This window comes from Microcoleus sp. FACHB-68 (assembly GCF_014695715.1).
Classification (GTDB): Bacteria; Cyanobacteriota; Cyanobacteriia; order Cyanobacteriales; family Oscillatoriaceae; genus FACHB-68.
On the sequence record NZ_JACJOT010000008.1, the window covers coordinates 1,614,805 to 1,672,475 of the forward strand.

Genomic DNA, 57,671 nt, shown 5'->3' on the forward strand with positions numbered 1-57,671 from the left:
CCCCCAACACAGATCCAGTTCTTTTCAACAACAACAACTTGAACTTAGATGAAGCAACCACCGGCACAATTGTTAATACGCGGTTAAGAATTCAAGATGCCGACGGCGATACCATTACTTATACGCTAACAGCCTTACCGGCTAACGGAACGCTCAAGCTAAATGAGACTGAACTCGACTTGAGTAACAACAACAAGTTTACTCAAGCGGATATCGATAATAATCGGCTGACTTACACCCATCAAGGCACAAAAACTACCAGCGACAGCCTGAGCTTCACTGCCACAGATGGCATGGGCGGCAACATCAGCAACACCACCTTTAATATTACAATCAACCCGATAAACCACATCCCTAGCCAGATAAATCTTAGCAAGAATAGCATTGCCGAAAACAGCGCCACTGGCACCGTTATTGCTGATTTGTCTACGGTTGATCTGAACGTCCAAGATACCCACACTTATAAATTATTTGATAGTGTAGGGGGACGATTCAAAATAGAAGACAATCAGTTAAAAGTGGCTGATAGTAGCCTATTCAACTTTGAAAATGGAAGCAATAGTCATCTGATTTATATCCAATCTACTGATAACGGAACTCCAGCACTCAGTAGTTCTTGGAAACCTTTCACAATTAATATCACTGATGTGAATGAAGCGCCGGCAGTCGCGCAAATTCTTTCTAATCAAACCATAAACGCTGGATCTGCCTTCAGTTACCAGATTGCCGCTGATACGTTTACCGATGTTGATGCCGGCGACACCCTCACGTTAAAAGCAACGCTGACGAATGGCGAACCTCTACCGGCTTGGTTGAGTTTTGACGCAGCAACCGGCAGCTTTAGCGGCACTCCCACGAATATTAATGCCGGCAATCTCAACCTGCAAATTACAGCCACAGATCAAGCCGGTGCCAGTGTCAGCACAGCTTTTGAGTTGGAAGTCAATTCGCTAAATCATGCGCCGGTGCGAAATAAACCGCTCTTTAGGCAAGGGGTTGACTGGACAGCAAATCCTCAGTTCCGCAGCAGTGGAGTATTTACTTTTGCGGAAGACACTTTTATCGATCCGGATGCCGGTGATACCCTAACTTATACGGCTAATTGGGTACCTAAGGTGAATTGGAATTGGCAAGATGTCAATGGAGTATTCGCTCCAACTGTGATCTCTGCGCCTCAAAAATTTGCCTTACCTGACACAATTAAATTCGATCCCACAACCTGCACTTTCACAATTGATCCATCCTTACGCGGTGATATTTGGATTGAGGTAATCGCAACAGATCAATCGGGTGCTAGTGTTAGCGACTTATTCCATATTTTTTACCATCCTAATGGAACAGGCGTAGCGATTGATAATTACATTTCTGATGGCACGGCTTTCTTTGATGCCAATAAAAATTGGGTACAGGATGCAAATGAGCCATTCGCCATAACGAATGAAAAAGGCGAATTTTCCATAGACAATCTCGATTTTGAGACGTTAGATACCAATCAGAATGGCTTACTTGAGCCAGAAGAAGGCCGCATCGTCGTCACCGGCGGGATTGATGTGGCAACCGGCTTACCTCTAGAAACTCCTATTACTGCGCTACCCAATTCCTTTGTCGTCAGTATGTTAACCAGCGTAGTCGCAGATTTAGTTGACCAAGGATTGAGCGAATATGACGCACAAAATTTGCTAAAAGCCGCACTTTCATTGCCTTCTGACGCTGACCTCGCCACCTTCGATCCAGTTGCCGCCACAAATAACAATCAGGCGGGGGGTGCTGAAGTGTTCGCCGGCATGATTAAGATGCAAAACGTTGTCACCCAAATAGTTAGTTTACTCGATGGCGCTTCTTCTGCATCAACCGCTGAATTAACAAAAGCAGTTGTTTGGGAAATTGCCACGCGCATTCAACTCGGTCAACCCCTTGATTTAAGTGCCCCAGAACAGTTAGCACAACTGATTCAAGACGCAGCAACCGAGGCGCAAACAATAGACCCCGCTATTAACATCAATGCCGTCATAAATGTTGCTCAGCAAGCTGCGGTTATCATAGCAGAGAGTAATCAAAGCATTGATCAGGCAGTCGCCAATAATGCCGGCACTGGCATCACCACAGAAGTCGCCCGCGCACAAGTGATTACTTTAGGTGAGATAACCAAAGACTTGAAGGAAGTAACCGCCGGCACCCAGACTATTGATCAGGCAATCGCTGAAAATACCGGCGAGGCTTTAGATAAACAAATCCTAGCCGCCACAATTAAAGGCGACACCATCACCGGCACTGCCGGCAACGACACCCTCAACGGCAGCGCCAACAACGACAGCATCAACGGTGGTGCTGGGATGGATGTTATACGTGGTGATAAAGGCAAAGATAGCTTAACCGGCGGCACTGGCAACGACCAATTTGTTATCCGATCCGCCGACGGTAGTGACTTGATTACAGATTTTGCAGGAGTAGGTAAAGGCATCCGTCCGACTTCAGAGATCATCGCCTCTGCCGATACCTTGAAATTTGAAGGGGCGGGTTTAATTGCCCAAAACATGATTCTCACCCAGTCTGGCACTGACTTGTTAATCGCATTCGACGGCGTTGCAGATACCCAAGTCACCCTACAAAACTTCGCCCTGGAAAACCTAGATAACCTGCTCAAATCTACTGACGCCTCTGTTGATCTTGGCAACATCTTGTTTGATGGCGATACCAAGCTTTCAGACAGCTTTGACGTGATCGACGCCAACCAACAGTTTAACCGCCGCGTTTACCGGCCTAACAAAACAACCTTCCTCAACGACCTGGATAATAATACTCAAGGGCTGGAAAAATCGAACGATGTTATCAACGGGCAAGGTGGCAACGACACCCTCACCGGGCTAAGTGGCAACGACATCCTGCGAGGCGGCAGTGGGGATGACTTGCTTAACGGCGGGCAAGGCAACGATACACTCAGCGGCGGCAGTGGTCGTGATCGCTTTCTCTTAGCAAAAGGCAAAAACAGTGATGTTGTTACAGATTTTCAAGATGGCATTGATTCTCTGGTATTGTGTGGCGGGTTGAAGTTCGCCCAACTGTCCATTACCCAAGGTGCCGGTGCCACTTTAATTAATATGGCCGGCAGTGGAGAACTCTTAGCCTCCCTCAATGGGGTGCAAGCAAATCTCATCGGAGTTGAGGATTTCGCGACGATCTAAGCTTTTATCGGGCAAGTATGCTGAGTGCCGGCAACTCCAAACAAAAAGGGAAGAGAACATCGCGTCTCTTCCCTTGATTATTGTCTTGGGTTTCCCCTTGTAGCTTCTTCCGCAGTATTTGCTGCTGTTTCTTGAGCTGTCGTGCTCGTGCTACGCCGCCTTTGCCTTTGGAGTTTCTTCCCTCACGGCGAGGGGACTCCCAGCTTTTCAACCGTTGAGCCATAATGACTACCCTTTTTCAACTCAATCACTTCTTAGCACTCAATGCTAAAGAAAGTGGGCGAGGAGAGAATCGAACTCTCATACCTTTCGGTGTCAGATTTTGAGTCTGATGCGTCTACCAATTCCGCCACCCGCCCTTGGGTTCCGAGTTTTTATTATAGCGCATTTCTCGCTGATGCAACAAAGATTCATAATCTTTTGTACTTGCCCACCGATCAATTTCTCGCGCCCGCAGAACCGGCACCGGATGCGTCAGTTGAGCAGTTTGCGCTTGCTTGAGCATTTCCCCCAACTGGCTTCTGCTGATGTCATCATAGGCGCGGGCTTGAGCCAGAAACGCATCCACATTCAATTGCGGTGCCAGAGTCGCCGATCCCCCCGCCAGTTTCATCAACAGAGAAATTACCACCTTCGGATCTTGAGCGGCTAGCAGCGCCGCCCGATCACACGTAAATTCCGCACATCGCACCCACTCTAGAAGTTGGGCTTGTAAGCTTTGGGCGATCGCTCCGCCCAAGTTTGGCAGTTGATTGGCGGCAAGCACCATCAAGTTTGCCAGAGTCAAATACACCCCATGATCGCACTTGAGATGACCCAATTCATGAGCGATCACCGCTTGAATTTCAGGCGGAGTCAGCAGCTCAATCAGAGAGGTGTGCATGACAATAAACGGTTGCCGGCCCCGCATCGCAAACGTATAAGCGTTGGGAACCGGATGTTGGCGCACATAAAGTTGCGGCGGTTCTAGATCCAGAATTTTGCAGGCTTCTAACAGCAGTTGATGCAAATGCGGCAACTGCTGTTCGCCTACCAAAACACTAGAGGCAATATTGTCCAGGTAGAAAAACTGCTCACCAATTGGCCCTAGCAGATTTCGCACCAGCAGGTCTAACCCAGGCAGTTGCTTGAGGGAATTTGTCGCTTCCAGATCGAGCGGGTGACGAAATTGGTCTGCTTTCAGACCGATTAGCGGTGTTTTCAAGAAGTCCATGCCGGCTACATCCAACAGGTAAACAGTCCTAGACCTTTATTTTAATGCCGATTCTGTTGGCTTGCTTGCCGCCGATTCATTGTCCACTGCCACATCCACTTCCACATTCGCTTCCACGTCTTCAGGCTCACCCTGTATCCGCTGTAATTTAGCGCCGAGTTGCTGTAGTTTGACATCTAAGCGCTCATAACCCCGGTCTAAGTGCTGCAATCCTTGAATCGTGGTTTTGCCCTCTGCTGCCAGCCCAGCCAGCACCAAAGCGGCAGAAGCGCGTAAGTCGGTTGCCACCACCGGCGCACCTGAGAGCATCGGTACGCCCCGCACAATCGCGTGATTGCCTTTGACGCGAATATCTGCACCCATGCGGTTTAATTCCGCCACATGACGCAGACGATTCTCAAATACCGTCTCGCTAATGACACTGTCTCCCTCACTTATGGTGAGCAAGGCCATAAACTGCGCCTGCATATCAGTGGGGAAACCGGGATATGGCAATGTTTCAATATCCGTTGCTATATTATTTTCCCCTGGAATAACCCGCAGTTGGTATGGCGCATCAGCGATTATTTTCGCCCCAATCGCCCGCAGTTTAGCAATGACTGCCGTCAGATCATCCGGCACCACCGGCGACAGGCTGATTTCCGAACGGGTAATCGCCCCCGCGACCAAAAATGTCCCAGCTTCTATCCGATCAGGAATGATGCTGTAATCGGTCGAGTGCAATCTTGGCACTCCAGAAATCACAATGGTCTTGGTGCCGGCCCCTTGTATTTTTGCCCCCATTGAGCGGCAGAAATTCGCCAGATCCACAACTTCTGGCTCTTGAGCAGCGTTATCAATTGTGGTTTCTCCATCAGCCAGCGTCGCCGCCATCATCAGGGTTTCCGTTGCTCCTACGCTGGGGTAGTCCAGATAGATTTTGGCACCCTTTAAGCGCCGATTCGGGCCGGTAACATAAGCATGAACAATTCCATGATCAATTTGCACATCAGCCCCCATCGCCCGCAAACCGCGAACGTGAAGCTCAACCGGCCTGGCACCGATGGCACACCCTCCAGGTAGAGGAATTTGAGCCGCACCCAACCGGGCAAGTATTGGCCCAATTGCAAAGAAACTCGCTCTTAGCTGGCTCACCAACTCGTAAGGCGCTTGCGATTGCCCAATTTCGCTGGCATTAATGTCTAAAATGTCCCCATTTCGCTCTAATTTCACGCCTAGGGCTGAAAGAATTTGGCCCATGCGAGCGACGTCGGCTAATAACGGAACGTTGCGGATTCGGCAATCCTCTGGACAGAGCAATGCGCCAGCCATCACCACCAAGGCAGCGTTTTTCGCCCCGCTAATTTTGACATGGCCTTGCAGAGTAGACCGGCCCCAAATGTGCAGAATCGAGTTGTCTGCTTTTTCAGGAGATGCGTGATTATCTTTCAAGTTGAGAGAGGAAGTAATATGTTTACCCTCCAGAATCAATTAATACTTTGTAACTTCTGATTTGGTTCCGATTTTACCGGAAAGATGTCAGATGTCCAGATTTATGCTTCCATAAGTTAGCAGTTTCTTCAGCAAGATTGCTGAAATTAGAGATATTTAGCAAAGAGGCTTGACAGCCACAGTGAATGACGCTACGGTAATATACTGCGATACGAGATAAACCAGTAAGCGGAACTGGCGGAATTGGTAGACGCGCATGATTCAGGTTCATGTGGTGCAAGCCTTCCGGGTTCAAGTCCCGGGTTCCGCATTTTTAAGGATGAGAGATAAAAGATCAGTGAAATTATTTGTTGTGACCGATAACCAATCATTTTCGGATTCAGGCAAAGAAGTTTCACCCTTTATCCCTCATCTTTTATTTTTTCCATGCTGACGAGTCTTCAGAATTCTTTAGTCAAACAAATTCGGAAGTTGCACGCTTCCAAAGGCCGGCGGGAACAACAGCTATTTCTCATCGAAGGAACGCATTTGCTGGAAGAAGCCTGTGCGGTGGATTTTCCTCTCGTCACGGTTTGCTGCACGCCCCAATGGCAGGAACGTCACCCCAATCTTTGGCAAACGGCAACTGAAAAAGCCGATCGCTCAGAATTAGTGAGTCCAGAAGTGCTCACAGCGTTGGCAACCACGGTTAACCCGGATGGGGTGATCGCAACAGCACAACGGACGGCAACCGCTTCGCCCTCAGTCGCAACAGATTTGGGCATTGCCTTGGAAACGCTGCAAGATCCGGGCAACTTGGGTACCATTATCCGGACGGCAACGGCAGCCGGTGCCGGCGGTTTATGGCTGAGTGGGGATAGTGTAGATGCGGATCAGCCAAAGGTGCTGCGGGCGTCAGCAGGTGCCTGGTTTCGGTTGCCAATAATAGTCAGTGCTGATTTAAAAGCTGAAGTTGATCACTGCCGGCAGCAAGGGATGCAAGTAATCGCAACTGCTAGCAATGCCCCAGAAACTTATTGGGAAATTGACTACCGCCGCCCTACGCTGATTTTGCTGGGAAATGAAGGAGCTGGCTTATCTGCTAATTTAGTGGAGTTGGCAGACCGCCAAGTCAAAATTCCTCTCAAAGCCGGTGTGGAGTCGTTGAATGTGGCCATTGCTGCTGCCCTGATATTATACGAAGCGCAACGGCAACGCGGCTTTATTCCTGAGAATCAGTCGATTTGGGATACTTAGATTGAAAAAACTGCTCAATATCTGCGGCTGCTTGTTCTAGCTCAGTGAGATCAATTTTTTTTGCCCGCTTTTTGTCAGTTTTGGCAGGTGCCTCCCGTTCAACAGCCGGTTCTGATTTTTGCTGTTGAACTTCCGCGTCGCTCAAGGTTTTCTGCAATTGATCAAGTGAGTCGAAAAAGGATCGTGTAGCCTCTCGACGCAGATCTCGCTGATTCTCACGATCCATAGTGCTTGACTCCAAAATCGACAATTAACGACAAAGACTGCGACTGCTCACCTCGGCTTAGTGTTGCAAGATTGAAGGCAAATTTCTAAAATTCACAAATGTCGCCAATCTAGCTGTCACTTGCAGCAAGCATTATGAGTTTATCTATTTTTCTGTGGTGTAGCTAGTGGGAATATTAAGGGGATCAAGCCGGCCTTTGAGCAATAAGCCGGTAATTGCCGAGGGGAAAAGCGCAAAAGATGTTTAGGAATATAAGCATTCGTTAATTTTTAACCCCTGCCAGAGGATGACAAGCGTCCTGCCTGTGCAGCAACAGAGACGGGAAAAAAATCTTGTGCGAGCGAGCGCCGCCAGTTGACAATAAGGAGGGTAACGTACCTATAACTTGAGGTGTCCCTAATTTCGCCGCAAGCTTCGTTGAAACAAAACAGTAAAAATGTTTGAATAGGTAGTCTGCTCACTCTAAAACCTAAAATCTAAAATCTAAAATTGCTATGAGTCAGGGATTTGATTACGATTTGGTAATTATCGGGGCCGGTGTGGGTGGACATGGTGCGGCTTTGCACGCGGTCAGCTGCGGCTTGAAAGTGGCGATTGTGGAATCGGCAGAAATGGGCGGCACCTGTATTAACCGGGGCTGTATTCCCTCAAAAGCCTTGCTGGCGGCTGCCGGTCGTGTGCGGGAACTGCGGGATGCCCACCATCTCAAGACGCTGGGGATTCAATTGGGGGAAATGACTTTCGACCGGCAAGCGATTTCAGACCATGCCGGCGGCATCGTCAGCAAAATTCGTGGCGATATGACCAATAGCCTTAAACGTCTGGGCGTCGATGTGATTCAGGGATGGGGCCGGCTAGCTGGAACGCAAAAAGTAACCGTCACGACAGACAAAGGTGAAAAAACAGTTACCGCCGACGAGATTATTTTAGCTCCGGGTTCGGTTCCCTTTGTCCCCCCAGGCATTGAAATTGACGGAAAAACTGTATTTACGAGCGATGCCGGCATCAAGCTGGAATCGCTACCGTCTTGGATCGCCATCATTGGCAGTGGTTATATTGGTTTGGAATTTGCCGATATTTACACCGCACTGGGCAGCGAAATCACGATGATCGAAGCCCTAGATCAGCTAATGCCCACGTTTGACCCGGATATTGCCAAGCAAGCTCAGCGCGTGCTGATCGCGCCCCGCGACATTGAAACCAGAGTCGGGCTGTTGGCGAAAAAAGTAACGCCCGGATCGCCGGTAGTGATTGAACTTGCCGACGTTAAAACCAAAGAAGTTGTAGAAGTTTTAGAAGTGGATGCCTGCTTGGTGGCAACAGGACGCATTCCAGCCACCAAAGATATGGGATTAGAAGCTGCCGGCGTTGAAATTGACCGGCGCGGCTTTATTCCCGTTGATGACCGCATGGCGGTATTATCTGGCGGTGAGCCGGTGCCCCACCTTTGGGCAATTGGCGACGCCACCGGCAAGATGATGCTTGCTCACGCAGCCTCCGCACAGGGCATCACAGCCGTGGAAAATATTTGTGGGCGTCCCCGTACCGTTGATTACCGCTGCATCCCTGCCGCCGCCTTCACCCACCCAGAAATTAGCTTTGTCGGCATGACAGAGCCGGCAGCCAAGGAAATGGGCCAAGCCGAAGGATTTGAAGTGGCAGCCGTACGCACATACTTCAAGGGCAATTCTAAAGCTATTGCCGAAGGAGAAACCGACGGCTTAGCCAAAGTGATTTACCGGCAAGACACCGGCGAATTACTGGGTGTTCACATTCTGGGTATCCACGCCGCCGATTTAATCCAAGAAGCTGCCAATGCCATCGCCCACCGGCAATCTGTGCGCGATTTAGCCTTTTTGGTTCACACCCATCCCACCCTCTCGGAAGTGTTGGATGAAGCCTATAAGCGAGCACTAACGCCGCATTGAGTGCTGAGTCCTGAGTCCTGAGTCCTGAGTGGGAGAGGGGGAGAGTGGGAAAGTGGGAGAGCCTAAGAAAAGCAGCGATTACCCCCATGCCCCATGCCCCATGCCCCATGCCCCATGCCCCATGCCCCATGCCCAATCCCCCATGCCCCATGCCCAATCCCCAATTCCCTTAATATGCAAATTCGACGCCGTCCTCCAAATCCATCTGTTGCCGTCACTTCCCTGCGCTATCAGGTGAAAATGGCTGACTCGGAACCGCGCCATATTTTAGAAGAAATTGTCTGGCAGAAGGAAACTGAAGTTGCCCAACTGCGGGAACGCTTGCCTTTAGCTGAGCTACAGTATCAGGTAAAAAGCGCACCGGCACCCCGCGATTTTTTAGCGGCGTTGCGGGAAGGCAAAACGCAACCGGCACTGATTGCGGAAGTTAAAAAGGCGTCTCCCAGTAAGGGCGTAATCCGGGAGGATTTCGAGCCGGTGGAGATTGCTCTGGCTTACCAGCAAGGCGGTGCGAGCTGCATCTCTGTGTTAACGGATGAGAAATTTTTTCAAGGCAGCTTTGAGAATTTGCGGCGGGTTCGCTCCTCTGTTGAGCTGCCGGTGTTGTGCAAGGATTTTCTAATTTATCCCTACCAAATTTACCTCGCTCGCCTCAACGGGGCTGATGCGGTGCTGTTGATTGCGGCGATTCTTTCTGACAAAGATTTACAATATTTTGTGAAAATTGTCAAGGTTTTGGGAATGACAGCCCTGATAGAAGTACACACCTTAGAGGAACTGGATCGGGTGCTGGGCATCGAGGGCGTAACCTTGGTGGGGATTAACAATCGCAATTTGGAAGACTTTTCTGTGGATCTGCAAACTACGGTTGGGCTGATGGCAGAACGAGGCGAACAGTTGCGTGAACGTGGGATTTTAGTTGTCAGCGAGTCGGGGCTGCACAGCAGAGAGGATTTGAGCCGGGTGGCTGATGCCGGCGCTACTGCGGTTCTGATTGGTGAGTCTTTGGTGAAACAGCCAGACCCAGCCGATGCGATTGCGAAGCTTTTCTGAAATGCCTAGGGCTTGCCGGCAAAGCAAACATTGCTGATTTTTAGTGCCGGCAAATCCTATTTTTGGAAGCATAAATGTGCGCTGTTAGCGTTCAAAAACATATTAATTAAGGAAAATAAATTCTTTTCCGGTGTGCCTTTCCCCGGCTGAAGCAGGCGTGCGAATCACTTTGTCGTGGCAGGGAGTGCGAGTATAGAGTATGATGCAATACTAGACTCTGCATTTCGGAAACTTAGGTTTCTTTGAATGGCGGCGCAACGCCCAGACCCAGTAATTTGCTTGGTTCTGCAACGCCTCATTTTATGACGATCGGGTCTCGGTTCACTTGAGGTAGATCAGCTTTCATGGAGCCTATTCCTCTTCCTTCCCATATCCACTACGAATTGCTATTGCAACTGTTAGAGCGTCAAACAATGTTTGCTGTTGGGCAAAAGCCTTCTCAACGCGAACAGGTACATCAGCTGATTTCGACGCTCCGCAAAGCGCTTGCCCAACAGAAGCAACTAGAAGATAGCTGTGAACGAGCGAATGTACCAATAGAGTACCGCTGGTCACTCAATGACAGCAACGGAGAACAGACTTCTAATCAGAATTTCCGGAAAGCACAGCAGCAACCACCGGCCTGATACGATATTTGGATCGAGCAATGGGCGGATTTGAAATGATGGATGCTGCTGCCGGTCGTTTTTCTAAATGGATCGGTTGCCGGCATATACCACAAGGGTATGAGGAAGTAAAAAGTAAAAAATCAGTGATTTTTTCTGTTACTTTTGCAGATCGCTTTGTGCTATAAAAACACCCCTAGCCACTAACAAGATTTTTGAGACAGTAGGACGGACTCATGGACGATAAGCTGATGCTGATGATTCCTGGCCCAACGCCGGTGCCAGAGCAGGCATTACTCGCGCTCTCTCGGCACCCAATTGGCCACCGCAGCGGTGATTTTAGTAAAATCATGGCAGAGGTTACTCAAAACCTCAAATGGCTGCACCAAACGGAAAACGATGTTTTGATTTTGACAGCCAGTGGCACCGGCGCGATGGAAGCAGGAATTATCAACTTTCTGAGTCCGGGTGATCGGGTTTTGGTTGGCTGTAATGGTAAATTTGGCGATCGGTGGGCTGAAGTTTGTGAAGCTTACGGACTCGCCGTCGAGAAAGTTTCGGCAGAGTGGGGCAAAGCACTTGAACCTGAACAGTTCCGAGAAAAACTGGCAGCAGACACCGGCAAACAAATCAAAGCCGTGATCCTTACCCACAGCGAAACGTCCACCGGCGTCCTTAATGACTTAGAAACAATTAACCGGCACGTCAAAGAGCACGGCGAAGCTTTGATGATGGTAGACACCGTTACCAGCTTAGGGGCGGTTAATGTGCCGATGGATGCCTGGGGATTAGATGTTGTGGCATCTGGGTCACAAAAAGGCTATATGATTCCTCCTGGGCTGGGTTTTGTGGCTGTTAGCCCCAAAGCTTGGGAGGCTTACAAAACGGCAAAACTGCCCCGTTACTACTTGGATCTGGGCAAATACCGTAAAGATGCTGCGAAAAACACCACACCGTTTACGCCGCCGGTGAACTTGTTTTTTGCCCTGCAAGCCTCGCTGAACATGATGCGGAATGAAGGGTTAGAAAATATTTTTGCACGGCACCAGCGCTTAATGAAGGCCACTCGCGCTGCAATTAAAGCGATGGATCTACCCCTGTTGACCTCGGATGAGGCAGCTAGTCCAGCGATCACAGCCGTAGGGCCGGCACAAATAGACGCGGAAAAAGTGCGTTCAATTGTGAAAAAGCGGTTCGATATCGTTCTTGCCGGCGGACAAGATCATCTTACGGGCAAGATATTCCGAATTGGCCACTTAGGGTTTGTCAGTGATCGGGATATCTTGGCGGCCATTGCTTCTCTAGAAGTTGCCTTCAAAGAATTGGGCCATAAAAGCTTCACGCCGGGTGCCGGTGTTGCCGCTGCTGCTGAAATTTTTGCTCAGTCTTAGGCAAGAATTTTAAATCTAATTATTTAGGCTTCAAAATCAAAAGAGCGGGCTGTTTAACAAACCCGCTCTTTTTATTATGTTGTTTTGATTGTTGCCGAAGTCAATTTTCAAAAACATTTTCTCCTGCGTCCGGATCAAGCCGGTGGACAAGCTAGATAACATAAATCAAATCTTATGCTGTTTCCAGCCAGTCGTAGATTCGTTCTAACTGTTCAATCGTTACCAAGCCATACTGCCAGAGAATCATGGGCAATGGGCCTGGATCTTGCTCGCGATGCCGCAGAGCGATTTTAAGACAGGACGCAGAAATTGCTAAATCGTCTTGTAAAAATCGGATGAATTTATTGTGTGTTGCGGGTGCCATATCTACCTTTCACCTTGTCAATTAAACCTAATTTTGTATCATCAATCCTGCTTTTAAAGGGTGCAGTTAGCCAGTATGCAATCTGTACACCAGGGTTGCCGGCAATTCGTACCCATGACGGGACGATATTCCGCTTTATTATGTGCCAGACGCTGCTAAAACTTCGTCACGCTCAGAACTGAAAGCTTTAAAGCTACTTATCCTGTTCGCGTGCGTTTTGCGCTGATCCCCGAATTAGTTGGGAGCTTTGCTGCCGCCGCAGACAACTTATTCGCTAATCCCTAGTGCATCAGGTTCTGCGAGCAACGACATCTGTAAATTTACAGATTTTTCAAACAGAACCCGATTGGCGCTTCAGCCGTTTTACTGAAACTTTTTATGAGCTAGAGCCGGCTTACATTTGCCAAACCCTTGCTACATCAATATTCCTTCCCTTTCGGGACGGTTTATATGGGGGTTCACTCCTGTCTCACTCCTACACCAAAAGAAATACGCTTTGAGTGTACTTTCCCCCAATCTACGCCTTTGACTACAGCCGTTAGCTTCAGGATGAGGCAACCGCCCCAGACTTAACTATCGATTGAGTTTGAGCGCTCCACGGTATCTCGTACAAATTTACTCTAACTGTATCCATTTCTTGCCGCAGCCGAGTAAAGATTGTACAGATATTTTGTGAAGTTTCCAAGAAGCATTTTATAAATTTTCTGCTCCTCAGATAGACAGATTAGCAAATCCCGCTCGTTCTGTCCACAATCACAAATTATGCAATTTTAATGGTTTGGATAAGGTTTTGCAGGGGATTGAGGAGTTTGCTCGGTGCCGGCTTCTAAAAACTGGATAGCAATTTGATCGCCGGCTTTTAAGCCTAGTTCAGCAGCTCTGCCGCCCCGTAGCTCAATCACTTGGTCAACCAGTGTACCATCAGGGCCGTAAGTCGGACAAGGTAAAGTTGTGCAAGGCGGCACATTTGCCTCAATCGCTTGCACTTCCCCGTCGCGCAAAAAGATCATATCCAAATTAATCGCAACATTCTTCATCCAAAAGCTGACACTTTGAGGCGGGTTAAAGGCAAACAACATCCCGCGATCATCTGCTAAGGAAGTTCGGTACATTAACCCGGTGGCTTGTTGTTGCGGTGTTTTAGCCACTTCCAGGGCAATGGTTTTACCGGCAATGGTTGCTTTTGCGGAAATCGGTAACGCTTGCCCCTGGGAAGTGCTCACCGGCACTGGAGATACGACAGCCGGCAGGGTTGGATCGTTGGGTGATCCAGCCTGAGAGCTTTCTGGTGCCGGTTGTGAGCATCCCATTAGCAAAACACTAAGCGTTATTCCTACCAAACTATTGTGTTCAATCACCTCGCACTCGCTCCTTTTTATAATCGATTTTAGAGAGTGGGTTTAACGATAATTCTTCACCTCTAAAATCTCAAATTCCCTACGCTTCTCGTAAAACGTAGCCAACACCTCGCACGGTTTGAATCAGGCGCTTCTGACCCTCATCTTCTATTTTGAGGCGCAAATATCGAATATACACCTCAATCACATTCGATTCACCCATAAAGTCATAACCCCAAACATTTTCTAAAATTTGGTCGCGGGTTAGCACTTCTCTGGGGTGTTCCATCAAATACTTCAGCAGTTCATATTCCTTCATCGTTAGCTCGATCACCCGTCCATTCCGCAACGCGCGGCGGGTAGACAGATCCAGCACCAGATCACCAAAGCGTAACTGTTCCGTCCCTGGGGCATCCGGCTGTAGGTACAGACGCACCAGTTGTAAAAAATCTTCGCTGCGGTAGGGTTTGAGGAAATAATCATCCGCCCCCGCTTCTAAACAAGCCACGCGATCATCAACACTATCACGAGCCATTAATAGCAGCACCGGCGCTCGATTACCCACTCTTCTGAGCTGGGTACACAACTGCAACCCCGACTCTCCCGCCAGCATCCGATCCACAACAATTAAAGCCGGCTGCAGTTGGTCGGCTTGAGAAAGGCCGGTGGGTGCATCATAAGCCACAACCGGCTCGTAGCCAGATTCTTTTAAATCCAGACTCACATTGTGAGCTAGTGCGGCATCCGTTTCTATCAGCAGGACACAGGGATTTCGATCAAGCATAATAGCCCTTGTTAGTAATTCGTGGTGAGTGGTTAGGCATCAGCGGCGAATGGGCAATCTCATCGGGGTTCAGGAACTCAGCCACCTCTCAACCCATGACCCAATAACGACTGACCACTGACTGCTAACAGAAGACAACTTTACCCATCAGGGTAGTTCCACTGAGGTGGGTTTGGCAATGTGAGGTAAACCCCAGCCCAATTTTTCTCGCAGGATGTGGAAAAATTCCGGGGGTTGTAGACGGATAAATCGAGCGCCGTAGTTGGATTTCTCAACCCGCACCTGATCGTCTGGCAAGACGTAGCAGCCGGCATTCCCATCGACCACCATCACCAGCCGGTTGGGATTGGCTGGATAAATCGTCACCGGCTCTGTATTGGCAAATACTAGGGCACGAGAAGCCAGGGAGTGAGGGCAGATCGGCAATAGTTGCAACACCGGCACCCCAGGCGTCACCACTGGGCCACCTGCTGACAAGGCATAGGCGGTTGAGCCGGTTGGCGTTGAGATAATAATCCCATCGGCAGCGATATCAACCGGCGCGTGCCGGCCCACTTCTATTTCAAAGTGACACATACAGGTTAGCGCTTCTCGGTGCAGCACCATTTCATTCAGGCATAGCGCTTCCCACAGCCGCACATCTTCTCGAAGTAACTGCACCGAGAGCATGGTGCGATCTTCAATTTCATAATCCCCATCCAGCAGCTTTTCAATCGCTTGGGGCAGTTGGTTTAAATAAGTCTCGGTTAAAAACCCCATGTGGCCGGTGTTCACCGCTAGCAAGGGAATTGCCCAAGGCGCAACTTGACGAAATGCCGAGAGAACCGTGCCATCGCCCCCCAGCACGATGGCAAACTTCATGTCATCGTCGAAGCCGGGTGGTGCCAGTTGCTCAATTGGGGTGTGGCAAATCGGCTTACCGGGGGTCGAATAGCCGAGAATTCCTCCGATGCCGGTGGTCATGCAAACATCCCACCCACAGCTATTTAGCTTGTCTTTGAGATCCGCTGCGGCGCGACAAGCTATGGGTTTAATATCGTTGTAAATAATGCCAGCTTTGGGCACACTCAGAGTCCGGGTTAGGGTTCAGAATTATAAGGAGGAATTTTAACACCTCACATCTTAAAAAAAGCTGTGAGAAGTTGGGTAATGGCTTTGCGATCGCTGCAAGAAACAGCAACTCACCATTTTAGCCAATTTTTACCGCGCCGGCTCAGCGCCTTTACTTTGCTAGGTTTATCCTTGCATATTTTGCACCGGCTGGCTATTGGGTTGCAGGCGCTTCCCTCCCACCCATCAACTGATCGGGCTTGGAAAACCTCACAGGGTAGGATTTTGAGCCAGCGCAGTTCTTTCACCCATTTTGATTAAAACGGGACTTTTCGTTTATTTTGCTTTTTAAGTTTTCCTTTCTCGTAATCTAATTCCTTCAACTTCTTCATAATTCGGCTGTAGTAGTCTTGCAAATAGGCTTCTAAGGTTGTTGTCTCTTGGGGATCTAGCCCAAACACCTGATAAACCTCATCCATTTCGGCGGTTAACGGTTTGCCATTGGCTACGACTTCCGCAAAAGCCAGCCGATCAGCCACATTCCATCCCCACTGAAAGAACCGAGTCACGTTGCGAACCCCTCGCAGCACAGCTAAGGGCAGCCGCGTCACCTTGGCTTGCTGCCCTGAAAGGCGTTCACACAGGCGAATAATTTCATCGGCACTCCATGCCCGTGTCCCTACAATTGGAAAGGCTTTGTTTTCTGCTTCGGGAACCGAGATGGCGCGGACGGCAAATTTGGCCACGTCTTGCGTATCCATAAATGCCACAGGCGAGGTTTCCCCTGTTATCCAAACCGCTTGATTTTCTAAAACCGGGATGGCGTACTGACCGATCAACCCCTGCATGAAGCCACAGGGTTTGAGGATTGTATAGTTTAAGCCCGATTCCGCTAAGAATAGCTCCGTACACCGCTTGATTTCCATCAGCGGGACTTGCGGGTATTTCTGGGCGTCTAGAATTGAAAAGAATATATAACGTTCGACACCGGCAGCTTTAGCAGCTTGAATCAGCGCGACTTTGCCATCCCAGTCTACTTCTTTCACACTCAGGGAATCTGTCGGTCGAGCGGTTGCGACATCGATCACTGCCGTTACCCCTTCCAAGGCAGGTGGCAAACTTTCGGGATCACATAAATCTCCCCTTACCAGTTCAGCGCCCCATTCTTTTAGAAAAGCAGCTTTTTTCAGGTTACGGACTAAGCAGCGTATTTGATAGCCCTCATCCAAGGCACGGCGGGCGACTTGTCTCCCTAAAGTGCCGGTGGCACCGACAACCAATAAAATCATGAAGAATTGATTACGAATCTTAAAACTTTCTCTAAGATAGTATCAGAATTTTCTCATTTTGACACAAAACTTAACAATGAGAGGGGAACGCCGGCGAGGCATTGGCACCTTTACGAGAGAGAATGGAAAAAGCGAAAAAAAATATTTACCGTTTTATTACCCCTTGATAGGCTTAACGATTGCCACAGCCTCGACAGGGACACCAAACCTATTGAAATAATTTACATTTTGAGCACCGGCGAGAATTAGGAAAATTTATAAAGCCACAAGCAAAATAAAGCGTGCACTTAAAAACTGTAGGGTTTTAATCTTGAAGTCGCGAACGAGGGGGTAGGGGTGAGATGGAAAGAAAGTGGGAAAGGATTAGAGTTTGAGCCACTGATATCAGCGCTGCCGCAGACTTAATATCAAAACTTAGCCTGATAGCAAAGCCGGCACCCATCCTGAATGACTCGTTAATACCGCAAAAGATTACCCAATTAAGTTTCATGATTGCATATATATATATATATATATATATCTTTTGTGTGAAAATTTTTTATCGGTAAGTAATCTAGGAAGGAAAAATGGCTCAATTAGACATAGACCCAACATTTGAAAATTTACTACAGTATCTTAAACATAGTCGTGGAATAGATTTCACCGGCTACAAACGTTCAAGCTTGATGCGCCGAGTCAACAAACGGATACAGACAGTAGAAATAGAGAGTTATACCGAGTATCAAGACTACCTGGAAGTGCATCCAGAAGAATTTGTTCATTTATTTAATACCCTATTAATTAACGTTACGGGCTTCTTCCGAGATCGCTCAGCCTGGGATTATATAGCGAGCGACATCGTTCCCAAGCTCATTGCCGGCAAAGAATCGGATGAAAATATCCGGCTGTGGAGTGCCGGTTGCGCCTCTGGCGAAGAAGCGTATACTTTAGCGATTATCATGGCAGAAGCGCTTGGCACCGAGCAATTTCGCGACAGAGTTAAAATCTTCGCCACCGATATTGACGAAGAAGCGCTCAACCAAGCTCGACTGGGCGCTTATTGCAGCAAAGAAGTTACAGGACTTCCTGAAGAATATCTCAACAAATACTTCGATCTCATCGATAACCGTTATGTATTTCGTAAGGATCTGCGACGAGCAATTATTTTTGGCCGCAACAACTTAGTGCAAGATGCGCCAATCTCTCGGATTGATTTACTAACGTGTCGCAACGCCTTAATGTATTTCAACGCCGAAACTCAAGCAAAAATACTGATACGCTTTCACTTCGCCCTCAATAACGGTGGTATTTTATTTTTAGGGAAAGCCGAGACATTGCTCACCCACAACCACAGCTTTGCGCCAGTGGATTTAAAGCGGCGTATCTTCACCCAAGTAGAAAAAGGAAATTTGCGGGATCGCCTGTTACTTTTAGCCCAAGCAGAAACCCCAGATACGTCCAACTTTCGTTCAAATCAGGTGCGTATGCGTGAAACTGCTTTTGATGCCGGCACCTCAGCCCAAGTTGTGGTGGATACCAGTGGTTCAGTCATGCTAGCTAATGAACGAGCACGTAACCTTTTTGGCCTCAAGCCTAAAGATATAGGCCGGCCCTTACAAGATTTAGAATTTTCCTACCGGCCAGTCGAGTTACGCTCTCGGATCACGCAAGTCTATTCAGAGCGTCGCTCTCTCATCTTAAAAGACATTGAGTGGTCGCAGCCTAACAGTGCGATGCAGTATTTAGAAGTCCAAGTAACGCCACTGGTAGACAACGCTGGGGTTTTGCTGGGTGCAAGTATTAGCTTCAGCGATGTCAGCCGGACGAAACAGCTGCAAGAAGAACTGCAACAAGCCAACCAAGAGTTAGAAATGGCTTATGAAGAATTGCAGTCCACTAACGAAGAATTAGAAACGACGAACGAGGAATTGCAATCAACCGTTGAAGAGTTAGAAACGACGAACGAAGAGTTGCAGTCCACCAACGAAGAGTTGGAAACCATGAATGAGGAATTGCAATCCACCAATGAAGAACTGCAAACGATTAACGACGAACTGCGCCACCGCAGCGACGAACTCAACCAAGTGAATGGGTTTTTAGAATCTATCCTCACCAGCCTGCGGAGTGCGGTTGTGGTATTAAACCGAGACTTGCTGATTCAAATTTGGAATGACAAAGCTGAAGATTTATGGGGTTTGCGGTGTGAGGAAGTGCAAGGCGAGCATTTTCTCAATTTGGACATCGGGCTGCCGGTGGGCCAACTGAGGCAGCCAATTCGCGATTGTGTCAATGGAGAGGCACAATTGTCAGAAATAATACTGGATGCTACAAACAGGCGTGGCAGGATGATGCAGTGTAAAGTTGTTTGTACGCCCCTGCTTGATTTGCAAAGACAAGTTCAGGGTTCGATCTTGTTAATGGAGGAGAGCGTCCGGGAGGAGCCGGTGCAATAATAGGGGCAGAAATTCTTCCCCAGTTCCGAGAAACACACAACAGACGGAAGAGACTAGCACAGAAAATGAAGGGAAGCTTAAAAACGAGAAGAGAGAATCTATCTGCGGTTATTAACAATAGAAGCAGGAGATCGGAGCTAACATCTATTTGTTGATAGACCTGTCTTCAGCCTCCCAGTCGATGCAATGCTTCAGAAACTGTCTTAAAAACAACTATGAGAGATTTGTTCAGAAGCCTTAATTGGTTGCTGCGTAATGGAGCCAACAATTTAGAAAGCAGTTAAATCGACGAAAACACAATAGAGGCGGCAGGTGTAGTGTGAACACAGACAAAAAATTACTCCAGCAAATAGAAAATGTCAGTTCGCGCTTGACACAAATGCACGAGTGTGCTCAAGACTTGCCGGCACATAAAGTAGAGCTGATGGCAGAAGTCCTCGAAGAGGTTAACGTTTCGCTAGAAGAACTCAAGGTTGCTAGAGAAGAGCTAAGCCAGCAAAATGAACTGCTAAGCGTTACTAAGGAGCAACTAGAACTAGAACGCCAAAGATATAAAGAACTGTTTGAGTTTGCGCCAGATGCCTACTTGGTAACCGATGAGAATGGGACGATCCGGGAAGCCAACTACACTGCCGCCACCCTTCTGGGTGTTTCTCAACGGTTTTTAATCGGCAAACCCCTCAGCATTTTTGTCCCGGAAACACAGCGTCGGGACTTTCGCTTGCGAATCAATCAGCTAAAAATCGGCGAATTGGACAGATTGCGGGAGTGGGAATTGCCAATGCAGCCGCGTAAAGGAGATTGCTTTGAGGCGGCCATCACAGTCAGTGCAGTCTCGAACCCGGAAGGAATGAACTTGCGCTGGATGCTGCGCGACATCACCAGACGCAAGCAAGTTGAGGCGCAACTCGGCCAAATGCATTTAGAAAATTTGCGACTGCAAGAGATAACGCATATTAAATCCCAGTTTTTATCAGCGATTTCTCACGAACTTCGCACTCCCATGAACGCGATCCTCGGCTTTTCTCAACTGCTGCTGCGCCATCCCCACTATTCTTTAGAACCCAAGCAAGTTCAGATGGTGGAACGCATTCATGATAATGGTCATAATTTATTGGGATTGATTAATGACATCCTCGACCTTTCAAGAGTCGATGCCGGTCGGATGGACTTGGCATTAGAAGAAGTGGATGTGGTGGATTTAGTTCATAAAACAACTGAAGAATTGCAATCTTTGGTTATTGAAAAACATTTATTTTTGCAGATTCATACTGATCTGCAAAATCCGCTCATAATTAACAACCGTTCTCGTCTGCGTCAGATTTTAGTGAATCTGCTTGCCAACGCGATTAAATTTACTGAAACCGGCGGAGTGCGGATAGAGGTGAGGGAAGTTGAAGGAGACTTAAACCGGCTCGTAATTGAGGTTAAAGATACCGGCATTGGAATTCCTCAAGAGGATATAGAACGCATATTTGAAGCATTTCAACAAGTAGATCGAAGCGCGAACCGCAACTATCAAAGCACAGGTTTGGGTTTAGCTATCTGCAAATCGCTTGTCGATTTAATGCAAGGAACGATTAGGGTTACCAGTCAAGTTGGAGAAGGTTCGACCTTTCGCATTGAACTGCCTCGGCGATTGAGCGCTCAAAAATAAGCAGGCTCTACTTTTAGCAGTGAATTTCACCGGCAACTCCCCGATTATTGCAAAATTTATGCAACTCGGCAGTTGAGTCAGGTGTTCTGCTAGCCTGAATAAAGCAGCGCACCTTTATCAAAGAAAATAAAAATATTGGCGTTGCTCAAAGGAATAAAGAAATGCCCGGTCACGATATTATCGTCATTGGTGCCTCCGCCGGCGGAGTGGACGCCTTATCAAAACTGGTTCGCAAATTGCCTTCGGAATTGCCGGCAGCGATTTTTATTGTTCTTCATGTGTCAGCCAACAGTCGGAGTCTCATGGCAGACATCCTGAATCGTGTTGGCCCTTTAAAAGCAGTGCCGGCCAAAGACGGCGAAGTAATTGAACATGGACATATTTATGTAGCACCCCCAAACTCTCACCTGCTAATTAAGCGCGGCTATATGCAGTTATCCCAAGGGCCAAAAGAAAACTGTCACCGGCCCGCCGTTGATCCTTTGTTTCGCACGGCGGCGCGGGCCTACGGTCGGCGGGTGGTGGGGGTGATTTTATCGGGCACGCTTGATGATGGGACTGCCGGCCTGATGGCGGTGAAGAGTCGCGGCGGCGTAGCGATCGTGCAAAACCCTGAAGAGGCGATGTTTTCTGGAATGCCAAAGAGTGCGATCAACCATGTTAGCGTTGATCATATTCTGCCGATTGCGGAAATTGCGCCGCGATTGGTGCAACTTGCGGATGAGCTGGTGCAGGATGAAGACGCAGAGCCGGTGTCTGAGGAAATAAAATTGGAATCGGACATTGCGGAATTAGATTTGGCTGCAATGGAACGTGAGATAGAGATAGGAACGCCGGCCAATCTGGGTTGTCCGACCTGCGGCGGGACTTTATGGGAGCATAATGCCGGCCATCTACTGCGCTTTCGGTGCCGCATCGGCCACGCTTGGTCAGCAGACAGTTTGATAGCACAGCAGTCGGAAGCCATTGAAGAGGCGCTGTGGACAGCATTTAGAGCTTTAGAAGAAAGTTCGGCTTTGTCGCGCCGGCTGGCTAAACGGGCGCAAGAGCGCAAGCAAGGGCTAATCGCAGCACGTTTTGAAGATGAGGCGCTGCAGATGAAGGGGCAAGCTGAAGTGATCCGAAAGGTGCTTGTGAATAAGGACAAACACGGCTACATCGAGTGAGGGAATGAATAGAAAATAGGCATTTTGGCGCAAACATTCGCGGGGGAAATTTCCCTCAGCCTCTAGAGTTCCCTCGCTAGCCGGTTGCCGGTCTTAAAGGTAAGGTTAAGTTAAGACTCTGGTGCAATATTTTAAATTTTGTTATGTCCAAACCGCTTTACGCTCAAACTGAAATCACTTCGCCGCCGGTGGCAGACGACTTGAACTGCAGCGCAGTGCATCCTGTTGATCTCAGCAGTGTTCGTCTGTTGCATCGGGATATTCTTAATCCTGAAAAAGCCCAGCGGATGGCAGAATTCTTTAGTTTACTTGGCGATGCTAACCGCTTGCGGATTGTGTCTGCCTTAGCCGTGCAAGAGCTATGTGTCTGTGATCTGGCGGCTGCCGTTAAAATGAGTGAATCCGCTGTTTCTCACCAGTTGCGAATGCTACGGGCGATGCGTTTAGTCGGTTATCGCAAGCAGGGACGGAATGTTTTCTACCACCTTAAAGACACTCACGTACTCAACCTTTATCGGGAAGTGGCTGAACACTTGGATGAACCGGAAGACTAAGGAAAGGGAAGCGGCACTGAGATGCCGGTGAGCACTCAATGCCGCAAACATTACTCTTCTTCCGCGCCTTGAATTTTCAGCAAGAGAAAGCCGGCAGCGATGCCTATAAAGACTGGGAAAAAAGAAAGAAGTGCCGCGTTGAAAATTTCACCGCTCATGTTTGTTAATGCTCCTTTGGGATGGATGGAAGGTGAGCTGAGATCACCACAAGGTAAGGGACTGCTTACCTGGAAGTGTTAGCCTAGCAGAAAGTATTGTAAAACAGTTCGGGGTTGAATCCTCAATTGTCGATTGGTAGAGCCGGTGTGGCCGGTTGAGAGCTGCCGGTTTTCCCTCTGTCCGTTATATTCTCTCCCACTCTTGCACTCTCTTTCTCTTTCCCACTCAGGACTCAGAACTCAGCACTCAGCACTAAAAACTCCCCCCGCAATACCGACTATGAATAAAAATATCCGTCCTCGTCTTGCTGTCACGTTGGGAGATCCTGCCGGCATTGGCCCAGAAGTGGTTTTGAAGGCTTTGGCAGATCCGGAAGTGATTCAAGGTTGCGAAGTGACGGTGGTTGGATCTCGGTCGCTTTTGCTGGAAACTCACACACAGCTAAGCCGGCACCCTCAACTGGGAGAAACTCTGGCAGATCCCCAACAGTTGGATATTTTAGATGTGCCGGTGAATGGGGAACTGGGTGAAATTAAAACCGGCATCGGCAATGCGGCAAGTGGTGCAGCAAGTTTTGCTTATATGAAAGTAGCGATTGAGCGAACCCTTGCAGGCGAGTTTCAAGGCATCGTCACCGGCCCGATTTCTAAGACCGACTGGAAAGCCGCAGGATATGATTATCCTGGGCAAACTGAATTGTTAGCTGAAGCTGCCGGTGTCAAGCGATTTGGGATGTTGTTTGTGGCACGTTCTCCCCACACCGGCTGGACGCTTCGCACTTTACTTGCGACCACACATATCCCTTTAAGTCAAGTTTCAACAGCGCTAACGCCAGAATTACTAACACTTAAACTTGATTTGCTGGTGGAATGTTTGCAGCAAGATTTTGGGTTAGAAAAGGCAAGAATTGCAATTGCCGGTTTAAACCCTCACAGTGGGGAAAATGGGCAATTAGGATCTGAGGAAAAAGATTGGTTAATTCCCTGGTTAGAAGCGGAACGCAAGCGCCGGCCTAATTTAATTCTAGAAGGGCCGGTGCCGCCGGATACGCTATGGGTAAAGCCGGGGCAAGCTTGGTTCGGAAATGCAAAGTCTAACATCCAAAATGCGGCTGATGCGTATTTAGCATTATATCATGATCAGGGGTTAATTCCTGTTAAATTAATGGCGTTTGATCGGGCGGTGAATACAACAATTGGTTTGCCCTGTATTCGCACCTCTCCGGATCATGGGACAGCGTTTGATATTGCCGGCAAAGGAATTGCGGATGCTTCAAGTATGAAAGCCGCTTTGCTGTTTGCTGCGGAGGTCGTACAGCAGCGGAAAATAGGCTTTTAGTCGCAACTTAACCCGCAAAATATTTCCCACGATATAGGATTTTAACTTCAACTTCAGGTAACCTTTAATCGCACTTGCGAATGAGGTTATTAGAATGTCGGCAACGGGGGTATTTGTAGGACTTTTAATTCTCATATTTGTGATGTTTGATGTCCTTGTGACTACCCTGACAACCAATGGCGCTGGTTCTATAAGTGGCAGATTATCCTATGGGTTGTGGTGGATCGCTTTGAGGATTCATCGCCGGCATTCTAACCACCGGCTGCTGACGGTAACCGGCTGGATCATTCTAATGGGAACTCCGTTAGTTTGGATTTGTTTAGCTTGGATAGGATGGGCTATATTATTTTGTGGCGGTGACACGGCGGTGGTTAACAGCGAAAGCGATTTGCCGGCTAGTATTTGGGAAAGAATTTATTTTACGGGTTACACCTTATCTACCCTAGGGGTTGGAGATTATCAAGCTCAAGGTGCGATATGGCAATTAGCAACCGCATTAGCGTCTGCGAATGGTTTTTTTCTGTTTACTTTAGCCATCGCCTATCTATTGCCGGTGATTGCAGCCGTTGTGCTAAAACGTCAAATTGCTCTTTATATTTCTGCTCTCGGTGGAACACCTGATGATCTTCTTAATAGAGCTTGGAACGGCAAAGATTTTGGACAATTAAGCCAGCACTTAATTGTACTGACCCCGATGCTCACCGGCATGGTAGAAAGCTATCTGGCTTACCCGATTCTTAATTACGTTCATACCCCTGAAGGATCTAAATCTTTTGTTTTGAGTGTGGTGACACTCGATGAGGCATTAACCCTACTTTACTATGGCGTTGAAAAGTCATGCCGGCCAGATAAAGCAGCGCTAAATCCCTTACGTCGGGCGAGTTCTGCCTTTTTAAAAACACTCAAATCTGCTTATGTTGAACCGGCATCAGAGAATCCAACCCTGCCTCCCCTCGCCCTGCTGAGAGATCAAGGCATTCCTGTGGTCAGTGATCAAGAGTTTTTAGAAGCAACGAAGCACTTTATCCTGCGTCGCAAGCTACTACTAGCATTGGTGAAACATGACGGATGGAATTGGGATAGCGTTAGCTCAACGGCAACCACCAATCGGGCGAGCAGCTTAGATGACGAAACGGCAATTGAAAAGCCTGAATTAAATTAATTTTAAAACAAAAAATAAAAGACAAAGAATTAATAAAAAAAATCCGTTTGCCTTTTATTTGTTATTTATTTAATTTTTTGCACTTCACGTTGCTGACACCGGCTCATGCTTCAAAACACCCGTCAAAATGGATGCCGGCGGTTTACCGTGGGGCCAAGCGAAAGCATGACGAAAAGCGGCCTCCTTACACGCTTCTAATTCATCAAAACCAATGATATCGAGGGTCAGCAAATTCTCAAATTCAAACGGCAAACGGACATTATGCAAACCGGCGTTATCCGTGCAAATTGCGATATCAACCCCGGCATCAAAACACCGATCAAACACCAGTTTCAACTGATGCATATCTTGAAGCGTGCCGGTTTTTAAATACGTGGTGGGGCAAACTTCCAAGCACTGCTGCCGGCTGGCAATTTCTGGCAATAGCTCAGGATGCAACAGGGGAATTTGAATGCCGTGACCGATTCGCATTAAATAAGGCAGCAATTCTGGATAACAGCCAGAAGGTGTTTCATAGAGATGACCCGTGGTTTTAAGACCCCGTGCTCGCGCATAAACGTATAACTCGATAAACTCATCTAAACGCTCAGCATATTGAGCATCTCCGCCGGCTAAATCGATCCCGCACACATACTGCGGAAACTGGGCAGCTAAATCAACAATTGCCCGGTTCACCTCATAAGGCAAACGCGAGTGCATACACAAAATTTGACTGGTTACAATTGGACAGTCGCTCAGTTGGCTTGCCTTGCCGACAATGTCCACAATTTTAGCCATTTGGTCAATTCGTTCAGACTGACTCAAATGTTCCGGCGTTCGGAGATAGGGCGTGTAGCGCAACTCCAAATACGCTAAATGTTCAAAAATATAAGCGCCCCGAATTAGCCGGTAGATGAAGTAAGGCAATGTCTCGGCAGTTTGGACACTTTCAACCAGTGTGTGTAGTTCTAAATACTCATCAAGCGTTTTGCGAGGCTTGGTGTAAAACTCCTCAAACGTTGGGTATTCAGGAAATTGCTCAGCCAGATGGGCGTGATGGCGCTGGAAATACCGCCACAGAATACGCGGTACAACCGAACCACCCAGATGCCGGTGTAACTCAGCGTGTAAAGCCACAAAAACCTCTTCAGATTAACTAAAACTTGAGAATAAGCAAGAATACGGGCGCTTAAAGGTGATCCCTAAAAGCTGGTCGCTCAATACTGGTGATTTACCCTTAAATCTTAACAAAATTTAATTTGACTCAAGTAGCCTCAACTGTTAATAATTATAGTTTGTGTGAACTTTACCGCAGAAGACCCTTGGCTAACGTCGTTGTAATTGGTGCCCAGTGGGGCGATGAAGGAAAAGGCAAAATTACCGATCTGCTCAGCAAGTCAGCAGATATTGTTGTGCGTTACCAAGGCGGCGTGAATGCCGGCCATACGGTTGTCGTTAAAGATCAAACGTTCAAGCTGCACCTGATTCCTTCTGGCATCTTGTATCCCGACACAGAATGTATCATCGGGTCGGGAACGGTGATTGATCCTAAAGTTTTAATTGAAGAACTCGACCGGCTAGACGAACTCAATGTCTCGACGAAAAATCTGCTGATTTCCCAAACCGCTCACATCACGATGCCATACCACCGGCTTATTGACCAGGCATCGGAGGAACGCCGGGGAAATCACAAAATTGGCACAACCGGGCGCGGCATTGGCCCAACCTATGCAGATAAATCAGAACGCACCGGCATTCGGGTTCTAGATTTAATGGACCCGGAAGGGCTACGCAAACAAATTAACTGGACAGTTAATTACAAAAACGTCATTCTCGAAAAATTATATAACTTGCCGGCCCTTGACCCTCAGGAGGTCATCGGCCAATATTTAGAATATGCTGAACGCTTGCGTCCTCATGTCGTGGATGCGTCGCTGAAGATTTACGATGCAATTAAGCGCCGGCGCAATATTTTATTTGAAGGTGCCCAAGGAACGCTGCTAGACCTGGATCACGGCACTTACCCTTATGTGACTTCCTCAAATCCCGTTGCCGGTGGGGCTTGCGTCGGTGCCGGTGTTGGGCCAACCATGATAGACCGTGTAATTGGTGTCGCCAAAGCCTACACGACGCGGGTCGGTGAAGGGCCATTCCCAACGGAAATGGTCGATGGCATCGGGCAAGTGTTGTGTGAACGCGGGGCTGAATTTGGCACCACCACAGGACGCAAGCGCCGGTGTGGATGGTTTGATGCAGTGATCGGTCGTTACGCGGTTCGTATCAATGGCATGGACTGTTTAGCCATCACTAAACTCGATGTTTTGGATGGGCTAGAAGAAATCAAAGTTTGCGTTGCCTATGAAATTGATGGGGTGCGCTGCGAAGACTTCCCCAGTAATGCCCGTCAATTTGCCCGATGCCAGCCGATTTATGAAACGATGCCCGGTTGGACACAATCAACCGATAGCTGCCGGTCTTTAGAAGATTTACCACCCCAAGCGCTGGACTATCTCAAATTCTTGGCAGAACTGATGGAAGTGCCGATAGCGATCGTTTCCCTTGGCGCAAGCCGCGATCAAACGATTATAGTAGAAGATCCGATTCACGGGCCGAAACGAGCGCTGCTCTATGCGAATGGCACTTCTAGCACTCCCTCGCCGGTTATTGACTAGGGGAAGCGTCAAGAGTGACGGGTAGCAGATGATAAAAGATCAAGAAGAAAGGACAATTAGCAACTGATATGGAACTCACACTTGAAGGTCAAAAACGGGTTGAAGGCAGTAAACCCAATGCACTTCGCCGCGAAGGATTGATTCCGGCAGTTGTGTACGGCCATAACGGATCAGAATCTATTGCTTTCACGATTAAAGCAAAAAGAGTTGAGCATCTGTTGAGGGATGCCGCCGTTAACAATACGCTCATCGAGCTAAATATCCCTGAGGTTCCTTGGAATGGCAAGGCTCTGTTACGCGAAGTTCAGACCCATCCTTGGAAAAACTATCCTTACCACCTCAGCTTTTTTGCGGTGTCCGCTCAAGATAGCTTAGAAGTTGAACTCGCCCTGAATTTTGTGGGTGAACCGGTTGGGGTCAAACTAGAGAATGGGATTTTAGACCCTGTTCTCACGCAACTGGTTGTCAAATGTAAGCCAGAGAGCATCCCTGAATCCCTCGACATTGACGTTTCTGAGCTTCATGTGGGTGATGCCTTGCACGTCGATCAACTCTCCTTGCCTGACGGCGTCGTTGCTGTTGGGGAACCGGGTCGGGTTGTGGTTAGTGTCCTCTTGGCTAAAGGCGACGCTGTAGACGACGAAGCCGACGCGGCTGCTGCTGCAGTTTAAGCAATTTTAGAAGTGCACCGAGAAAAGCCTGGGATGATTCTCAGGCTTTTCTATTTCTATTCCCTAATTCCCGAATCCCGGCTTTGTTTTAACCGGCAACAATTTCCTCAACTTTTTTCGCCGGCAATTCTTCCAAACGCGGCCCGTGAACCTGCACGACCGAGGAAGCGAGGTAATTACCCCAACGAGCTGCCTGAGCGGCGCTGTAGCCGTTAGTAAGGCCGAATAACACGCCGCCGGCAAAGGCATCTCCCGCCCCGACTGTATCTATCGCTCGCACTGGAAATCCTGGCACATGGACGATTTGCCGGTTTTCCACTACCAAGCAGCCATTCTCGCTATCGGTAATAAAAGCCAGATCCACGAGTTCACCCATTTTACGAGCGCAATCTTCCAGCGATTCCATCTCACAGAACCGGCGCACCTCATCGGCATTGCAGAAAATCGTATCGCAATAGTCCGTAACCAGTTTGTGAAAATCACCGGCAAAGCGATCTACCAGAAATGAATCGGAAAACGTAAACGAAACCTTGACCCCGTTGCGCTTAGACTGCTCCATCGTTTCAATGGAAGCTTTACGGGGTTCTGGCGCATCCCAAAGATAGCCTTCAATATAGCTGTATTGGCACTGCTTCAGTCGCTCCACATCGATATCTGTGGCGGCTAAGGTAGTGGAAACGCCCAGATTGGTACACATGGTGCGCTCAGCATCGGGAGTTGTCAGCACCAAACAAGTGCCGGTTGGGCCATTTGAGGGGGGCGCTGGGTGCACGTCAAATTCAATGCCGGCAGCGATCATGTCTTGCCGGTAAAATTCCCCGTTGGTATCTTTAGCAACTTTACCCGAATAGAAGCCGGTGCCCCCACTCTGCGCGAGGGCGATCATCGCGTTGGCTGCTGATCCGCCGGATCGCAGTTGCAGGGAGGTGTGCGCCAAGTTATGCAAAAGGCCGGCTTGCCTTTCGGCGTCCACCAAAGTCATCGAGCCACGATTTAGGGAATGTTCGCCGACAAAATCATCTTCCACTAATGCAAGAATGTCTACTAAGGCGTTGCCGACGCCAAATACACCGACTGGTTTTGACTGCTGGTTGTTTTCTGTCATAGAACTTTTTTCTTTTTAAGAATTATACACCGATAGAGGTTTAATTAAAAATTGAAATTATCCTTAAAAAGTTTTTAATTGTGAATTAGAAAATAAGTTAAACTCTAGGTCTTGAAACAGTATGCGTGATGCTTGTGTTCCTGTCTTAATTCAGCAGATGTTGCAACCGGCTTTTTATTGCCATTGGGTGAGAGAGCCGGTTGAGCTGATTCAAACCCATAGTTCTTTTGTGCTGCTGACAGGTAATTATGTCTACAAAATTAAGAAGCCTGTGAATTTTGGTTTATTGGATTATTCGACTTTGGCAAAACGTCGATTTTTTTGCGAAAGAGAATTGCTTTTGAATCAGCGGGGTGCGCCGGATGTTTATTTAGAAGTTTTGCCGGTTACTCAATTAGGCAGTCAATTTCAGTTAGGTGGGGTGGGTGAGCCGGTTGAATATGCACTTAAAATGCGTCAGGTTCCCCAAGAAGCCCTATTTGTTAATTTGCTTCAGCGAGGCTTGTTAACGGAACAGCATTTAGAAGAATTGGGGCGTTGTGTCGCGAATTTTCATGAAAAATCCTTAACTAATGAGTGGGTTCGCAGTTTTGGGAACTTATCCCAGATTCGAGAGGCTATTGAGCAAAATTATCAGCGAACAGAAAAGTATATAGAATGGTTATTAAGTCAAGAGCAGTTTGCAGATATTAGAAGATTTACAGACAACTTTTTTACTCAAAACCAAGCATTATTTGATAACCGAATTGAAAAAAATTGGATTCGAGAATGTCATGGTGATTTACATTTAAGTAATATTGCATGGTGTCAAGATAAAGTTTTGCTGTTTGATTGTATTGAATTTAATGATCGTCTGCGTTGTGTGGATGTTATGTTCGATCTTGCTTATGCAGTCGTCGATTTGGAGGTAAGACAGCGCCCGGATTTGAGCAATATTTATTTAAACACTTATATTGAGCAAACAGGTGATTGGGAAGGGTTGCAGGTATTGCCCCTGTATTTGATTCGGCAAGCTTATGTTAGGGCGATGGTAACATCTTTTTTGCTAGACGATCCGAGTGTTTCATCTGAAGAAAAAGAGATGCCGGCAGAAACTGCTAAAAAATATTACAACCTGGCTTGGCAATACACCCAACCGCGCCAAGGAGAGATTATTTTAATGTCAGGTTTATCGGGTTCTGGGAAGAGTACGGTAGCGCGGCATTTAGCACGTCAAACGGGTGCTATTCACATTCGATCAGATGCGGTTCGGAAACATTTAGGAGGGATTTCTTTAAATCAGCGGGGAGGGGAAAATCTTTATACTCCTGAGATGACTCACAAGACTTATCACCGGCTGTTAGAGTTAGGAGTTATTTTAGCTCAACAAGGTTGGCGGGTAATATTGGATGGGAAATATGATCGGCAGGCATTCAGGTTAAATGTAATGCTTCAATGCAATACCCATCAACTGCCTTTGCAAATCGTTTATTGTACTGCGCCGGCAGAAGTGTTGCGTGATCGACTCAACCAGCGCAAGGGTGATATTGCTGACGCAACTGCCGATCTGCTGCCGGCGCAACAAGCAACGGCTGAACCTTTCACAGAATTGGAACAATCTTATGTAAAAATTATAGATACCACCGAAGATTTAGAAGAACAATTAATAAAATTACGAGTATTGAACGATTAGCGATTAGTTTTCTGGGTAAAATAACTGTGTTTATCTAAAAATTATGTTGAAGAAAATTTATGAAAGTTAATCGAAAGTTTGAGCGAAAGCCTGCTGGTCTTTCCAAAGGATTTTATATAGGATTGCAGACTTGGTTGTTGTTTCTCGTTGCCTTTCTTTCCTTAGGCTACCGAATTTCTTTGAGTATTTTTTTAGGAGCAATCGGAGGTTTTGCAGCCGGCTTTATAAACGCTTGGTGGCGAACTGACGATCCAGATTTTCCACCTGAGGAGCAAGCTGATAATCAGCTTTCTAGATTATCTAAAGCGCGTTCAGAACTGCTGGAAAACCAGCCAACCTCTACTTTGGCAAAACAGAGTCGGTGGACTCGTCAGGCGGGTTCGAGCCGGCGATTATTTGATGATCCGCCTGAGCCAATCGATGAAAATGATGAAAACAATGACAATGTAGAGAAAAAAGAATAAGCTATTTTAGATTTGAAAGTCAGAGATTATTTAAAAAGAGCTGGTTCTGCATAATCCTGCTGCACCGGCAGCTCAATAATAAACTCTGTACCCTCACCAAATCCTGAAACACAACTCAGTTCGCCTCCGTGTTTATCTACGACAATTTGATAACTAATTGACAGCCCCAAACCCGTGCCGGCACCCACAGGTTTTGTCGTAAAGAACGGATCAAAAACTCGCTGTTTCACTTCCTGGCTCATACCTGGGCCATTATCTGCAATTCGGATTTCCACGCGCTGTCCATTTAAAAGGCCGGTGTGAATCCGAATCGTCGGCATCACTGAAGCATTTCCCAGTTTTCTCTCCATCTCCAAAGCATCAATTGCATTTGCCAGGATATTCATAAACACCTGATTTAATTGCCCAGCAAAACAGTGTACCGGCGGCAAGGTTCCATACTCTTTAATTACCTGAATTTCCGACATTGCCCCTTTGGCTTTCAAACGATTTTGCAAAATCAATAAAGTATTATCCAGTCCCTCATGAATATCTACAGATTTCATTTGCGCTTCATCCAGTCGCGAGAAATTTCGCAGAGACAAAACAATTTGGCGAATGCGTTCAGCCCCCACTTTCATGGATGATAAAAGTTTCGGTAAATCTTCTTTTAAAAATTCTAGGTCTATCGCTTCAATTTCGTCTTGAATCACCGGCAGCGGTTTCGGATAGGATTGCCGGTAAAGCTCCAAAAGATTAAGCAAATCTTCAATGTATTCCATCGCCGGGTCAACATTGCCATAGATAAAACTCACCGGATTATTAATTTCGTGAGCAACACCGGCAACCATCTGCCCTAAAGACGACATTTTTTCCGTTTGAATCAGTTGCGCTTGCGTTTGTTGCAGCGCTTTCATCGCTTGCTGAAGCTGTTGGGCTTGTTCCCTCGCCGCCCGCGCTGCCTCGGTGGCATGGGCGTAGAGTTCCGCTTGGCTAATGGCAATCGTGACTTGGTCACTAATTGCTTGCAACAGCGTCAATTCACTATCCCGCCAAGGACGCGGCCCACTACAGTGACCGCAGCTAAGCCAACCCATTTCTCCAGCGAGGGTGACAATGGGAAGAATAGCCACTGAGGTATAGCCCCAACTTGTGTGCAACTGCTGGTATTCTGGATCGGCAGATAAAGTGAGATCGTCTACGCGAATCATTTCCCGATTCAACAGCTTCGCCATGTAGTGATTTTCTGGCTGATTCGGATAGTGACCTAAGAGGCTGGGAAGCTCAGGATTTCGGGCTTCTTTGACCACTTCCCAAGAGGCAGTTTGACCTTTAAAATTTGAATTTGGGCTGGAAAAATCTTTCAGATGACTGCTACCGGCATTTGAGCGATACCAAATAAACAGACATCGATCAATTTGCAACAAACTGCGAATTTCTCGCACAGCCGCGTCCAAAATTGTATCCAAATCTAAGGAGTTGCGGATTTGACTGGCTAGCTGGTTCAGCAGCGCTTCTCGTTTTGCCAAGTTTCTAAATCGCGCTTCCGATTTCCGCAAGGCTGCCTCAGCCCGCTTGCGCTGGGTGATGTCGCGTCCTACTGCCTGAAATTCTATGACTTTGCCGGATTCGTCAAAGATAGCCCGATTTGTCCACTGCTGGGCGCGGATTTCGCCATTCGGCAAAACGAGCCGGTTTTCCCAGGTAATGACAGGATTTTTGAGGGAGACAGATTTTAAGTTTTTGAGTACGATCACCTGTTCTCGTTCCGGGACTGCCGACATAAAGCGATGCCCGATCACTTCTTCTCGCGGCTTACTGAAATACCGGCAGTAGGCGTCATTGACAAACGTCAGGGTTCCATTCGGCAAAAACCGGCAGATTAATTCGGTTTGATCTTCAACAATTGCGCGATAGTGGTTTTCGCTGGTTAAGAGTGCTTCTTGTGCCTGCTTGCCTTCGGTAATGTCGGTGGAGATGCCATCAAGGCGGATCGCTTTACCCTCGGCGTTGTGAACGACTCTAGAGCGATCGCGCAGCCAGCGCACTTCCCCACTACCGTGGATGATGCGGTATTCTAATTCAACGGTGCCGGCTTCAAAACGCTGTTGAGTAACCTTTTGAACGCGCTGCCGGTCTTCTGGGTGAATCGCCTCTACCCAGATGTTAGGATTTTGAAGAAAATCGTTAACTGAGCGTCCATAAACTGTTTCGACGGCGGAACTCAAATAAAGCAACTGGAAGTTTGTCGCATCAACTGACCAAACCACGTCATCAAGCGAATTGAGAATACTGTTAAGCCGTTCTTCGCTTTGATGCAGTGCTTCCCCCACCAACTGCCGTTCAGCTATCTCTTGTTGCAATCGCTTGTTAGCTTGTTTGAAGGCTTTGGTGCGTTCCTGAACTCGAATTTCCAAGTCTTCGTTTAACTTTTGCAACGCTTCTTCGGCCCGTTTGCGTTCTGTGATGTCGGTGGCAATGCCGTCTAGACGCAGGGGGATACCGTCAGCAGTGCAAGTCAAATGTCCCCGATCATGCAGCCAGCGCACTTCTCCATCAGGCCGGACAATTCGGTATTCTATCTCTTTGAAGCCGGTGGTGAGCATTTGCTGGGAGGCAAACATTGCGTGTTCGCGATCTTCTGGGTGAACGACTTCCAGCCACAGCCTTGGATTTTGAAAAAATTCTGAGGTGGGCCGGCTGTAAACGTTTTCTGCTGCGGGATTGAGGTAAAGTGTTTCAAAAGTTTGTACAGAAACAGACCACACAATATCTGTAAGGGAGTTGAGAATGCCTTCTAGCCGGTCTTCTGATTCTCGCAGTGCTTCTTCCATACGCTTGCGATCGGTGATATCGCTGCCGATCAGGGTAACCGCGACGACTTTACCACCGTTGTGAACCGGCCCAAGCCGGCTGGAATACCAGCACTCGTTGCCGGCAGAACCAACCCAAGCAAGTTCGCAGTTCTGAGGTTGGCCGGTTTCAAAAACGCTGTTGATACTCTGTCTTAATTGTTCGCGCGACTCTAGGGGAACGCAGTCATAAATACTGGTTCCAATCACTTGTTCTGTCGTTAATCCCGGCATCGCGCGATTGATAAATTGAATCGTGCCGGTGGCATCTGCGGTGATAATCGTATCCGGTGCGTTTTCAACTAAGGAACGCCATTTCGCTTCTGATTCCTGTCGTGCCGTTTCCGCCCGCTTGCGCTCCGTGATATCTTGAGCTAAACAGACGAACCCTTGAATTTTGCCGTCATCATCCCGCAAAACTGAAGCTGAAAAATAAACGGGAATTTTTTCCCCATTCTTAGCTAAGAGCGTTGTTTCTTTTCGACCTAAAAAACTATTGTTTTGAGTTAGTTCGCTCTCTTCTAAATCTTTTAAAAATCTTTTATCTCCTAATATAATTTTTAAGGGCTGGCCGATTAAATCGCTTTCATCGTCATATCTCAACAACAAAAAAGCCGCGAAATTAAAAGTTTTAATCGTCATGTCAGGATTGAGGACGATCAACGCGTCTATCATCGACCTCAAAACATTATCAAAATAAGATTGAGAAACCGTAATCTTGGCTAAATTGTCGGCCATTGTATTAAAAGTATCCGCCAAGATAGCTATTTCACTTAAGTTTTTAGATTTTAACCTGACATCCAATTTACCTTGACCAATTTTAACCGCAGCATCTTTAATTTCAATAATCGGCTGCACAACTTTCTTTGCTAAAAATAATCCTAGATAAATAGCTAAAATCGTAACTAATATTATTGATGCCAAGTTGAGTTGCATGGCATTTTTTACATTACGAGCAGATGTTTCTTCAGCAAGCCTTAGATTGTCTGCCTCTATTGCAATCGCTTGATCGATTAAATCAAGAAATTCTTCTTCTGTTTCTTCCAACTCCTTGGTGGCTGCTAAAACCGCTGCATTTGTGTTTGGGGTATTTTTTAAATCAATGAGTAGTTTATTTTTTTGAAAAAATATATTTTGATAGGCTTGAAGTTCTTGAAACAACTTTTCCGATTTAGAATCGCGGGGAAGAGATTCTAAATTTTTCATCCAGGCATCCATTTCTTTTTGGGCTGCGGCAAATTCTTGTTCTTCTTCTTTCCGGTATTTTGCCAGATTTTGTGCTTCATTCGTCTTGGAGGATGTCCGAGCTAATTCTGATTTAATTAAAGCTTGACTTAAAGTTTCTGCAATCATTCGGGATGATGCAGATTTAATTTGTTCCAACCCAAGTATTTTGGGAATAGTCGTTTGAGAGATTCGCAATAAATAATAATTATTATTTTTTTCTAAAAGTACGTTAATAATTCCTAAAAGGGCAACTAAAGAAGCCAGCCCCAAGAAACTCGAAACAAAAGCAGTCCTTAGCTTCATCTTCTTATGATTGTTTGTGAGGAGGCCGAAATTCAACGCATCATCCCAGGACTGAGCGATGACAGTGATCGTATGCTAGACCTAAGACTTTTTCTATTTTGGCAGACTTACTAAATGTTGGGTAATCAGTCGTTGCCAGAACCCGATCCATTGCCAGCGCCACAGCGGCTAGGCAATTCAAGTAAAAATGAAATTTAGGGGATGGGAGTAAAATAAGCCGCTTCGAGAGGCATTTTTTCAGGATTGTTGTTCACCGGCTTCTGGGAACGCAGCACCTTACAAAGGCTTGGGCTAACTGATTTAACGCTAAATGAGAAACAGCAGAGGGTATCTGGCTCTGCTACCCTATTGCAATAGTATTCCCCGCTCAAACACTCCCGCTAAACCAATGTTTCTGTTTTTGTCAAAGTTGCTGCCGATATTCATCTATCCCTTGGGGCTAAGCTGTCTGCTGATGCTTGTCGCCCTAGTTATATTATGGAAGCGCCCTCGCTGGGCAGCAGCGGTGATTTCTCTGGCTTGGATTATTTTGTTGCTGGGGAGTAACGGCTTGGTGGCGCAGGGTTTAGTTCGTTCCCTGGAGTGGCAAAATTTGCCGGCAGCACAACTACCTCAAGCAGATGCCATTGTCGTCTTAGGCGGCGCAGTCAAGCCGGCTATCTCGCCTCGTCCTTGGGTGGATGTCAGTGAAGCCGGTGATCGAATTCTTCACGGTGCTCAACTATATCGGCAAGGGAAAGCGCCGTTTCTCATCCTCAGCGGCGGGCGCATTGAGTGGAAAGGAGGCGGGCCGGCAGAATCAGAAGATCTGGCCAAAATCGCTGAAACAATGGGCGTACCCAAAGATGCGATTCTGCAAGATCCCACCTCACTCAACACCCACGAAAATGCCGTTAATGTGCGAAAAATCCTCGACTCTCAAGGAATTCGCCGGCAGGTATTGCTTGTCACCTCAGCCATGCATATGCCGCGATCACTTCTCATTTTCAAGCGGCAAGGCATCCAAGCAACTCCCGCACCTACAGACTTTTTGGTGAGCGAACAAGAGTTGCAAGAAATTAATAGTAGCTGGCAATCAACACTGCTCAATATTATCCCCGATGCCGACAACCTCCAGCAAACAACCAGAGCATTAAAAGAATACATCGGTCTTGTTGTCTATCGCTTGCGCGGTTGGCTTTAAACCGGCCAAATGTAGCGAGTGAGTTCAGCCGTTTCTAGCGCCGCAGTTGATTCTTTAGCGAGTATGTTATGGTGAGCGTAACCTTTCCTCTTCACACCAAAGCAAGTCGGAAGTTCATTAGAGCGACCGATCAAGGTTGAGGAATCTTCCCTTTTAGCGCGAATTATTGCGTTTTTGTCTGCTTCCCTGTCAACCCTGGCATTGTTGCCTGTAACAGCCATGAAGTTCAACGACTTGCGATGGATCGTTCCTGCGCCTCAGCCCGAAATCGAAATTTTAGAAACCCATCAAATTAGCCGCGAGTTTTACCGGGAAGTCCAGCAGCGCGAAGAGTTTAATGATTACTGCCGGTGGTATTACGAAACTGCCCAGAAAAACCAGCAAGAGCTACAAAAAATGCGGGGTGATATTAATATTTTTGGTTGGTTTTTCCGAGGACGAAAATAAAAAGTAAAAAGGCAAAGCAAAGAATCCTTTCTTATTACTGTTGCCTTTTTTTAAATCGACTCCTTATTCGATCAGCTCTAGCTCATTTCCTTGAAAGTGTGCTCTGAATTTTTTGTCAAACTTGACATGAACAGGCAGGTTGGCGCTGACGGGTCTCCCTTGCCAATCCTGAATAATGCCCAGAACTTCTCCTTCATGACCCTTGACATCAAAGGGCTGATTGCGATGATCGGGATGGTGGTAAACAATCACAGACTCTTTGACGCGAACGCGATCGCCAACTTTCATAAATGTAGACCTAGTGTTCCCTCTCCAACAAGCTGAAAAACTGCCATTGCAAGAGCCTGGGGCTTTTTGCCAAGACAGCTTTTCTATCTTCTCATATCGCAGACGCTCAACCGACTGCCGGCAATTTTAATAGAATCGCCTACATTAAACTCGATTCCGCTTTTGGGCTTCACAAAACATACAGCCAACTGAACCGAGTGCTTTCCCAGAACGTCAGTGACTGACGCTTGATCACACCGGCATCGCTTAAAATCACCCATCCTGTCAATGATTCCCGGACAAGCCGGTTTATTCTAAATCTCCGCCCTTTCTTGATGCCGGTTGGGAAATCCAAAAATTTGACAAGCACTAAGGCTTCTGAGTCGCAATGGCCAATTTTGCTCCCTTAATCCGGCGCACGCGATCCATCACATCAACAACCACACCGTGATCAACAGCCTTATCCGCATTCAATACCACCAGCAAGTCTGCATCCGGCTTGATCTGCTTGCGAACCTCACTTTCCAGCGCATCTAGCTGAATCGGTTCACGGTTAAATGCTAACTTTCCTTCGGGATTGATTGTCACTGTCACCTGAGCCGGTTTCTGAGATTGTCCGCTTGCGGCATTGGGCAAATTCACTGATAACCCTTCAGAACGGGTCAAAAACAGTGTAGACATAACAAAAAACGTCAGAATTGCAAAGACCACATCAATCAACGGCACGATGTTAATTTGAAATGGCAGTTCCGGTTCATCGGGTAGGCGCATAAGACTTCTCCCCTTTTTCATAGCGATGGCGATACAGCAATTCTAACTGCCCACCATACTCCTGAATCCGTGCGATCTGGCGTGTGTAAAGCCCGCGAAACGTATTGGCAAACAGGAGAACAAAGATTGCAACAATCAATCCAGAGGCTGTAGAAACTAGAGCTTCACTGATCCCAGAGGTGACGCCTGCCGTTTTACTGCCACCCACATCACCGATATTGAGAGAGGCAAAGGAAGTAATCAATCCCAAGACGGTGCCGAGAAGACCTAGCAGGGGTGCAAGTTGGATAATTGTATCAAATATGTTGTTAAACCGCTTCAGCAATGGGATTTCTGCTTGCGATTCAGTTTCCAAAGCAAGGCGAAATTCTTCTGGGGTGGGTTCTTCGAGTTCCAAAGCAGCTAGAAAAATTCGAGAGATGGGCAGATCGGCATTCTGCTGGAGTTTATTCAAAGCACCTACCATATTCTCGCGTCGGTACAGATTTAGGACTTCGCGCACCACACGATTCTGCCGGCGATTGACTCGAAACCAAAAAACCACCCGCTCGATAATTAGGGCCACTGCTAACACTGAAAATCCAAGCAGCGGCCACATAACCACGCCGCCGTCCGCAAAAACTTTACTGATTCCCATGTACTATTTCTAGGGCAATTGACAAGGCTACTATCGCTTACCAGATACTCTACTGGCAAAGCAAATCTTCATCATGCGAGATTAACCCTAATGCAAATCTATGTCAACCCCTATCTGCTTGTGTGCCTTAACCTCGCTTAGTGGCCAAGTATAATTACTTAAAGGAAAAATTCTATTTTTTCTGAAAAAGCTGGCTGATAAGGATTATAGACACTGCAACCCTAAAAATAACTCTGTTTCTCCTCTTGACAAAAGATTCCAATCGTCTTAATTTGACTCAGAGCAAGTGCAAATAGTTTGCAATAAAAGATGAGTCTTTCAAGCATTGCTAGACAGCAACGAGAAAAAGAAGAGGAGGAGCTGAGGTCTTTTATGACCTACAGCGTCTTAGGTTCACTGGCGCTACACGCAGCGTTGCTGCTCCTGACCAATTTTGGAGTTAAAACGCCAGATCTGCTGGCAGCAGAACCTATAGAAGTGGTACTCGTAGAAGCTTCCAGTCTCGAAGCTGAGGAAGCAATCGAACAGACTTTATCTGAAGAAGACGCTGGCGGCGGCGGTGGCGGCGGCGGTGGTGGCGGTGGCGGTGGCGGTGGCGGTGGCGCTGAAGCTGATGCATTATCTACAGCAGCAGATTCCTCGCCAGAAATAGCTTTGGCTGCTCAACCAGTTGTTGCACAGCAGCCAGTGCCGACACCGACACCAGAACCAACCCCCACACCAGAACCGACACCAGAACCAACCCCCACACCAGAACCGACACCAGAACCAACCCCCACCCCAGAACCGACCCCCACACCAGAACCAACCCCCACACCAGAACCGACCCCCACACCAGAACCGACCCCCACACCAGAACCGACACCAGAACCGACGTCGGAGGATAGCATCACGCCAGAAGAACCAACTCCTACACCAACACCAACTCCTACACCAACACCAACCCCCACACCAACTCCCACACCGACACCGGCACCGGCACCAACTCCAACACCGGCACCCAAGGCAACTCCCACACCGACACCGACACCCAAGGCAACTCCCTCACCGGCAACCAAGGCAACTCCCTCACCTACGCCAACACCCACACCTAGGCCCGCAGCTAGCCAAACTCCCAAACCAGCTCAGATAGCACAACCAAGGCCAACGAGTTCTCCACTAATAGCAGACTCTAAGCCGGCTCCGACGCAAAATCCTTCGTCTAGCTTTTCTCCAGGAACGACTCGCTCTCTTTTAGAGAATCTAGGTATTGGAAACAATCGTGGCAATCAGTCAGGCACTACAAGCGCTCGCACCAATACTGGAACTTCAGGAGGCGGCTCAGGAGGCGGTACCGGCACTGGCACTGGTACTGGCATAGGAGAAGGCACAGGCAGTGGTACAGGAGGCGGTAATGGCTCTGGCACAGGGACAGGTAATGGCAGCGGCACAGGCCCTGGCAGTGGCACAGGTTCCGGTGGCGGCAATGGCAGTGGCAATGGCAGTGGCAATGGCAGTGGCAATGGCAGTGCCATTGCCACAGGGCCATTAAGACCAGAAACCGGGTCGGCAGATAGAGATGACAGCAGTTCTGGTGGTTCAGAACCGGAGAATATAACGTGCCGCCGATGCGAGCCGCCCCATCCTTCAAAGATCCCTGATGAAGTGGATCTAGACGGCGTACCTATGACTGAAATGCTTTTAGATATTGACAAAAATGGAAATGTCATAAGTGCGGAGGTTTACAAAGGCAGTGGTTCCCCAATCCTTGATGAATTAGCACTTGAAACCGCCAGAAACAAGTGGAAGTTCAGCTCATCAAAGAACGGAGTACAAGGCTTGTGGAAACCTCTGCAGTTTGTTGATAAAGGCAATCCTGATGCCGCTCGTCTAGCTCGTGAGCGTGCGCGTGAAATAAACGACCGCGTACAGAAACAACGTGAAGCTGCTGCTGAACAGGATAGACAACGTGAAGCTGCTGCTGAACAAGAGAGACTACGTGAAGTTGCTGCTGAACAAGAGAGACTACGTGAAGTTGCTGCTGAACAAGAGAGACTACGTGAAGCTGCTGCTGAACAAGAGAGACTACGTGAAGCTGCTGCTGAACAAGAGAGACTACGTGAAGCTGCTGCTGAACAAGAGAGACTACGTGAAGCTGCTGAACAAGAAGAGGGTGATTTTGAACAACGTGAACAAGAACAACGTGATAATTTAAATCGTGAAACAGTTGATCCCATTCGACCAACTTCACCATTAGATACAAGGCCACCTCTAGAAACAAACCCACTTGGCGATCCAGTTTCGCCCCGAGACACAAATCCACTGGGCGATCCAGTTTCGCCCCAAGACACAAATCCACTGGGCGATCCAGTTTCGCCCCAAGACACAAATCCACTGGGCGATCCAGTTTCACCTGGGGAGACGACTCCATTTAATAATCCAACTGTCCCAAGCGAGCCGGAGAACCCAATAGATTCGACTTCAACGCCTGAATCAACCGGAGCCGAATAAAAGATTGTCGGCAATTGTTATTCGTTAGGGGTCAAGCGCCCCTAACGAAAATATAGCTATATATGATGTGGAAAATTCGGCAATGCCGGCACTACCCAATAAGAAAAAGCCGGCTTCCTTTCCACTTTAATTGAAGTCGTAAAAGTAGCAGCGTGCCGGTTTAAAGCACTCAATTAATATCATTGATAACAATGTAACCAGTATTTACAATTGTTAACTGCTAGTTTCTACATCTTGCGCTATATTTTCCCCCAAGCGAGGCTCAACACCGGCAAGTAAGCGCTCAATATTACTTTGATGCCGCCAAATCACATATAAACCGCCGGCAACCGCTAACAAACAGTAAGGCAGCGGTTGATGAGTCACAATCATCAATATCGCACAGCCAATCGTCCCCGAAATTGAACTAAGAGAAACAATTCGAGAAACTGCTAAAACAGCGATAAAAGTGCCCAAAGTTCCTAAGCCCACCGGCCAGTATAGCGCTAACAAAAGGCCCAAACTTGTCGCCACAGATTTGCCGCCGGTGAAGCCTAACCAAATTGATTTACTGTGACCCAACATAACGGCTAATCCTGACGCCACAACCATCCAAGGCAGCCAATTATCAAGAATTGGGGGTGCAACAAGGGTAGAGGTTATATCCAGCGTGTAAGCCCAGCGAGTCAGCAAGATTGCCGAAGCTCCCTTTAAGACATCAACCAGGAGAACAAATAGCGCCGGCCCTTTTCCCAGGGTTCTCAGCACATTTGTTGCGCCGGTTGATCCGGAACCCACCTCCCGAATGTCAACACCCTTAAGCCAGCGTCCTATCGCATAGCCGGTTGGAGTTGAACCCAACAGATAAGCCGCGATTAGCAATCCCAAATTAAAACTTAACCAAAGAGCCATTCTGCAATTTTAGATTTGTCAACAACTGTGAATTAAACTTTTCAGATTCAGCCGGCAAACAGATACCAAAATATCTGTGTTTATCGGTGTTTATCTGTGGTTCACATTAAGCAACCACATTTTTGGCAAAAGTGCAAGTAAACCAATAACTACTCACCCTTAAAACTCCCTGGCCGCCGGCATAATTTGGGGTTCAGGCGCGAAAGCCAACCACAGGGGAAATTGCAATAACGCAAGATTAATTTGGTCTTCCGTTTCATCAATGATAATTAGCGGCATCTGACCATCTTTCACCAGCCGATCTGCTTTTTGCGCCAGGGGTTCAGCCGCCTCAAATAACACAACGCCCCGTTCTGGGCCAAAATCGCTGCGAGTAATACCCAGACAGTCTTGCAAGCCGCGACGCCATTCTCCCAGCCGTTCTGGTGTCGTAGCCAGAACTAGCGTCCGCAGACGATTGCCGTAAATCTGCCGCAATACCGAGATCGCAGAGGAAGCGATGAGAATATTTTGCAACCGGCTCCCCATACTCCGCAAGGCTCCCCGGCCTCCTTGAGTAAAAAACCAGTTAGAAATTCGCTCAGCGTGAATTGGCTCAAACGTACGGCGCAGTTGCCAAGCCGGGCCGTAATAATCCGGCATCGTGCGATATTGGTCTAAAATGCGCCGAATTTGTTTGGCTTGCTCTTGAAATCCTTGCTCGGCAAACTTAGGCGATGAGGACTTTTGCTCGACCCTAGCTTCTCTGACAGCTTGCTTTTGAGGAGTGGGTGCCGGCGGCGTTAGTTCTAACTGCTCAGCCGCACTGGCCAAATCCTGCAAGCTTCCCACCAAGTAGTCCTTAAAACCTTGAACCCGAATCGCCAAATCTTGAGAAGCGCCGGCAAAGGTTGTTCGCATCTCAGCACGGATGCGTTCTTGACGCCGTTCCAGTTGTTCTACGCTAATTTGCAACGCCTGCTTGCGCTGTTCTAGCTCACTCAAGCCTTCTTGGACGAGCCGGCCTAAAGCAGCTTGCGTGTCTGCCTGAGTTTGCAACAGTTGAGCGCGAGAGGTTTGCAACTTGGCAATTTCCTCTTTCAAGGTTTGTTCTTGCTGTTGCAATTCAGCCACTCGTTGCGCCAAAGTTGCCGCCTCATCAAGAGAAATTATTGCCGGCAGCTCAACCGGCAAATTTTCGCTATCTGACGCTGCCGGTGAACGTTGCTCCTCTGGCAAATCCACCGGCTCAATGGCTTGATCTTGTAACTCTTCTGGATGTTGGGTTTCGTCTGAACTCATAAATTAATAGGGCAATCCTGAAAATTTCAGGGAACGTGCGTCACCGAGTGCTCAGTGCCGAGCAGGAAACTCGTTTTCTTGTCTGGGCGGTCTGCCTAGCCTTCAATTGACTATCACAAAGCCGTCCCTACTTCACCGATTAATTGGGCAGCGCTCCTCCAAACAGGTTTGCAGCATCTTAGGGTCAAATAACACTGGCAAGAAGTGGATACTCTTGACTTCTTTAAAGTAAAACAGAATGGGGACAGCAGGCCAAAAAATCCGCCAATTTTGCCATTCCTGATAGGGAAAGCTGCGGATCAACTTTTCCGAACGATAGACATCTAAGGCTGTTTCTGTGAATCTCAGGCGAATGGTAAGCGCCTGAAACATGAGAAACAAGCCAAAAATCGCAATCACGCTTGCCACCCAAGGTTGCACCAGTAAAAGGGGAAGGGGTGCGAACACTAAAACCAGTGGCAGCGTATAGCTTGGAGCTAGTTCAACTGTCTGCGCTGGCAGGCGAGAAGATGTGGCAGTTGTCACTTTTCTTAAATTCCTTTGTCTGTAAAGTTACGTTACCTGATTTAATTCTAAAGGTTCAAGCCCTTACAAACCTTTCATCACAGCACTGCCGGTGCCGCGAAACATCAAGTAGGACAGAAAAAAGTTAAACACAAAGATCGCCAGCAGGGAGGTAACAACTGCTGTCGTGGTGGACTGCCCAACGCCCTTAGCACCCCCCGTTGTCGTCAAACCCCAGCTGCACCCAATCACGGCAATTAAAGAACCAAAGAAAATTCCTTTAAGGGCAGCACTGCAAATGTCCCAAATATCGAGGAAGTTACGAGCAGAACTTAAAAACATATTTTGGGAGATGCCGTACATATTCGTGGCGATCAACATTCCCCCTGCCATGCCGGTGATCAGACACAGGATGGTTAAAACCGGCAGCATGATGCAGCAAGCGATGACGCGGGGAAGTACCAAATAATCAATCGGATCGGTTTTGAGGATATACAGCGCGTCTATTTGCTCGGTTACTTTCATCGTGCCAATTTCTGCAGCAAACGCTGAACCAACGCGCCCTGCTAAGATCACTGCTGTCAAAACTGGGCCAAGTTCACGGGCAAGGGAAATAGCGAGGACGCCACCCACCGCATTTGCCGCACCAAAGTTAATAAATTCTCGCGCTACCTGAATTGTGAACACCATGCCCACAAAGGCAGCCGTTAACAGGGCGATCAGCAAAGACTCTGGGCCAACTGCTGCCATTTGGTCGAGGGTGTTGCGCCGGTGGATCTTGCCGGCAAACAGGTGAACAATAACTTGGCCACCCAGGAAAATCGCGGCGACTAACCGCTGACCCCATAATCCCAAGTTAGAGCTAGTAACGCTTTCACTCATGTGATTTTAGATTTTAGGTTTTAGATTGGAAAGTTCAAGCCGCAGGACTATTGCAATCATTTTAAGTGCTGCATCTATTGGGCAAGTACCGATTGCGGTGATGAGACGGACACTCTAACATGGCACAAATCGTTTAACCGAACTCTACAAGTTTTTAAGGTTATCACTGAAAAACATAACAAACGCCTGGAAATCTCTTTGTAGCTTTCTATGACGCTTCGCGCTTGTTGAATACAGCAGCTCGCTCACTGTGCCGGTGTTGCGAATCACGTCCTAAAAAAGTTCGGGAATTGCGATTTCTCCTTACCAAAGAACCGAATCTCCCCATTCGGTTGCTTTTAATATATTAAAAACAAGCTCAATTGAGAGCGGTGAAACTCTTAAAAGAACAGGTAATGGAGGCAGCTACTATGGCACTCATTCGTTGGGAACCTTTCCGCGAGATTGATAGCTTGCAACGGGAAATGAACCGGCTGTTTGATACCCTCACCCCGGCTGCTGATGGACGCACCAATGGCGTTGCCTTTATTCCCGCAGCGGAAATGCAGGAAACTCCGGAAGCGATTCACTTGAAATTAGAAGTTCCTGGCTTAGAAGCTAAGGATTTAGATGTGCAAGTTACGGCAGAAGCCGTTGCCATTAGCGGAGAACGCCGGAGTGAAGCCAAAACAGAAGAAAATGGCATGATGCGCTCTGAATTCCGCTACGGTAAATTTCAACGCGTGATTCCTTTGCCAGGGCGGGTTCAAAATAACCAAGTTCAAGCCGAATATAAAGACGGCATTCTTCAGCTAACGCTTCCTAAAGCTGAAGAAGAAAAGAACCGCGTTGTTAAAGTTAATTTGGGTTAAACGTTGGTCGGTTAACCCTGAGTGGTAAGGTTTGATTTGGGGGCGAGAAGTCTTTCGCCCCTTGAAAGATTCCAACTTCTGAACACAACTTAAGATAAATAGCCAACAGCCCCAGAAAATTTTCTAGGGCTGTTTTATTTTGAATTGATGGGACGATAAATCGCCACTTGCCTATTTGGGTGAGGGCAGTAAGCCTAGCAATTCTGAAGATTTATAGAAGATTCACTTAAATCATTTTTTAGGTAGATACAATCTTTCAAACCACGTAGAGCAATTCCTTGTACTGCGGGGATAACGTTGCCCATTTATAAAGATTCCTGGGATTAAAGTCAATAAATATTATTAATTGCCAATAAAAATAAAAAGCGGATCTGGCTAGTAAAACGCTTTGATCCTTATTTGATAAAAGTTTCGGCTGATGGGTTCGCCAAAATAGCTGGGAATGATGATTTAATTGCGGAATGTGGGTTTTATAAGAAGCAGAATCTATATATAGACGGTTGACAAAACATGAAGCATTACTCATGGCCTAATTGGTCACTATGGCTAACCAAAGTGCTGGTTGTCGCGACTGTCTACTATGCTGCAGCGATCTTCGCGCGCTCACTCGCGGAGCAACCTGGGACTGTTATGCCGGTGTGGCCGGCATCTGGAATTTCCTTAGCAGCAGTCATCCTGCTGGGATATGAAGTTTGGCCGGGAATTTGGCTAGGTCAGTTTTTAGAAGCGATAACGGCTTTATTGAGTGAAGCAAATGCCCCTCCAGTTGCCACGTCCATTGCCCTCTCGGCATTTATGGGAGTCGTGGTGACAGTGCCTTATGTGTTGGGCAGCTTTTTGCTGCGTCGGTTTGTGGGACACCAAAATTTGCTGGATCGGGCAGCGGATGTTTTTAAGTTTGTGGCGCTGGGAGCTATTTTCATCTGCGCGGTGAGCGCAACGCTTGGTTCAACCAGTTTGTGTTTGGCCGGCATCTGTAGCTGGGATACCTACGGACAAACCTGGGCTACGTGGTTTTTAGGAGATACCGTTGGAATTTTGGTTGTGGCACCGGCACTGCTGATTTGGATCCGTCCGATTTCAAATTTGAGATTTTCGACTTTACCATCCTATCTAAAATCTGCAATTGCACATCCCAAGTTTTTTGAGGCTGTACTGCTGTTGGTACTACTGGTAAGTATTTGCCAAGTGGCGTTCGGCGGCGGTTATCCGGTGGCTTATTTAGTCATTCCCTGTTTAGTCTGGGCTGCTTTTCGATTTGGCCAGCGTGGTGCAACGTTATTAATTCTGATCGTGTCGAGTAGCGCGATTTGGGGGACGGTTCACGGTCATGGGCCATTTATCCGGGAGTCACTCAACGAATCTCTGCTGTTATTGCAGTGTTTTGTCGGGGTTATTGCGGTAACAACGATAATTTTGGCGGCAGTGATTGTAGAACGCGAGCAGGCGGAGGCTAGCTTGCAACGGGCGAATGAGCTGCTAGAACAAAGAGTTGAGGAGCGCACGGCTGCTTTAATGCTGGCAAATGAAGCGTTGCAGCAGTCGGAGGTTGAATTGAGAGAAAAAGCGAGCCAGATCGAACGAGCGATGCGGGAGTTGCAGCTGACTCAATCTCAACTAATTCAGACGGAAAAAATGTCTTCTTTAGGGCAGTTGGTTGCCGGTGTGGCTCACGAAATTAATAATCCGGTGAGCTTTATTTATGGCAATGTGACGCCGGCAAAGCAATATATTGACGACTTGTTACACTTGCTGCAGCTTTACCGGCAGCATTATCCAAATCCAACCATAGACATTCTAGAGTTATCGAGGGAGATGGATTTGGAGTTTATTTTAGAAGATTTGCCGAAGCTATTAACTTCGATGAAAATGGGAGCGGATCGCATTCGGTCAATTGTTTTATCGCTGCGAAATTTTTCCCGTTTAGATGAATCAGAAATGAAGCCGGTTGATATTCATGAGGGGTTAGATAGTACACTGCTGCTGTTGCAAAATCGCTTGAAAGCAGATGCCGGCAATCGTGAGATTCAAATTATTAAAGAGTATGGTAACTTGCCCTCTGTGGAGTGTTATGCCGGCCAACTTAATCAAGTTTTTATGAATTTGCTTGCCAATGCAATTGATGCGCTGGAAAAGAAAGACGCTCCTCGGATTATTACGATTAGCACTTCTGTGAAGATTAGAGAGGCAGAAGAGACGCAAAAAAAAGAATCTTCCATCTCTAATCCCCAAGTTGTGATTCGGATAGCAGATAATGGAATAGGGATGGCGGAACATCTGCAAAAACGCCTTTTCGATCCGTTCTTTACCACAAAGCCGGTGGGCAAAGGAACGGGTTTGGGTTTGTCAATTAGTTATCAGATTGTTGTTGAAAAACACAAGGGTCAATTACGGTGTATTTCCAAACCCATGCAGGGAACAGAGTTTATCATTGAAATTCCTATTCAGCAATCTTCTAGTAAGTTGTTGAGTCGTTCCTGTGCTTTACCGTTGGGTTAGCATTGGGAAAAGTAAGTTTTCAAGTGAGCAAGAATTTGATCAATTAAAGGAATGCCAGATAGAAGACTGCCGGCTAAAACAAGTTTTTGAGTAAATTGGCACACACTCCAAAGCGGGTGGCGTTTCACAGGCGAGCGCTACTATTCGCGTCATCTTCTGTGGTAAAAAACTTAGGCGTTCCGGGACGATGTTCTTCAGTTAATATTTGGGTAATGAATGGCACCCACTTTTTATCACTGACTTTTTAGCTGCGGCTGCTTCCAGTTGCGCTGTAGCCACTGCCCACCTCGTCCGCCACAAGCGCACCTGAACCCGTTCCAGTTGTCATGGGTTGCGAATTTGGGTATCACTCAACGCCTGAAGCAGCCAAGAGCAGTTGTGCCGGCCTGACTAGAACTCCTATCCCAAGCTCATCTCTGGTAGGTTACTTTCGCCAGAGCGCACTAGCTCCTGTGGCCCTTGTCCTTTAACTATGTTTACTTTTATAGCGTTCAAGCCTTGTTAGGCTGGTAACAACCAGATAAATTCGTAATAGGTCGCTTGGTATTGAGCCTGAGTGATCGAGCTACACGACTCTATTTTCTATTGAGTAACTTTCCCGGTACTCCTTATTGATGGATAGTGTTAATTTGGTTGTCAACCCGCGTTCGCCCTAAGTTGAGCGAGAGATTATCTTAATTAAGGGGCTTCAAATTCATATCATCCGAGTCCGGCAATCACGTTGCTCACACAGAGTTTGACCGTCACCAGGTTCAAGGAACACTCACATTGGCGCGTGCCCAGCATTGCTTCGGCATTCACCGATCGCTTTGACTTGTACTTGAGCGAAACTTTGTGCCGAAGCGTGGGTTATCCTGCACCCTGTGAGGGGTTATTACTATGACATTTTCCGATGCTGGTAGCGTTCTGGCCACATTGACTCAAGCCAATCGCATGGGTGCCCTAGCCCGTCGCGTTAAAAATCTGCCAGTTGCCGAATTTGTCTGCCTGCTCGATTTTATTACCGCCGAATTTCAACAGTTTCTCCGGGCGATTGAGCTGATCAACAACGAAGCCCTGGAAACGATGCTTGAGCAGCTGCTGGATGCCTTTACGCTGAAAATTGGCCAAATCATCCAAGCGGATCGTACGACTATCTTTTTAGTTGACACCGAAAAACGCCAATTATGGTCTAAACTCACTCCCAGCGAAAATGGCAAGCCGCTAGAAATCCGCATTCCGCTGAATGTTGGAATTGCCGGCCATGTGGCCACCACCGGCGAATGTCTGAATATTGCAGACGTTAGCACGCATGAATTATTCAACAAAGAAGTTGACGAACATCCGGGCTATTACACCCGCAACTTGCTGTGCATCCCAATTTTTAGTAACAAACACCCGAATCAAGTGGTGGCGGTGGTGCAGCTGTTAAATAAAGCCGGTGATGTGCCGTTTGATAGTGAGGATGAGGAGGAATTTCGCACCTTTGCCAACTCGATTGGCATTATCTTAGAAAGCTGTCAGTCTTTTTATGTGGCTGCCCGGAATCAGCGGGGGGTTTCCGCCCTTCTGAAGGCGACATCTTCACTGGGCCAAAGTCTGGATCTGGAAGCGACGCTGCGTTCTGTGATGGATCAAGCCCGCGATCTGATGCAGGCGGATCGCAGTACCCTGTTTTTGCTCAGTCAAGAAACTGGGGAACTGTGGACAAAGGTGGCGAAGGCGGATGGCAGAACGATGATGGAAATCCGCATTCCTGCCAATAAAGGAATCGCCGGCTATGTGGCTTCTACCGGCGCAACGCTCAATATTACGGATGCTTATCAAGATCCCCGTTTTGATCCGAGTACCGACAAGCGCACCGGCTACCGCACTCGCACGATTTTGTGTATGCCGGTGTATAACTCGTCGGGTAACTTGATTGGGGTGACTCAACTAATTAATAAGAACCAAGGCAGTTTCACCAGTTCTGATGAAGCGTTTATGCGGGCTTTTAACGCTCAAGCCGGCATCGCCCTTGAAAATGCCCAGCTATTTGAGAGTGTTTTGATCGAGAAGCAATATCAGAAAGACATCTTGCAAAGTCTATCTGACGCGGTGATCTCTACAGATATGCAAGGCCGGATTGTAACGATTAATGAAGCAGCGCTGGAGTTACTAGGTTGCCCTGTGCGAATAGAAGCCGGTAAACACCGGCACCTGTGGGAACAGAAGCTTGTTGACCGATTCCTTTGGGAGGTTGTGCCTATTGAGAATCTGCGATGGCGCTTACAAGACAGTCTAACAACAGGTTCTAGGCACTATGTACCTGAGCAAAATTTAGTTCTAGGGCTATACACAGATCCTCCAAAATTGCCCCCAGACTCTGGAGAAGTTTCCAAACTCTACATCCTAGCCCTTCCGGATCGCATCCACCCGGACATCTATATTCCTTGGAACCAACTGATTTGGGATGCCGGTGATGTCCAAACTCCCACCCAACTCTTTAAAGATCAGGTGACACACATCGAACGCAGTATCAATCTCACCGTCAACCCCCTCACCAATCCTGAAGGAGGCGTGCGAGGCGGTTTAGTCGTCCTTGAAGACATCAGCCGCGAAAAACGGATGAAAACGACCATGTACCGCTACATGACTCCAGGTGTGGCAGAACGAGTCATGGCGCTGGGTGAGGACTCCCTCATGGTGGGCGAACGCAAAGAAGTTTCTATTTTATTTTCCGACATCCGAGGATACACGACTCTTACAGAAAACCTTGGGGCGACGGAAGTGGTAATGCTGCTAAATCAGTATTTTGAAACAATGGTGGAGGCGGTGTTTAACCACGAAGGCACTTTGGATAAATTTATCGGTGATGCCCTAATGGCCGTTTTTGGGGCACCCCTGCCCCTGGAAAACCACGCGAGGATGGCTGTTGAGTCAGCATTAGATATGCGCCGGCGGTTGGTCGAATTTAACAAAAAGCGCATTATTGAAGCCCAGCCGCAAATTCATATTGGCATTGGCATTAGTTCGGGAGATGTGGTGTCAGGCAATATTGGGTCGCAAAAACGCATGGACTACACCGTTATTGGTGATGGCGTTAACTTAAGTTCTCGCCTAGAAAGTGTGACGAAAGAGTATAATTGCGATATTATTTTAAGCGAATATACTTATGAACTCTGTAGCGATGAGATCTGGGTACGCGAGTTAGACAAAATTCGCGTAAAGGGTAAAAATGAAGCGGTGAGTATTTATGAATTAATTGGTGATCGCCGGCAGCCTCTAGACAGCGCCACTGAAAAGTTTTTACAACTCTACAAAGATGGCCGCGCTGCTTACATGGCGAGGGATTTTCAGCAAGCAATTGTTTACTTTGAATTGGCGGCACAAATTCGAGAAAAAGACCGTGCGGTAGCCATTCATTTGGAACGCTGCCACAATTATCTTAAAAACCCTCCTCCTGAGTCTTGGAATGGGGTGCATACGATGACAACGAAGTAAAGGGCAAAGGAAATTTTTCTAGAGGCAGATTTTGTAGAAATTAGGCCGGCTCAGAAAATTTGGGGTTTAAATTGGAAAGGAGTGACTATTGTAACTCCCGTATAGTCCATAAATCGGCTAATAACCTGCCATAAGGCTTTAAACGTGTCTGCACTTCGGTCACCAACGACCCAAGCAATAATCCCTGCAATTGCTTGATTTACAACTGTCCCTAGCCAGAATTTGTTTTTTTGCCGCCATAAGTCTGTCATTCATCTATCAGGACTATTTCGGTAATTTCCGAATAATTGGGTTCGGGAGTGAGGTGATTTCCTGTCTTTTTAACCTAATTGATAAAGGTATTATGAGAAACGCCAGTCAGACGTTCTATCCGCCGACATCCATTTCCTTTTAGATAGAGATGGAGACATTGCTTTTTCACATCTAAAGGATAACCTCTGTCAGAATAAACATCTATAAATTGCCCACGGCCATCTGAACAAATATGGTTTTGCTTACCTCTTTTTAAGCCATTTTTATTAGTATTGGTGGACTGACAACTGGGGCAAAACATAGGTTTTGTGAGTTGCCGATGTCCTTTTATCATACTATGAATGTGCAGTGCCGGATTCCAGGCTTTGGTGTAGTCGGTGCGATCGCTTTACTCACTGGCTTACACATGAATTTGACCTGGCCATTCCTGGTAGTTTAAATATTGCCTTTGGTGAAACAACAGTTCTGTTTGGCATTCTCTTTGTAGGAACTTCATTCACTCTGGCAATGGGTTGGGATTTACTGACCTTGGGTGTCTATGGATTCTTTGCAGGACTTGTCTCACTTCTAATTGGCTTTCGCATCATAAACCTGGGACTCATACCGATTTCTCTGCCGGCAGGAATTGGATTCATTCTAGTCGGCTTAGGAGGAATTTTTTCTGCACCAACGCTCTATTTAAAACAATCGGTTTTTGCGGAGTATTGGAGGAGTCGTGTTAATTGCGGCAGTTCTCATCTTTCCAGAGTGACAAAAGAGGGGTAAAGGTCTGTGGTAGCAAGAATTAAAACAATGTCGTCTAATCTGACATTTCCCCCCCCACCCTACCGCTCCTTTCAGCAGGACGCGGTAGGGTGCGATATTCGGGATAATTAAGCGTTTGGCAGTTGCTGAGGCTGCTGAGACTCAAGTTGTACTTGCGAAGTTCTTCTTACCCAAGGGGTAAACCGACTAGGATGAACACATTCAGCACCATTTAGTTGGTCTTTAAGGCTACTGGCAAAGAACTCAAACATCTCAACCAGAGCTTGGCGATCAGTTAAGCAACCTTGAAGGGCAATAAGTTGTTCAAGAGTCCAATTATAAAGTTGGGTATCACCCTGTTCAATACGAAAATATAACTGACTCTCAAACTGTCCTAAACGGGCGTAGAAGTTCTCCACCTCAGATTTGATTGACTGCATATCAATGTAGAACTGCTGTTTTTTGATATCTGATAAAATCGTCGTTTTGAGAGACTCCGTGAAGTTTTGGTTAATCTCATTGTTAACGAGGGTAGATACTTCATTGCGGAAGTTGACAATTTTATTGTCTAAGTTGACATTGATGCGATTATCAAGCTCGTTGACGACATTATTAACGACTAACTGAACATTGTTACCTGTAGATTGGTTAACAACAGACTTGATGCGTTGATCGAAATTAGCTTCAATCTGTTGGACTACCAGGCTCTTAATGTTTTGGGTTTGATTAGCAATTTTGAGGTTAACTACCGCCTCAATACGCTGATCGATGTCATTTTGTATCTGCTGAACAACTTGAGTGTTAATTTCTTGGGCTTGATTAGCAATTTTGAGGTTAACTACATTGTCAATCCGTTGATCAATGTAGGTCTGCATTTGCTGAATTACCAGATTTCTAACATTCTGGGTTTGATCAGAAATTTTTAGGCTTACGACACTATCAACACGCTGATCGATGTCATTTTGTATCTGCTGAATTACTTGATTGCTGATATGTTGAGATTGATTAGCAATTTTCACATTAACTGCATTATCAATTCGCTGGTCAAAGTACAACCAAAGGTTCGCCTTCAGTTTTGCTCTCAGCATAACTACAGCGGCCACTGGTGATTTTTATATCAAAAGTTCCTTCCTCCAAAGTAAAAGAGCTAGCAACATTTTGTTGCACGGGGTTCATTTCGTTAGCGTCAATAACGTAACAACTGTTTTTGGTATCAATGGTTAAAAGTTTCATTGAATTTCCTTGATGAGTTGTAGAGTTGATAATTGGCTAGCCCAATTAAAAGTCATGTTAGTTTGTATCGCGAAAATTGATACTTTCATATTTTTTTATATTATTTTTATATTTCCTTTATAATAGTTTTTAATTGGAGTATAAGCCGAGGAACTCTTTGAGATCTACGATTTTTTCGCTTGCTATTGAATTTATGAAAGCGAACTGAGGCAATGGGCTAAAGCCTTTGATCTACTCGGAGCGTTTGATCTCGATAGCGGCGTAGAAGACCTGAAGGCAACCCTGTCTTTTGGCAGTATCCCAGTAGCACAGGCAAGCTCGGCAGTGTGCGCTTTTGTTTGGGCTTGAAATCTTTCTAAGTCCCGTTAAGTTGAAATTAAATTAATACTTTAGTGATCTTTCTTCAGTGTTCTCAACCTCAGTCAAAGCCAGATACTAAGCTTAGTCGCTCAGTTACCCATGAGGACTCAATCCTAGCCGTTATTGCTTTTAAAAGCTTATTCATTGGTTGAGGAAGCGAAATTTACAAGTATTTCACCCTTCCGGGCATTGATGGGACATCGCCAACTCACAAAACCTATGTTTTGCCCCAGTTGTCAGTCCACCAATATTAATAAAAATGGCTTAAAAAGAGGTAAGCAAAACCATATTTGTTCAGATGGGCGTGGGCAATTTATAGATGTTTATTCTGATAGAGGTTATCCCTTAGATGTGAAAAAGCAATGTCTCCATCTCCATCTCTACCTAGAAGGAAATGGATGTCGGCGGATAGAACGTCTGACTGGCGTTTCTCATAATACCGTTATTAATTGGGTTAAAAAGGCCGGAAATCACCTCACTCCCGAACCCGATTATTCGGAAATACCCGAAATAGCCCTGATAGATGGATTACAGACTTATGTCGGCAAAAAAAAAATTCTGGCTATAGACAGTTGTAAATAAAGCAATTGCAGGGATGATCGCTTGGGTCGTTGGTGACCGAAGTGCAGACAGGTTTAAAGCCTTATGGCTTCTTATTAAAAGCTGGAAGTGTTTTTTTTTATGCCCCAGATGGCTATGTAATTTATCCCCAGTTTATTGAGGAGGCTGACCATATAGTAAACAAAACATAGATGATCCGGCTAGAAGGAGAAAATCCCAGATTGAGAGATGATCTAGCTCGGTTACATAGAAAAACTTTATGTCATTCCAAACCAGTTGAAATGTTAAGTCTATCGGTGAGACTGGTTGTTTACTACCTGAAACATAAAACTGTACCGATCCCTCCCTCCTACCATAAATGTGCAATGCCAAAAAATTTAGGCATGAATTGAATTAAAATTTCTTTGCCCTCCTTCATTCCTGATTTTTAGGTTAACTTTCACTAGCCGGCGGTTGTTCACCAATTCCTAGCTCTTTTTTACTTTGTTTGAGCTGTTCCCAGAGAGCTTTAATATCTTCATAGGCTACTTCTGGCGCAATTTTTCCATTCATTTCTAAGGCACAAAGGTAGTTCACTTTATGGGCAAATTCTTGGAGATTTGCATTAAATACTAAGTTTTCTGGCGTAAACTTTCCATAATAGCGACTGCGCGGATAAAGAAAATTAGAGTGGTTCTCCATAAATTTCTCCTGATGAAGTTTTTAAGTTTCAGCTTTATCTAGATTAACCTAATCACTACATTTTCGGGTTTCTTCAGTTCTGGGCAAGTTAACCTGAGTTTTGTCTCAGCCTAAACATCTCCAATGAGGTTTAGCTACTTTTATGAGGTAAGGATCATTGCCGTTAGAGTTGTCTCAGAGGTTGTGACTGCGATGGTAAGAATAATTTACCTTTACCGACCTTTAATTTTAAATTAACCAAACTTTAATATTTTTTCAATAAATTTATCTTTTGCTTAACAAAAATAACTTTAGCTATTAAGCAGATTTTAGGCATTAAATAAAAAGCTCGGCAACTTACTTGTCCGGCCACCATCAAAACTGATTAATTGCCATATTTTAAGATATAAAGCTTCTTATTGAAGTATTCCCATCTATCTTATTGGATTAGCATAGCTGCTGACTTTTTTAATAGCAACTTTGCTAGAGAAATCTTTAATTTATAAAAGAGTTAACATGGGCATAGCGGATTCACCTCCTCCGATAGATAGAAAGTTTTGATGGGGCTGAGCGTCAAAGCGTGCCGCAGAAAGATAAAATAATTGAGCCAATTGCCTGAGATAGCACTCAGTTCCCTACTCACGAGACGCCTCATGTCCGCCCATCAAAAACTTTACGAAGGCAAAGCCAAAATTCTCTACACCACCGATGATCCAGAGATTTTGCTGGCCCACTTTAAAGATGATGCCACCGCATTTAATGCCCAAAAGCGGGGCAGCATCACCGGCAAAGGTGAGATCAACTGCACCATCTCCAGTCATTTATTGCGAGAGATGGAAACTGCCGGCATCGCCACCCACTTCATCGACTCTCCAACCGGCAACCAAATGCGCGTCCGGCGCGTCCGAATCTTACCGTTAGAAGTCGTAGTGAGGAACATAGCAGCAGGAAGTTTGTGCAAACAAACCGGGTTGCCGGTGGGCACCGTCCTGAAACAACCCCTGGTGGAATTCTTCTATAAAAATGACGACTTGGGAGATCCGCTTTTAACCCGTGAACGGCTTTTCCTGCTGGAGTTGGCTACTCCAGAACAGGTAGAGCAACTGAAAACCTTGGCATTACAGGTTAACGACATCCTCTCAGCCTTTTTCCTGCGATGCGGGATTACCCTAGTTGACTTTAAACTAGAGTTCGGTCTAGATCGTGAGGGAACCC

Annotated in this window: 50 protein-coding genes, 2 tRNA genes and 1 pseudogene (2 of these 53 only partly in view); 28 read left to right on the plus strand and 25 right to left on the minus strand. The window is 47.0% G+C overall.

What is annotated here, in order from left to right; all coding sequences use genetic code 11:
- On the plus strand, positions 1 to 3,182 hold the 3' portion of the coding sequence (locus H6F73_RS15240) for a putative Ig domain-containing protein (protein WP_190759531.1). It extends 13 nt beyond the left edge of the window; only the last 3,182 of its 3,195 coding nucleotides appear in the window; its start codon lies beyond the left edge, outside the window; its stop codon occupies positions 3,180 to 3,182.
- Positions 3,183 to 3,186: 4 nt separating this feature from the next.
- On the opposite strand, the gene H6F73_RS15245 is transcribed toward H6F73_RS15240, so the two are convergent.
- From H6F73_RS15245 to murA, 4 genes are all read right to left on the minus strand, one after another.
- Positions 3,187 to 3,405, minus strand: a complete 219-nt coding sequence (locus H6F73_RS15245; protein ID WP_190759532.1) for a hypothetical protein — start codon at positions 3,403 to 3,405, stop codon at positions 3,187 to 3,189.
- A 54-nt stretch (positions 3,406 to 3,459) separates the two neighbouring features.
- A tRNA-Leu gene (locus tag H6F73_RS15250) sits at positions 3,460 to 3,541 on the minus strand.
- A complete protein-coding gene (locus H6F73_RS15255) occupies positions 3,520 to 4,395 on the minus strand; it encodes a M48 family metallopeptidase (protein WP_190759533.1) in 876 nt (291 codons plus the stop codon). Before H6F73_RS15255 ends, H6F73_RS15250 begins: the two co-directional genes overlap by 22 nt.
- Positions 4,396 to 4,431: 36 nt before the next feature.
- Positions 4,432 to 5,844: a UDP-N-acetylglucosamine 1-carboxyvinyltransferase gene (gene murA, locus H6F73_RS15260; RefSeq protein ID WP_347239551.1), complete on the minus strand. Its 1,413-nt coding sequence runs from the start codon at positions 5,842 to 5,844 to the stop codon at positions 4,432 to 4,434.
- A 210-nt stretch (positions 5,845 to 6,054) separates the two neighbouring features.
- On the opposite strand from murA, the gene H6F73_RS15265 reads away from it, so the two are divergent.
- Both H6F73_RS15265 and H6F73_RS15270 read left to right on the plus strand, forming a co-directional pair.
- A tRNA-Leu gene (locus tag H6F73_RS15265) sits at positions 6,055 to 6,136 on the plus strand.
- A 116-nt stretch (positions 6,137 to 6,252) separates the two neighbouring features.
- Positions 6,253 to 7,062: an RNA methyltransferase gene (locus tag H6F73_RS15270; protein WP_190759534.1), complete on the plus strand. Its 810-nt coding sequence runs from the start codon at positions 6,253 to 6,255 to the stop codon at positions 7,060 to 7,062.
- On the opposite strand, the gene H6F73_RS15275 is transcribed toward H6F73_RS15270, so the two are convergent.
- Complete coding sequence (locus H6F73_RS15275; protein WP_190759535.1) at positions 7,028 to 7,288, minus strand: hypothetical protein; 261 nt, start codon at positions 7,286 to 7,288, stop codon at positions 7,028 to 7,030. The two genes, H6F73_RS15270 and H6F73_RS15275, sit on opposite strands and share 35 nt — an antisense overlap.
- A 494-nt stretch (positions 7,289 to 7,782) precedes the next feature.
- Here H6F73_RS15275 and lpdA point away from each other — a divergent pair, with 494 nt between their 5' ends.
- From lpdA to H6F73_RS15300, 5 genes are all read left to right on the plus strand, one after another.
- Positions 7,783 to 9,216, plus strand: a complete 1,434-nt coding sequence (gene lpdA / locus H6F73_RS15280) for a dihydrolipoyl dehydrogenase (RefSeq protein ID WP_190759536.1) — start codon at positions 7,783 to 7,785, stop codon at positions 9,214 to 9,216.
- Positions 9,217 to 9,390: 174 nt separating this feature from the next.
- Positions 9,391 to 10,269 carry an indole-3-glycerol phosphate synthase TrpC gene (gene trpC / locus H6F73_RS15285; protein ID WP_190759537.1) on the plus strand — a complete coding sequence of 293 codons (879 nt, stop codon included), beginning with the start codon at positions 9,391 to 9,393 and terminating at the stop codon, positions 10,267 to 10,269.
- 344 nt (positions 10,270 to 10,613) lie between these two features.
- Positions 10,614 to 10,895, plus strand: a complete 282-nt coding sequence (locus H6F73_RS15290) for a DUF5340 domain-containing protein (RefSeq protein ID WP_190759538.1) — start codon at positions 10,614 to 10,616, stop codon at positions 10,893 to 10,895.
- 20 nt (positions 10,896 to 10,915) lie between these two features.
- Positions 10,916 to 11,062: a hypothetical protein gene (locus H6F73_RS15295; RefSeq protein ID WP_190759539.1), complete on the plus strand. Its 147-nt coding sequence runs from the start codon at positions 10,916 to 10,918 to the stop codon at positions 11,060 to 11,062.
- Positions 11,063 to 11,110: 48 nt separating this feature from the next.
- On the plus strand, positions 11,111 to 12,265 hold the full coding sequence (locus H6F73_RS15300) for an alanine--glyoxylate aminotransferase family protein (protein ID WP_190759540.1): 1,155 nt from the start codon (positions 11,111 to 11,113) through the stop codon (positions 12,263 to 12,265).
- Between the two features lie 172 nt (positions 12,266 to 12,437).
- On the opposite strand, the gene H6F73_RS15305 is transcribed toward H6F73_RS15300, so the two are convergent.
- From H6F73_RS15305 to H6F73_RS15320, 4 genes are all read right to left on the minus strand, one after another.
- Positions 12,438 to 12,629, minus strand: a complete 192-nt coding sequence (locus tag H6F73_RS15305) for a DUF2949 domain-containing protein (protein WP_190669473.1) — start codon at positions 12,627 to 12,629, stop codon at positions 12,438 to 12,440.
- 770 nt (positions 12,630 to 13,399) lie between these two features.
- A complete protein-coding gene (locus H6F73_RS15310) occupies positions 13,400 to 13,987 on the minus strand; it encodes a DUF192 domain-containing protein (RefSeq protein WP_347239541.1) in 588 nt (195 codons plus the stop codon).
- A gap of 79 nt (positions 13,988 to 14,066) precedes the next feature.
- Positions 14,067 to 14,750, minus strand: a complete 684-nt coding sequence (gene nblR, locus H6F73_RS15315) for a response regulator transcription factor NblR (protein WP_190759541.1) — start codon at positions 14,748 to 14,750, stop codon at positions 14,067 to 14,069.
- 147 nt (positions 14,751 to 14,897) lie between these two features.
- The gene (locus tag H6F73_RS15320) at positions 14,898 to 15,815 is read right to left on the minus strand and encodes an NAD(+) kinase (RefSeq protein ID WP_190759542.1); all 918 of its coding nucleotides are present in this window, start codon (positions 15,813 to 15,815) and stop codon (positions 14,898 to 14,900) included.
- Between the two features lie 84 nt (positions 15,816 to 15,899).
- On the opposite strand from H6F73_RS15320, the gene H6F73_RS15325 reads away from it, so the two are divergent.
- Positions 15,900 to 16,121 carry a hypothetical protein gene (locus H6F73_RS15325; RefSeq protein WP_190759543.1) on the plus strand — a complete coding sequence of 74 codons (222 nt, stop codon included), beginning with the start codon at positions 15,900 to 15,902 and terminating at the stop codon, positions 16,119 to 16,121.
- On the opposite strand, the gene H6F73_RS15330 is transcribed toward H6F73_RS15325, so the two are convergent.
- On the minus strand, positions 16,118 to 17,089 hold the full coding sequence (locus H6F73_RS15330; RefSeq protein ID WP_190759544.1) for an SDR family oxidoreductase: 972 nt from the start codon (positions 17,087 to 17,089) through the stop codon (positions 16,118 to 16,120). The two genes, H6F73_RS15325 and H6F73_RS15330, sit on opposite strands and share 4 nt — an antisense overlap.
- A gap of 566 nt (positions 17,090 to 17,655) precedes the next feature.
- On the opposite strand from H6F73_RS15330, the gene H6F73_RS15335 reads away from it, so the two are divergent.
- From H6F73_RS15335 to H6F73_RS15350, 4 genes are all read left to right on the plus strand, one after another.
- Complete coding sequence (locus H6F73_RS15335; RefSeq protein WP_190759545.1) at positions 17,656 to 19,521, plus strand: CheR family methyltransferase; 1,866 nt, start codon at positions 17,656 to 17,658, stop codon at positions 19,519 to 19,521.
- Positions 19,522 to 19,840: 319 nt separating this feature from the next.
- A complete protein-coding gene (locus H6F73_RS15340; protein ID WP_199330532.1) occupies positions 19,841 to 21,178 on the plus strand; it encodes a PAS domain-containing sensor histidine kinase in 1,338 nt (445 codons plus the stop codon).
- Between the two features lie 161 nt (positions 21,179 to 21,339).
- Positions 21,340 to 22,344 (plus strand): chemotaxis protein CheB, encoded by a 1,005-nt coding sequence (locus H6F73_RS15345; RefSeq protein ID WP_190759546.1) that lies wholly within the window; start codon positions 21,340 to 21,342, stop codon positions 22,342 to 22,344.
- A gap of 143 nt (positions 22,345 to 22,487) precedes the next feature.
- Positions 22,488 to 22,898, plus strand: a complete 411-nt coding sequence (locus H6F73_RS15350) for a metalloregulator ArsR/SmtB family transcription factor (RefSeq protein WP_190759547.1) — start codon at positions 22,488 to 22,490, stop codon at positions 22,896 to 22,898.
- A 50-nt stretch (positions 22,899 to 22,948) separates the two neighbouring features.
- On the opposite strand, the gene H6F73_RS15355 is transcribed toward H6F73_RS15350, so the two are convergent.
- Positions 22,949 to 23,056 carry a PetM family cytochrome b6-f complex subunit 7 gene (locus H6F73_RS15355; protein ID WP_190759548.1) on the minus strand — a complete coding sequence of 36 codons (108 nt, stop codon included), beginning with the start codon at positions 23,054 to 23,056 and terminating at the stop codon, positions 22,949 to 22,951.
- Positions 23,057 to 23,336: 280 nt separating this feature from the next.
- Between H6F73_RS15355 and pdxA the strand changes: the two genes are divergently transcribed.
- Both pdxA and H6F73_RS15365 read left to right on the plus strand, forming a co-directional pair.
- On the plus strand, positions 23,337 to 24,395 hold the full coding sequence (gene pdxA / locus H6F73_RS15360) for a 4-hydroxythreonine-4-phosphate dehydrogenase PdxA (RefSeq protein WP_190759549.1): 1,059 nt from the start codon (positions 23,337 to 23,339) through the stop codon (positions 24,393 to 24,395).
- A gap of 94 nt (positions 24,396 to 24,489) precedes the next feature.
- On the plus strand, positions 24,490 to 25,557 hold the full coding sequence (locus tag H6F73_RS15365; RefSeq protein WP_190759550.1) for a two pore domain potassium channel family protein: 1,068 nt from the start codon (positions 24,490 to 24,492) through the stop codon (positions 25,555 to 25,557).
- 84 nt (positions 25,558 to 25,641) lie between these two features.
- On the opposite strand, the gene H6F73_RS15370 is transcribed toward H6F73_RS15365, so the two are convergent.
- Positions 25,642 to 26,673 (minus strand): adenosine deaminase, encoded by a 1,032-nt coding sequence (locus tag H6F73_RS15370; RefSeq protein WP_190759551.1) that lies wholly within the window; start codon positions 26,671 to 26,673, stop codon positions 25,642 to 25,644.
- A gap of 185 nt (positions 26,674 to 26,858) precedes the next feature.
- On the opposite strand from H6F73_RS15370, the gene H6F73_RS15375 reads away from it, so the two are divergent.
- Together H6F73_RS15375 and H6F73_RS15380 are read left to right on the plus strand one after the other, a co-directional pair.
- Entirely contained in the window at positions 26,859 to 28,208 is a 1,350-nt protein-coding gene (locus tag H6F73_RS15375) for an adenylosuccinate synthase (RefSeq protein ID WP_190759552.1), read from the plus strand.
- 68 nt (positions 28,209 to 28,276) lie between these two features.
- Positions 28,277 to 28,879: a 50S ribosomal protein L25/general stress protein Ctc gene (locus H6F73_RS15380; RefSeq protein WP_190759553.1), complete on the plus strand. Its 603-nt coding sequence runs from the start codon at positions 28,277 to 28,279 to the stop codon at positions 28,877 to 28,879.
- Positions 28,880 to 28,967: 88 nt separating this feature from the next.
- Here H6F73_RS15380 and H6F73_RS15385 read toward each other — a convergent pair whose 3' ends face one another.
- Positions 28,968 to 29,984: an adenosine kinase gene (locus tag H6F73_RS15385; RefSeq protein ID WP_190759554.1), complete on the minus strand. Its 1,017-nt coding sequence runs from the start codon at positions 29,982 to 29,984 to the stop codon at positions 28,968 to 28,970.
- Between the two features lie 121 nt (positions 29,985 to 30,105).
- On the opposite strand from H6F73_RS15385, the gene H6F73_RS15390 reads away from it, so the two are divergent.
- Both H6F73_RS15390 and H6F73_RS15395 read left to right on the plus strand, forming a co-directional pair.
- Entirely contained in the window at positions 30,106 to 31,656 is a 1,551-nt protein-coding gene (locus H6F73_RS15390; protein WP_190759555.1) for a bifunctional aminoglycoside phosphotransferase/ATP-binding protein, read from the plus strand.
- Positions 31,657 to 31,715: 59 nt separating this feature from the next.
- The gene (locus tag H6F73_RS15395; RefSeq protein ID WP_190759556.1) at positions 31,716 to 32,120 is read left to right on the plus strand and encodes an ATP synthase subunit I; all 405 of its coding nucleotides are present in this window, start codon (positions 31,716 to 31,718) and stop codon (positions 32,118 to 32,120) included.
- Positions 32,121 to 32,146: 26 nt separating this feature from the next.
- Here the strand turns inward: H6F73_RS15395 and H6F73_RS15400 are convergent, their stop codons facing one another.
- Entirely contained in the window at positions 32,147 to 36,481 is a 4,335-nt protein-coding gene (locus H6F73_RS15400; RefSeq protein WP_190759557.1) for a PAS domain S-box protein, read from the minus strand.
- A gap of 388 nt (positions 36,482 to 36,869) precedes the next feature.
- Here H6F73_RS15400 and H6F73_RS15405 point away from each other — a divergent pair, with 388 nt between their 5' ends.
- Both H6F73_RS15405 and H6F73_RS15415 read left to right on the plus strand, forming a co-directional pair.
- Positions 36,870 to 37,664 carry a YdcF family protein gene (locus tag H6F73_RS15405; RefSeq protein ID WP_190759558.1) on the plus strand — a complete coding sequence of 265 codons (795 nt, stop codon included), beginning with the start codon at positions 36,870 to 36,872 and terminating at the stop codon, positions 37,662 to 37,664.
- A gap of 219 nt (positions 37,665 to 37,883) precedes the next feature.
- Positions 37,884 to 38,111: a hypothetical protein gene (locus H6F73_RS15415; protein ID WP_190759560.1), complete on the plus strand. Its 228-nt coding sequence runs from the start codon at positions 37,884 to 37,886 to the stop codon at positions 38,109 to 38,111.
- A 63-nt stretch (positions 38,112 to 38,174) separates the two neighbouring features.
- Here the strand turns inward: H6F73_RS15415 and H6F73_RS15420 are convergent, their stop codons facing one another.
- The 4 genes from H6F73_RS15420 to H6F73_RS15435 form a co-directional block, all read right to left on the minus strand.
- Positions 38,175 to 38,399 (minus strand): ferredoxin-thioredoxin reductase variable chain, encoded by a 225-nt coding sequence (locus H6F73_RS15420; protein ID WP_190759561.1) that lies wholly within the window; start codon positions 38,397 to 38,399, stop codon positions 38,175 to 38,177.
- A gap of 169 nt (positions 38,400 to 38,568) precedes the next feature.
- Positions 38,569 to 38,748, minus strand: a complete 180-nt coding sequence (locus H6F73_RS15425) for a hypothetical protein (RefSeq protein ID WP_190759562.1) — start codon at positions 38,746 to 38,748, stop codon at positions 38,569 to 38,571.
- Entirely contained in the window at positions 38,748 to 39,149 is a 402-nt protein-coding gene (locus tag H6F73_RS15430) for a biopolymer transporter ExbD (RefSeq protein ID WP_190759563.1), read from the minus strand. Before H6F73_RS15430 ends, H6F73_RS15425 begins: the two co-directional genes overlap by 1 nt.
- Positions 39,133 to 39,786 (minus strand): MotA/TolQ/ExbB proton channel family protein, encoded by a 654-nt coding sequence (locus tag H6F73_RS15435; RefSeq protein ID WP_190759564.1) that lies wholly within the window; start codon positions 39,784 to 39,786, stop codon positions 39,133 to 39,135. The genes H6F73_RS15430 and H6F73_RS15435 overlap by 17 nt, the downstream gene beginning before the upstream one ends.
- A 309-nt stretch (positions 39,787 to 40,095) precedes the next feature.
- Between H6F73_RS15435 and H6F73_RS15440 the strand changes: the two genes are divergently transcribed.
- Entirely contained in the window at positions 40,096 to 42,276 is a 2,181-nt protein-coding gene (locus H6F73_RS15440) for an energy transducer TonB (RefSeq protein WP_190759565.1), read from the plus strand.
- Positions 42,277 to 42,489: 213 nt separating this feature from the next.
- Here the strand turns inward: H6F73_RS15440 and plsY are convergent, their stop codons facing one another.
- The 4 genes from plsY to H6F73_RS15460 form a co-directional block, all read right to left on the minus strand.
- Positions 42,490 to 43,167 carry a glycerol-3-phosphate 1-O-acyltransferase PlsY gene (gene plsY, locus H6F73_RS15445; protein ID WP_190759566.1) on the minus strand — a complete coding sequence of 226 codons (678 nt, stop codon included), beginning with the start codon at positions 43,165 to 43,167 and terminating at the stop codon, positions 42,490 to 42,492.
- A 159-nt stretch (positions 43,168 to 43,326) separates the two neighbouring features.
- Positions 43,327 to 44,448, minus strand: coding sequence for a DUF3086 domain-containing protein (locus H6F73_RS15450; RefSeq protein WP_190759567.1), 1,122 nt, complete (start codon positions 44,446 to 44,448; stop codon positions 43,327 to 43,329).
- A 132-nt stretch (positions 44,449 to 44,580) separates the two neighbouring features.
- Positions 44,581 to 44,973, minus strand: a complete 393-nt coding sequence (locus H6F73_RS15455) for a DUF3119 family protein (protein WP_190759568.1) — start codon at positions 44,971 to 44,973, stop codon at positions 44,581 to 44,583.
- 63 nt (positions 44,974 to 45,036) lie between these two features.
- Entirely contained in the window at positions 45,037 to 45,834 is a 798-nt protein-coding gene (locus tag H6F73_RS15460; RefSeq protein ID WP_190759569.1) for an MlaE family lipid ABC transporter permease subunit, read from the minus strand.
- 410 nt (positions 45,835 to 46,244) lie between these two features.
- On the opposite strand from H6F73_RS15460, the gene H6F73_RS15465 reads away from it, so the two are divergent.
- From H6F73_RS15465 to H6F73_RS15480, 4 genes are all read left to right on the plus strand, one after another.
- Positions 46,245 to 46,685, plus strand: coding sequence for an Hsp20/alpha crystallin family protein (locus H6F73_RS15465; RefSeq protein WP_190759570.1), 441 nt, complete (start codon positions 46,245 to 46,247; stop codon positions 46,683 to 46,685).
- A gap of 510 nt (positions 46,686 to 47,195) precedes the next feature.
- Complete coding sequence (locus H6F73_RS15470) at positions 47,196 to 49,184, plus strand: MASE1 domain-containing protein (protein WP_190759571.1); 1,989 nt, start codon at positions 47,196 to 47,198, stop codon at positions 49,182 to 49,184.
- An 879-nt stretch (positions 49,185 to 50,063) separates the two neighbouring features.
- Positions 50,064 to 52,646, plus strand: a complete 2,583-nt coding sequence (locus tag H6F73_RS15475) for an adenylate/guanylate cyclase domain-containing protein (protein WP_190759572.1) — start codon at positions 50,064 to 50,066, stop codon at positions 52,644 to 52,646.
- Positions 52,647 to 53,246: 600 nt separating this feature from the next.
- Positions 53,247 to 53,663 (plus strand): DUF981 family protein, encoded by a 417-nt coding sequence (locus tag H6F73_RS15480; protein ID WP_347239542.1) that lies wholly within the window; start codon positions 53,247 to 53,249, stop codon positions 53,661 to 53,663.
- Positions 53,664 to 53,770: 107 nt separating this feature from the next.
- Here H6F73_RS15480 and H6F73_RS15485 read toward each other — a convergent pair whose 3' ends face one another.
- Positions 53,771 to 54,730: a hypothetical protein gene (locus H6F73_RS15485; protein ID WP_242072452.1), complete on the minus strand. Its 960-nt coding sequence runs from the start codon at positions 54,728 to 54,730 to the stop codon at positions 53,771 to 53,773.
- A complete protein-coding gene (locus H6F73_RS15490) occupies positions 54,687 to 54,875 on the minus strand; it encodes a hypothetical protein (RefSeq protein ID WP_190759573.1) in 189 nt (62 codons plus the stop codon). The genes H6F73_RS15485 and H6F73_RS15490 overlap by 44 nt, the downstream gene beginning before the upstream one ends.
- 579 nt (positions 54,876 to 55,454) lie before the next feature.
- Here H6F73_RS15490 and H6F73_RS15495 point away from each other — a divergent pair.
- Positions 55,455 to 56,188 (plus strand): annotated as a pseudogene (locus H6F73_RS15495) (IS1 family transposase).
- A gap of 40 nt (positions 56,189 to 56,228) precedes the next feature.
- Here the strand turns inward: H6F73_RS15495 and H6F73_RS15500 are convergent.
- Positions 56,229 to 56,477, minus strand: coding sequence for a hypothetical protein (locus tag H6F73_RS15500; protein ID WP_190759574.1), 249 nt, complete (start codon positions 56,475 to 56,477; stop codon positions 56,229 to 56,231).
- 632 nt (positions 56,478 to 57,109) lie between these two features.
- Between H6F73_RS15500 and purC the strand changes: the two genes are divergently transcribed.
- A protein-coding gene (gene purC / locus H6F73_RS15505; protein ID WP_190759575.1) for a phosphoribosylaminoimidazolesuccinocarboxamide synthase crosses the window boundary here: on the plus strand, positions 57,110 to 57,671 show its 5' portion. The gene runs 179 nt beyond the window's last position; only the first 562 of its 741 coding nucleotides appear in the window; it begins with the start codon at positions 57,110 to 57,112; its stop codon lies off the right edge, out of view.

Excerpts from the sequence above, each read along its gene's own strand:
- H6F73_RS15255 (WP_190759533.1), bottom strand. The coding sequence starts at position 4,395 with ATGGACTTCTTGAAAACACCGCTAATCGGTCTGAAAGCAGACCAATTT.
- H6F73_RS15330 (WP_190759544.1), bottom strand. The coding sequence starts at position 17,089 with ATGATTTTATTGGTTGTCGGTGCCACCGGCACTTTAGGGAGACAAGTC.
- H6F73_RS15350 (WP_190759547.1), top strand. The coding sequence starts at position 22,488 with ATGTCCAAACCGCTTTACGCTCAAACTGAAATCACTTCGCCGCCGGTG.
- H6F73_RS15300 (WP_190759540.1), top strand. The coding sequence starts at position 11,111 with ATGGACGATAAGCTGATGCTGATGATTCCTGGCCCAACGCCGGTGCCA.
- H6F73_RS15395 (WP_190759556.1), top strand. The coding sequence starts at position 31,716 with ATGAAAGTTAATCGAAAGTTTGAGCGAAAGCCTGCTGGTCTTTCCAAA.
- H6F73_RS15420 (WP_190759561.1), bottom strand. The coding sequence starts at position 38,399 with ATGAAAGTTGGCGATCGCGTTCGCGTCAAAGAGTCTGTGATTGTTTAC.
- H6F73_RS15325 (WP_190759543.1), top strand. The coding sequence starts at position 15,900 with ATGGCTTTGCGATCGCTGCAAGAAACAGCAACTCACCATTTTAGCCAA.
- H6F73_RS15415 (WP_190759560.1), top strand. The coding sequence starts at position 37,884 with ATGAAGTTCAACGACTTGCGATGGATCGTTCCTGCGCCTCAGCCCGAA.
- H6F73_RS15500 (WP_190759574.1), bottom strand. The coding sequence starts at position 56,477 with ATGGAGAACCACTCTAATTTTCTTTATCCGCGCAGTCGCTATTATGGA.
- H6F73_RS15435 (WP_190759564.1), bottom strand. The coding sequence starts at position 39,786 with ATGGGAATCAGTAAAGTTTTTGCGGACGGCGGCGTGGTTATGTGGCCG.
- H6F73_RS15380 (WP_190759553.1), top strand. The coding sequence starts at position 28,277 with ATGGAACTCACACTTGAAGGTCAAAAACGGGTTGAAGGCAGTAAACCC.
- trpC (WP_190759537.1), top strand. The coding sequence starts at position 9,391 with ATGCAAATTCGACGCCGTCCTCCAAATCCATCTGTTGCCGTCACTTCC.
- plsY (WP_190759566.1), bottom strand. The coding sequence starts at position 43,167 with ATGGCTCTTTGGTTAAGTTTTAATTTGGGATTGCTAATCGCGGCTTAT.
- H6F73_RS15450 (WP_190759567.1), bottom strand. The coding sequence starts at position 44,448 with ATGAGTTCAGACGAAACCCAACATCCAGAAGAGTTACAAGATCAAGCC.
- H6F73_RS15245 (WP_190759532.1), bottom strand. The coding sequence starts at position 3,405 with ATGGCTCAACGGTTGAAAAGCTGGGAGTCCCCTCGCCGTGAGGGAAGA.
- H6F73_RS15270 (WP_190759534.1), top strand. The coding sequence starts at position 6,253 with ATGCTGACGAGTCTTCAGAATTCTTTAGTCAAACAAATTCGGAAGTTG.
- H6F73_RS15470 (WP_190759571.1), top strand. The coding sequence starts at position 47,196 with ATGAAGCATTACTCATGGCCTAATTGGTCACTATGGCTAACCAAAGTG.
- H6F73_RS15290 (WP_190759538.1), top strand. The coding sequence starts at position 10,614 with ATGGAGCCTATTCCTCTTCCTTCCCATATCCACTACGAATTGCTATTG.
- H6F73_RS15430 (WP_190759563.1), bottom strand. The coding sequence starts at position 39,149 with ATGCGCCTACCCGATGAACCGGAACTGCCATTTCAAATTAACATCGTG.
- H6F73_RS15485 (WP_242072452.1), bottom strand. The coding sequence starts at position 54,730 with ATGCTGAGAGCAAAACTGAAGGCGAACCTTTGGTTGTACTTTGACCAG.
- pdxA (WP_190759549.1), top strand. The coding sequence starts at position 23,337 with ATGAATAAAAATATCCGTCCTCGTCTTGCTGTCACGTTGGGAGATCCT.
- H6F73_RS15440 (WP_190759565.1), top strand. The coding sequence starts at position 40,096 with ATGAGTCTTTCAAGCATTGCTAGACAGCAACGAGAAAAAGAAGAGGAG.
- H6F73_RS15335 (WP_190759545.1), top strand. The coding sequence starts at position 17,656 with ATGGCTCAATTAGACATAGACCCAACATTTGAAAATTTACTACAGTAT.
- H6F73_RS15305 (WP_190669473.1), bottom strand. The coding sequence starts at position 12,629 with ATGGCACCCGCAACACACAATAAATTCATCCGATTTTTACAAGACGAT.
- H6F73_RS15475 (WP_190759572.1), top strand. The coding sequence starts at position 50,064 with ATGACATTTTCCGATGCTGGTAGCGTTCTGGCCACATTGACTCAAGCC.
- H6F73_RS15390 (WP_190759555.1), top strand. The coding sequence starts at position 30,106 with ATGCGTGATGCTTGTGTTCCTGTCTTAATTCAGCAGATGTTGCAACCG.
- lpdA (WP_190759536.1), top strand. The coding sequence starts at position 7,783 with ATGAGTCAGGGATTTGATTACGATTTGGTAATTATCGGGGCCGGTGTG.
- H6F73_RS15345 (WP_190759546.1), top strand. The coding sequence starts at position 21,340 with ATGCCCGGTCACGATATTATCGTCATTGGTGCCTCCGCCGGCGGAGTG.
- H6F73_RS15490 (WP_190759573.1), bottom strand. The coding sequence starts at position 54,875 with ATGAAACTTTTAACCATTGATACCAAAAACAGTTGTTACGTTATTGAC.
- H6F73_RS15400 (WP_190759557.1), bottom strand. The coding sequence starts at position 36,481 with ATGAAGCTAAGGACTGCTTTTGTTTCGAGTTTCTTGGGGCTGGCTTCT.
- H6F73_RS15460 (WP_190759569.1), bottom strand. The coding sequence starts at position 45,834 with ATGAGTGAAAGCGTTACTAGCTCTAACTTGGGATTATGGGGTCAGCGG.
- H6F73_RS15405 (WP_190759558.1), top strand. The coding sequence starts at position 36,870 with ATGTTTCTGTTTTTGTCAAAGTTGCTGCCGATATTCATCTATCCCTTG.
- H6F73_RS15385 (WP_190759554.1), bottom strand. The coding sequence starts at position 29,984 with ATGACAGAAAACAACCAGCAGTCAAAACCAGTCGGTGTATTTGGCGTC.
- H6F73_RS15295 (WP_190759539.1), top strand. The coding sequence starts at position 10,916 with ATGGGCGGATTTGAAATGATGGATGCTGCTGCCGGTCGTTTTTCTAAA.
- H6F73_RS15355 (WP_190759548.1), bottom strand. The coding sequence starts at position 23,056 with ATGAGCGGTGAAATTTTCAACGCGGCACTTCTTTCTTTTTTCCCAGTC.
- H6F73_RS15365 (WP_190759550.1), top strand. The coding sequence starts at position 24,490 with ATGTCGGCAACGGGGGTATTTGTAGGACTTTTAATTCTCATATTTGTG.
- H6F73_RS15275 (WP_190759535.1), bottom strand. The coding sequence starts at position 7,288 with ATGGATCGTGAGAATCAGCGAGATCTGCGTCGAGAGGCTACACGATCC.
- nblR (WP_190759541.1), bottom strand. The coding sequence starts at position 14,750 with ATGCTTGATCGAAATCCCTGTGTCCTGCTGATAGAAACGGATGCCGCA.
- H6F73_RS15465 (WP_190759570.1), top strand. The coding sequence starts at position 46,245 with ATGGCACTCATTCGTTGGGAACCTTTCCGCGAGATTGATAGCTTGCAA.